Origin of the sequence: Rhodococcus sp. T9N, from assembly GCF_024436645.1 — a bacterium.
Classification (GTDB): Bacteria; Actinomycetota; Actinomycetes; order Mycobacteriales; family Mycobacteriaceae; genus Rhodococcus_F; species Rhodococcus_F qingshengii.
In genome coordinates this window covers 110,913-163,058 of the sequence record NZ_JAMSKS010000017.1, presented here as the reverse complement: position 1 = coordinate 163,058, position 52,146 = coordinate 110,913, and the positions used below count along the sequence as shown (strand labels likewise).

Genomic DNA, 52,146 nt, shown 5'->3' with positions numbered 1-52,146 from the left:
CCCGCACGTCCCCTCACCTCAGGGGCCCGACCTTTTAATCTGGGCAACCTTCTCCCGTGCCCTGGGGGCGATCGCGTTGGGCGGACGGGGCGGGCCAATATCCCCTTGGGTTTGGGGCCCCCGTCCCGATCAACGTTCGCTACGAGAGGCGTCTACTGGCGCTGGCCACCCTCGGGCGGCTGCCCCTGGTACGGGTACTTCTGCTGGAAATCTTCACGCTCGGGCGGCAGCGGCAACTGACCCGGCCAAGGATTTTCGCCCTGCTGTGGCAACGCGGGATCTACGAATCCAGGCTGCTCGGGCGCACTCTCACGGCGGTGCCTGACCGCAGCTGCCGGGTCTTCGACCGGTGTGCGTGCAGCAACTTCAGCAGCGCGCACTGCTTCCGCGATAGCCGGATCGGATTTGGTCTCGAACCACTCCGCCACCTCGGCTGAATCGTCCTCAGGATTGGGAAGATTCTCTTCGGCGGCCGGCGGCTCGTACCGGAAAACGCCATCCTGCCCTTGCGCGCCAAGCGTTTTGGCAAATCCCTTCAGCGCGTCACCGAAGTCGCTGGGTACGAGCCACACCTTGTTCGCATCGCCTTGCGCCATCTGCGGCAACGTCTGAAGATACTGGTATGCAAGCAATTCCGGAGTCGGCTTACCGGACTTGATTGCAGCGAAAACCTTCTCGATGGCCTTGGCCTCGCCTTGAGCCTGCAAGTACTTGGCCGCGCGGTCACCTTGAGCGCGAAGGATCTGGGACTGACGCTCACCCTCGGCGTTCAGGATCGAGGCCTGCTTGTTTCCCTCGGCAGAAAGAATCTGGCTCTGCTTGGCACCCTCGGCGGTCTTGATAGCGGATTCGCGGTGACCTTCAGCCGTCAGAATCATCGCGCGCTTCTCGCGGTCCGCCTTCATCTGCTTTTCCATCGACTCCTGGATCGAGGGCGGCGGATCGATGCTCTTGAGCTCGACGCGGGCCACTCGCAGGCCCCAGCGACCAGTCGCCTCGTCGAGGACACCACGAAGCTGACCGTTGATGGAATCACGCGAGGTAAGCGTCTCTTCGAGGGTCATTCCGCCGACGACGTTTCGCAGCGTGGTGGTTGCCAACTGCTCGACGGCAGCGATGTAGTTGCTGATCTCGTACACCGCAGCTTGCGGATTGGTGACCTGGAAGTACACCACCGTGTCGATGGACAGTGTCAGGTTGTCCTGGGTGATCACCGGCTGCGGTGGGAAGGAGACCACCCGCTCACGAAGATCCACCTTGGCGCGCACACGATCGGCGAACGGGATCAAGAACGTGAGCTGCCCGGACACCGTCTTCGAATACCTACCGAGCCGCTCGATCACCGCGGCTTCTGCCTGCGGTACCAGTGCTACCGACTTCGCGACCACCAAGATCACGAATAGCACCAACACACCGAGCACTATGAGTGCTGCCATTAAGGTCCCCTCCAGACGACTGCTGTTGCGCCGTTGATTTCCATCACCGTCACCTTGGTACCCGGCGGGTACACCTCGGTGGTGTCGTACGGCCTGGCAGTCCACACCTCGCCGTCCAACTTGACCTGCCCGGAATGCTCGCCCACTTCTTCCAGAACCAGAGCGTGCTTACCTTCGAGTGCCTGTATTCCGGTCGGGGTCGGCGGCGGACTACCGAAGCGACGCAACATGATCGGTCGCACGCCCAGGACGAGGGCGGCGGAGAACACTCCGAACATGACGGCGTCGACCCACACCGGGAAGTCGGTGACAGCACTGACACCGGCAGTAGCGAGCGCCCCACCGGCGAGCATCAGCAGGAAGAAATCCCCCACCAGCGCTTCGGCCCCGGCGAGCACCAGTGCTCCGATCAGCCAAATAAGTGCAGCCACAACACCATCTAACCAGAATGTGTGACCCAGGCCGCCGCTACGTCAGTTCGGCTCGGTAACGAAATCGACAAGTTGTTCGACTGCACCGATCAAAGGAGCTTCCAGATCACGGAAGCTCTCGACCGAGTTGTAGACCCGCCGCCAGCCCTCCTGAGGTGTCCCCCAGCCCAGTTCGCGGCAGATTCCCGTCTTCCAATCCTCGCCGCGTGGAATCTTCGGCCAGGAGGCGATTCCGACAGATTTGGGACGAACGGCCTCCCACACGTCGATGTACGGGTGCCCGGTCACCAACACGTCCGGGCCGAGGCCCTGAGTCAGTTGGGTTTCCTTGGAACCGGTGACCAGGTGGTCGACCAGGACCCCGACGCGGCGGCCGGGACCAGGCCCGAATTCGGCAAGCCGCTCCCCCAGATTGTCGAGTCCTTCGAGATGTTCGACGACAACACCTTCGACGCGAAGATCGTGACCCCACACCCGCTCGACGAGGGCAGCATCGTGTACTCCCTCCACCCAGATCCGGCTGGGCAGTGCCGTGCGGGCGCGTAAGCCTTCGACTCGCGTCGAACCCGAAGCCGACCGTGCGGGTCTGGTGGACACGGGCTTGGGGGCCGGGCGTACGAGGGTGACCGGTGAGCCGTCGATGAGGAAGGCCGCCTCGCGCATCGCGAACAACCGCGTCCGGGAACGACCGTCCTCGAGCCGCACGAAATCGCCGTCGTACGTGCGCTCGAAACCGACTACCGCACCGCAGAATCCCGTCGCCGCATCCTCGACGACAAGATCACGCTCGGCCGCCACTTCAGGCGTCACGCGCTTCTGTTTGCGGGTATGACCCGCAAAAATGTCACCGTATCCGTTGCCACCGCTCACGCCGGATCACGCTAGGTCACAACGCCGGGGCCGCGCATGTCGCCACGCCGAACTAAACTTCACGGTCATGAGTTCTCCCAGCGCAACCCTCACCGTGTGGGCAGCGTCATGGCTCGCCGGCGACGCTGCGCCGGACGACGTCATCGACGCCCTTGCCGCGTGGGCACCGATGCACCTGATCGGCGCCGCCGACGCGGAAACCGCGGTCCGCCACGATCTCGAATGGCCGGGAGTCACGGCTTCCGGTGTGCCCACCCTGCTCAGAATCGCACGCTCGGAGGCTGCCGAGGTCCGCCTGGTCCTTCCTACGGCCGGTGATGTACGTGGTCTGCCCACCGGGACCGAGTTCGCGCGCGCTGCGATCGCAACGGGTGAAGGGATACAGATCGGCGCCGTCGGCAAGCCGGGAGTCGGACTCGTGCCGTCGAAGGAAGGCCCGGACGTCTTGCGATGGACGGTCTTCTCCATTCCCACTGTGGCGGGCAGCGCCGAATCGATCGGACTCCGCGAAGCCGAATACGAACTGCGCCAAGCTGTTCGGGACGCAGCCGAGGTGCTCGGCGGGCTTCCGGCCGTAGCCACCGGAATACCTGGAAACGACGCTCGTACGCTGGTCGCCGAAGCCCTGCAGGCACAGGCCGGACACCGCTGGCCGTCGACACTGTCACCTCGCCATTTACAGGTGATCGACACCGCCGACAACGTGGCAGCCATTCTCACCGTGGCTGCGTCGGTATCGACCAATCAGGCCCCGAGCGTGTCCACTGCGCAGAGGCGTGACGACCTGCTGCGACGACTGTGGGACGTTGTTCGGACTGCCCGTGTCGCGTCGGCGAACAGCGTGTCGATCAGAGCTTGAGCACGAAGTTCCGGCGTTTCTCGGCAAACCCGTTGCGGTCACCGAACATGTCGATCTTCATCTCTTCGAGCTCACGCTCCTCGTAGGGCTCCACCGGATCACGTTCCAGTCGAAGACGTTTGCGCTCCAGCATCGATTCCAGCCGATCTCCTTCGAGCAAGTCGGTGGCGACCTCGCGCAACCACGCCTCGAACAGATCCGGCCGCCTGGGGCCGATCGCGTCGACAAGTCCGATCTCCAAGGCTCGACGGATGCCGATCGCACTGCACTCGGCCAGCAGACTGCGGGCCTGCTCCTCGCCGACCCGAGCCGGAAGTGTGTACGTGTGCAGTTCCGAGCCGAACAGGCCCATCGTGGCGTAATGAGGATTGAGAACCACACCGTCCCTGGCCACGACTACGTCGGCTCCAAGCGGGAGCATGACCCCGCCGGCACCGGCGTTGCCTGTGAATGCCGCCACCACAACCTGTTCCGTACAGGTGACGATCGCTTTCGCGATCTCGTTGATGGCCTTGATGTTGGCCCACGCTTCCCCGGCTTGATCCGACGCGGCCTCGATGACGTTGAGGTGGATACCGTTGCTGAATCTGTCGTAGTCACCCGTGAGGACAAGGATCTTGGTGTCCTGCGTGATCGCCCAGCGGAGCCTGGAGGCCAGTCGCGCGCATTGCTTCGTACTCATCGCACCGTTGTAGAAGCGGAACGAGAGATATCCGATTTCGCCGTCGCGGTGATAGTCGGTCTCGGGGTAACGACTCTCCCAGACCTGTGGAACGAACACGTCCGGACGTACGACCGCGGTCGACGGAAGTTTGACATTGCCGGCGCCGACGAGCCGCGCATGTCCGATCCATACGGAGCCCGCACCGGTGGCAACACGTATTGCCTGGTGGAAGTACTCGACGATGGTGCCGGGCGCTGCATCGACGTGGGTATCGAGGTGAGCGTCGTAGACGTAGACCCGGTCGAGCCCCAACTGAACGGCGACGCCGGGAAAGCCGTCGGCGGCGTTGACGGCGCGGACGATGCTCGACGCGTCTTGCTCCCAGCTGAAAACGCGATCGGCCTGTTTCATGCTGGGCCTCGATCGGGTCGAAGCCACGGGCCGCGCAACTCGGTCCGATGGGATCGCCTGGAAGTCAGGAGTACGGAAATGTTCGACGACCTCCGTAATGCACTCCATCGCCGCGTCGGTGACTTCCTCGTTGTATACCGAGGATTTGGTTGCCCCGTTCCGGAGTTCGAACGTCCGCCAGGCCCACACCGCTCCGGCATCCAGTTCCTCGGCGGCCTGCAAAGCGGTCACTCCCCAGATCGGTTCGCCATCCGTTATCGCCCAGTCCAGCGACGACGGCCCGCGATCTCCGGGCGGGCCGGGATGGATGATGATCGTTGTCCACCGCTGCCAAACAGATTCCGGGACATAGGCTTTCAGAAACGGGCAGATGACGAGGTCAAAATCTCCCGAAGAAGTCGCGGCCAGCACTGCGTCCGCGTCGGCGACGACGGCTGTACGGACTTGGTGTCCCGCCTCGCGAAGAACAAGACCGGCCCGCTGCGAGAGACCGTTGTCTGAGGTGACGAGAAGAAGCACGCTCAACGGTGGCGCGGAAGTCGTACGTGGGCGTGAGCGCCGGAACAGCGCCGCCGTCGCCGCTCGCAGACGGCCCCTGCCCGATACACCTTCACGTAGCTTCGCCGTTGCTACATCGCTGGAAATAGCCACAGAAGTCGTGAGCGCGGCCGATTTGGGCATCGGTCGTACTTCGGGGGTCGAAACCATGAATTCCTGCTCGCATGCTCGGGTATCTGCAGCGCAGACCAGACTCCCCCCAGGGCAGGACCGACGCACCGATAGATTGATTGAGGTATTTAGGGACTTTATACCTACCGTCGGTTTGTTTCAATAGCTATTTTCAAGCAAACCGTTTGATCGATCAACCCACAGACTTGTGATTGATCGCGATATGGCGGTCGATGCGAATATGTTCATCCAGCGTCGGGTAGCGCAAACCGGTGTCCTGGCTGTACCCCTGACGGCGCAACCAATCCAGGACGTCGCCCCAGAACCAGATCCCCCCGGCAACCGAGTTGTACGGAATCGGGAAAGGCGTAGCCGCCTGCCGGACCCCTCGCACCCACTGCCCGACAGCTTGCCGCGTCACCCCCGCACGGTCGGCAATGTCCTGACGTGACACCAGATCGGGATGTGTCCGCTGGGGACGCACGCCTGCAGCCACCAACTGGTCCACCACGGTGATAGCCGTTGTCGCCGCTCGCATACCTTCCGAGGTGAGCGTCAGCAGCTGCAGCCCGCGTCGGTCCTCGACCCTTCCGCCCAAGCTCTCTTCGATCGCCTGCTCTTGCGAGACTGTCAGCATCTGAACGATGAATGTGAATTCGTAACGGTGATAGAGGTCTTCGGCCACGCAATGAACATAGCCGTAAGCTGCACTGTTTCCACATGGACACACCCGGATCCCGCCCCCGCACGCACAATGGGCAGATGATCGACGTGGACGACAGCCAGTTCGAGGACATGGTCAAGCGGGCGCTCGACAGCCTGCCACCGAAATTGGGTGCGGAGATGGCCAATGTCGCAGTGACCGTTCAACTCGAAGGTGGACGACCGGGGCTACTCGGGCTGTATCAGGGCATCCCACTGACCAAGAGAACCACCACGTACGCCGGCGTCCTTCCCGACCGCATCACGATCTACCGCAGGGCCATCTGTGCGATCTGCAGCACCGAAGACGAGGTGATCGAGCAAGTTCGCCGAACCGTGATCCACGAAATCGGCCACCACTTCGGGATCGGAGATCCCCGGTTGCGTGAACTCGGATGGTGACAACCGACTCATCTACAAGTCGGAAATCAGCTAGAGGTTGATAATCGGCGAATTGTCATGTCAGCTGTACCAAGCCCGCAACAATTGAACACTTACAGGAGTTCGCATGGTCAATTTGATCCAGATCGCCCCGAAGAATGCCCCGACGTTCGCGATGAGCCGACAGAAGGCCGCAGAACTGCTGGGCATCTCGGTCGACAGCGTCGCGTTTCTCCTCAAGTCTCGCTATCTCCCGGATCTGGACGCCGGTCGGTTGATCAAGATGGCCAACCAGCCTTGGTTGTACTCGGACGGCGACTTTCCCGTCCTTCAGCAGGGCGCATCCGAACTTGCCCCCAAGAAGATGCTGCCCGCACGTAAGTACATCGGCGAGAGCGCAATTCACTCCGACGCCGAATGCGTGGAGGCCAACCAGGGGCAGTGGGCGGGATTCAACGTCGACCACGTTCTCGGCGCCCGCTTCCTGCCTGTGACGCTGCGCAAGTTTCCGGTGTCGGTGCTGCAGATCCACGACGTCAACGACGACGACGAAGAACGCGTCTCGTTTGTCGCTACCCTCGCCGGGCGAGTCCGCGAACTGGGCGCGCCCGAACTCAACTACATCGACCCGTCACTGAGCCCCGAGGATCGACAGATCGTCGAGACGCTCCTCACCTCGCGCAGCACGTCCACCGTTCCCGGGCCCTGCGGAAAGCTCAAGCATCCGAACACCTGAGCGCCGGACCGTCAGCGGGGACGCTGAACGGCCGCGCAGCAATTGACTGCACACGAGAGACCGTTGGTGGTCGAGCCGAGCAGCGGCTCGACCCCCAGTCGCAGTGGCTGCTCGGCCTCGGCCAGTTCCCGAACGAGCGTGGGCACCAGCTGCGCGAAACGCTGATCGCGGCCGGGCGTTGCTGCCCGAACGAAATCCATCCCGAGTTCGGCTGCCTTGTCCTTGGCCTCGGTGTCCAGGTCCCACACCACTTCGAGGTGATCGGAGACGAAACCGACGGGGCACACGATCACGGCGCGAACATCCTTGGCGGACAACGTATCCAGGTGATCACAGATGTCGGGGTCCAGCCACGGAACCTGCGGCGGGCCTGATCGCGACTGCCACACCAGATCGAAATCCTCGACGCCGACGGCCTCGGCAACCAACTTCGCGGCCTCGGCGACCTGTCGACTGTAGAGGTTTCCGCCCTCTGCCGGAGGCCCTGCATTGCGGTCTGCGGCACTCGGTACCGAATGCGCGGTGAACACCAGGCGCGCAGTATCGCGAGTCGCTTCGGGCAACTCTGCGCGGGCCGCGCGCACACCGTCGGCGAACGCGCCGACGACCAGCGGATGGTCGTAGTACTGGCGAAGTTTTGTCAGCGTCGGTGCGCCGTCACCGACCGCCTCACGGGCACGGGCGATGTCCTCGTGGTACTGCCGACATCCGGAGTAACCACCCCACGCCGACGTGGCGAACACGGCGGCGTTGCGGACACCGTCCTCGCGCATCTTGGCAACGGTGTCTTCGACCATCGGGTGCCAGTTGCGGTTGCCGAAGTACACGGGCAAATCCACGCCGGCTGCTGCCAGCTCACCTTCGACCCGTTCGATCAGGTCTCGGTTGAGCGCGTTGATGGGCGAAACTCCACCGAAATGCATGTAGTGCTCGACGACAGCGTCGAGCCGCTCCGGTGGCACTCCCCTACCGCGCGTGACGTTTTCGAGGAACGGCCGTACGTCTTCAGGTTTTTCGGGACCGCCGAACGACAAAACGAGAAGAGCATCGAACTGCACGTCCATACTTACGGTCATGAGTTCAATCTTGCGCGATGCCGTTCGGCGGGAGTCACCCGGGTACTCACCTGCGTAGTAGAAGGGGTGCTACTAGCCGACCATCGCGTGGAAGCCGCCGTCGACGTAGATGATCGACGCGGTCGTGCCGGGCAACCAATCCGAGAGAACGGTGCAGACCGTTTTGGCGACCGGCTCGCGATCGTCGACGTCCCAGCCGATGGGCGCAGCACCGTCCCATGCGGTGTTCAGCTTGTCCAACTCCGCGCCCGGACCGGTGCTGTCACCGGCAATGGCCTTGGCGGCCAAGGTCTTGATCGGGCCGGAGGACACCAGGTTCGAGCGGATGCCGCGGACGCCGACCTCTTTGGCCACGTACCGATTGACGGCCTCGAGGGTCGCCTTGGAGACACCCATCCAGTTGTAGAACGGCATCGCGCGCGCCGGATCGAAGTCCATACCGACGATGGACGCGTTGTCGTTGAGCACCGGCAGCAAGGCCTTGGCCAGTGCGCTGTACGAGTAGGCGGACACCTCGAGTGCGACCGCCACGTCTTCCCACGGCGCGTCCATGAACGGGCTTCCCAGGCAGGAGCGGGGAGCGAAGCCGATCGAGTGGACGACGCCGTCGATACCCTCGGGAGCCAGCTCGCGCACACGCTCGGCGAGAGATGCGAGATCCTCCGAGCTCTGGACGTTGAGCGAGATTGCCGGCGGCACGGGCTGCGGCAGTCGCTGGGCGATGCGATCGATGAGGCGCAGACGGTCGAATCCGGTGATCAGTACCTTCGCGCCCTGCTCCTGCGCGACCTTGGCCACGTGGAACGCGATCGACGAATCGGTGATGATGCCGGTGACAAGAATGGTCTTACCCTCGAGCAAGCCGCCCATGAGATGTCCTCCTGATTTCAGACGTACGAGAAAGGTGTGTGTGCGAAAAGCGGGTCAGTGCCCCATGCCGAGTCCACCGTCGACGGGGATGACCGCACCCGAGACGTAGGCCGAATCGTCGGAGGCGAGGAAACTGACAACTGCTGCAACATCTTCCGGCTTTCCGGTCCGCTGCAACGGGATGAACTCGGTGGCCTTGTCCTTGACGTCGTCGCCCAGTGCTGCCGTCATGTCGGTCTCGATGAACCCGGGAGCGACGACGTTGGCGGTGATCGAACGTGAGCCGAGTTCCCTTGTCAGGGAACGAGCGATACCGACGATGCCTGCTTTGGACGCGGCGTAGTTGACCTGGCCGGCTTGACCTGCCAGACCCACCACAGAGCCGAGGAAGATGAACCGTCCGAAACGCGCGCGCAGCATCGACCGGGTCGCACGCTTCGAGAGGCGGAACGTACCGGTGAGGTTCGCGTCGACGACGCTCGTGAACTGCTCTTCGCTCATTCGCATGATCAGTGTGTCGTCGGTGACGCCGGCATTGGCGACGATGACCTCGACCGGCCCCTGGTGCGCTTCGACCTCTTTGAATGCACGGTCGATCGACTCGGTGTCGGTGACGTCGCACACGACGCCGAACAACCCTTCGGGGACACCGGAACCGCGGTGCGTGACGGCTACCTTGTGGCCGTCTGCGGCGAGCCGCTGAGCGACGGCCAAGCCGATTCCGCGGTTACCGCCGGTGACGAGCACCGAGCGCGGTGTGGTGACGGTCCGTTCGGAAACCACTGTCGTGGGAGGGGTAGACATGGCGATCAACCTATCAATTCTCTGCGGGCCGCGTACCAGCGGTATTTGGACAATTCGGAACTGCTCTCGATCAGGGCAGACGCTGCCTGCGTACCAGGGCAATCGTCAGACCAGCGGTCGCGAACACGACGCCGAGAACCAACCACGGTCGACTCGCATCGCCTCGTGTCGTCTCGAAACCGATCTGCTCTTCGAGCGTGTCGTACACCTGGCGCAGTTCTTCGAGGCTCGATGCCGTGAAGAAACTTCCGCCGGAAAGGTTGGCGATCTCCTTCAATGACGCGTCGTCGACCGGGACGGGGATTCGGTCTCCTTCGATCTCGACTCGCCCGTATGTCGTTCCGAAGGAAATGGTCGAGATCGGAACGCCCTTGTCCTTGGCCTGACGGGCAGCGGTGAATCCGCCCCGCGGATCGTCCGAGTTTTCGGGAACGGTCTGCTTACCGTCGGACAGCAACACGATGCGCGCCGGTGGCGCCTGATCGCTGCCGCCGAGAACAGCCGACAGCGTGTCGATCGACTGCAACGAGGTGAAGATCGCTTCGCCCGTCGCCGTTCGCTCACTGAGCTTGAGGTTGTCGATGGCGACCTTCGTCGCGTCACGATTCGTGGTGGGCGACACCAGAACCGAAGCCGTTCCGGCAAATGCGACCAACCCGAGGTTGATGCCGGGAGTCAGACCGTCGGCGAACGACTTCGCAGCTTCCTGCGCTGCTGCCAATCGCGTCGGCTCGACGTCGGTGGCCTGCATCGACAGCGACACGTCGATCACGAGGATCACCGTGGCGCGGTTTCGCGGGACCTTCTTGTCTGCCGTCGGACCGGCAAGGGCGACGGTGAAGAACACCAACGCGACGACCATCAGAATCGCTGGAATATGACGCCACCGCCCGGGCCGCGAAGGCGCGACCTTCTCCAGTAGCGCGAAGTTCGTGAACCGAAGTGTGTGCTTGGCCCGCTGCTTCTGCACGAGTACGTAACCGACCACCAACGCGGCGATGACAGCGAGGAACAGCAGCCACCACGGTGCGGTGAATTGAGAAAGACTCACGAACGAACGCCCCCAGTTCCGGCGCCGGCACCATAACTGTGTCGGCGTGCCGAGATGAATCTCACGACGTCGGCAATCCAGTCCCGATCGGTGTGCAGGGACATGAGCGGTGCGCCGCAACGACGTAGAGCTTGCCTGACCTCGACGCGGTGCTCGGCGGCGACTCTGGCGAAGTCGGCGCGCAGTTGCGGCGTCGTGGTGAATTCTCTGGTCCGGCCGGACTCGGGATCGTGGAGCACCACGTCGCCCACGTCGGGCAGTTCGAGGTCTCGCGGATCGACCACTTCCACACCGAGCACGTCGTGCCGTCCTGAAATGGCGCGCAGCGAGCGTTCCCAGTCGATCGGTCCGAGGAAGTCGCTGATGACGACCGCGAGTCCGCGCCGACGCTGTGGGCGTCTGAGCGCTTCGATCGCGCCGACCAGATCACCGCGTACCCCGTCCGGCGCGTGCGGAGTCGTCGCGATCTTGCGGAGCATCGCCTGTGCGTGAATTCGCCCACCGCGGGCCGGAATTCGAGTTGTCTGTGCGCCGGTCGAGATGATGGCGCCGACGCGGTTACCGCCCGAACTGGTCAGGTGAGTGATCGCCGCGGCTGCGGCGACGACCAGGTCGCGCTTCTCGCATCCGGCGGTCCCGAAGTCGAGACTTGCGGACAAGTCGATGACGAGCCACGTCTCGAGCTCACGATCTGCGACCGACTGACGCACGTGTGGGTGCGTCGTCCGTGCTGTGACGGACCAGTCCATCTGCCGCACGTCGTCGCCCGGCTGATACTCGCGGGCATCTCCCGGCTCCGAACCCGGACCGGGAATCAGGCCGAGATGATCGCCGTGCAGCACACCGTCGAGGCGGCGGCGAACCGTCAGTTCGAGGGTGCGCAGCGCAGCGGTGAGTTTGGGGTCGCTGAGCTCGCCGGATCGGAACGACGGCGGAGAACCGGTGGATCCGGCGGGTGTCGCCTGGCCACCGTCGCGGCCTTCGGTCACTGCGGGCGACTCATCGTCTCAGCGGTCGCAATCGGCGCGCCGTTGCCCTGCGGATTAGCTGTGCCCTGCGGATTAGCTGTGCCCGGTGCGTTGAACTGCGGTGCTTGCGGTGCGCCCTGCTGGGGCGGTCCGGGAACGGTAGGAACCGGCCGCGCGGCGATCTGCGGCAGTCCGACGGTCTGCAGCACCCGGGCGATGACGGCGTCGGGAGTCACCTCGTCGGCCATGGCGTCGTAGGAAAGAACGAGGCGGTGACGCAACACGTCCGGGATCACCTCGATGACGTCCTGCGGCACTACGTAGTCGCGCCCGCGGACGAGAGCGAGAGCTCGCGACGCGGCGATGATGCCGAGCGTCGCGCGGGGTGAGGCGCCGTACGCGATCCAGCCGGCGACGTCCTCGAGTCCGACCTCACGCGGCGTACGCGTGGCGGCGATGACCCGGACAACGTAATCGACGAGCGCGTGGTGAACGAAGACGTTGCTGGCGACGCGTTGGAGCCTGACCAACTCCTCCGGACCGAGGATCTGGTGCGGCTCCGGCGCTGCCACGCCCATCCGGTAGACGATTTCGCGTTCTTCCTCCACTGTCGGGTAATCGACGAGGATCTTGAACAGGAAGCGGTCGCGCTGCGCTTCGGGGAGCGGATAGACGCCCTCGTTCTCGATGGGGTTCTGCGTCGCCATCACCAGGAACGGATCGGGCATGTGGTACCGCTTGCCACCGATCGAGACGTGGCGTTCTGCCATCACCTCGAGGAGCGCGGACTGCACCTTGGCCGGGGCACGGTTGATCTCGTCGGCCAACACGAAGTTGGCGACGACGGGTCCGAGTTCGGTGTCGAACTCCTCGCGGCCCTGACGGTAGATGCGCGTGCCGATCAGGTCGGTGGGCACCAGGTCCGGGGTGAACTGGACGCGGGAGAACGAACCGCCGACGACCTTCGCGAAAGTCTCGACGGCCAGCGTCTTGGCGACACCGGGGACGCCTTCGAGGAGGACGTGCCCCTTGGCGAGAAGTCCGACGAGAATGCGCTCGACAAGCCGGTCCTGCCCGACGATGACTCGCTTGACCTCGTAAATCGCTCGCTCCAAGGTCTGAACGTCGGCTGCCAGGGAAGGTGCTGCTCCGTCCGCACTTCCACTCGCCTTGCTTACGTCGACCGTTCCGACCGAATCTTCACGTGAGGTCACCAAGAATCCATCGCTTTCACCTAGAAAAGTACCGACAGTAACGTGTTCCCCGTCAACTATTCCAGGTAGTTGCGCTCGATGCCGTAACACCACGTCGGGAACTTGATACTTCCCTGAAAATGCGGGTGTCAGTGGCATTTCCTCTGACGGTCAGGACACCAGTCGGACGGCGTACGGCGTCATTCCACCCCACCGAACCGGTGAGACCATGACACTCGAACCGGATTGTGGTGCCTCGAGCATCTGACCGTTACCGAGGTAGAGCGCCACGTGTTGGCTGGCGTTGGGGCCGTAGAAGATCATGTCGCCGCGCTTCATCTCCGAAGACGGAACCTGAGTGCCTGCGGTGTACTGATAGCCGGTGTAGTGCGGCAGCGAGATCCCGATGCCGGCAAAGGCATAGATCATCAAGCCGGAGCAGTCGAACCCGACCTTGTTGAAGTCGCCGTAACTGTCAGCGACGCCGCCGTCACGGATGCCTCGCGTCGGTCCGTTCTCGTCGCCGCCGCCCCAGGCATACTGCACGCCTAGCTGAGACATTCCGCGGTCGATGACGGATTCGATTGCAGCGCTTCCGGTAACGGAAGGCTTCGGAGTGGTGGGTTTCGGCGTCGTCGGCTTCGGGGTGGTGGGCTTGGGCGTCGTGACCGTTTCCTCGTCGGTGCCGGTCTCTTCGTCCGTGCCTGTTTCCTCGTCGGTCCCTGTTTCTTCGTCAGTCCAGGTGTCGTCGTCGTCCGGGATGACGGTCGGAGTCGGGTCTTCGACCGCGGTGTGCGGACGCTGGGCCGCTGCCAGTGCGGCAGCTCGATCCTTGGCTGCCTGGTCGGCTGCGGCACGGGCGGCGGCCTGAGCGGCCGCTTCCTTGGCAGCGGCTTCGAGAGCCTTCTGATGAGCTTCCTCGGCACGGCGCTGTTCGTCCCAGGTCGCGTATGCCTGGCGTTGACCCTGCAAGCCGGCGACGGCGTTGCGGGCGGCGTCGAGCTGAGCCTGGGCAGAGTTGCGCTCGGCTTCGATCGCGGCCTTCTTGGCTACCTGCTGATCGAGAGCGTTGCGCGCGATCTGAATCGCTTGCTCCGCCAGATCCTTCAGCTGCGCGGCGACCTCGGCGGCGGCATCGGCCTGCTGCTTGGCCTGGCGGGTCGCGGAATCCTTGTTCGCCTGCTCGGTACGTGCTCGCTGGAGACCGTCGAGCACTGCACTCTGCGTATTGGCGAGAAGCTTGAGGACCTGCGCGCGGTCGAGAACGTCGCCAGGACCCTTGGCGTCGAGGAACGACGAGATCGACGCAGTATTGGTGCCCTTGACGTAGCTCGAGCGTGCGTACTTGTCGAAGTCCGTCTGAGCGACCTCGATCTGCGCCGACGCGTCCTTCAGAGCTTGTTTCGTGACTCCGACGGCCTGCGCTGCGGAGTCTGCGGCGCCGCGAGCGTTCTGCAGATCCACGAGAGTCTTGTTGACGTCTTCACGCTTGATCGCAACTTCGTTGTCGAGTGCCGACAACTGTTCGTTTGCCGATGCGACTTGATTGATGAGCGCGCTGACGGTGCCGACGCTCGACGAGACCTGCGAATCTGCCGCGGCGATATCCGAGTCACTCGGATTCGGCGGCGGTGGCGGTACGGCCGAGGACATGGCCGGCGTCCCGACGATCAGGGATCCGACGACGCCGAATCCGATGACCAGTTGCGCCAGGCGCATCGATTTACGGGAAGGACCACGACGGGACTCGCCGCCACGTGTTACTTGCCTCACAAATAACTCTCCCTCGCGTGTAACGCCACGGCCCGCTGGGTCGCCGATCCGTGCGGGGAGGGAATGCGCAGACCAAGCACCGGTCGCCCACAGCCCGAGAGCTGCTCGTCGACCTGGACGTGCCGTACGAACGCCGCCGTCGACACCTCGAGAACGAGGCAACCGACAAGTACGCGTCGAACAACATCAGCCTGTCTGCGACACTTCTTCCCCAAAAAGTGCCAGTTGTACCGTACGACACTCAAGCGTTCTTTGGAAACTTTAGCCACAAATAACACAAACGGTATTTGAGCTGGTCGAATGGCATGCAGGCACCAAAAAGGGCAGGTACTCACCGCAAACAGCGGTGAGTACCTGTTTTCGACGAGTTACTGAAAATCTCGCAAGAGGACCAAGGTCAGACGGAATCGGCCCGGTGGTCGGATGGTGCTGGTGTTTCCGAAGTCGAGGCGATATGTCTGGTTTGCGCGTTTTCTGGCTCTCGCCGCCACTTGACGGCAAAGGTAATTCCGGCAATAACCGCCACCACTGCGATGACAAGGACCGTGTAAAGCGTCCACGGCGGACCTGGCGCCACGATCTCGTGCGAGAAGCGGTCCGCGGTCACGCTTGCGCTTTCGCCGAAAGATCGGTCCTGTGCAGTTTCGAGCTGCACTCGACTGATCGAATCGCTGTAGCTACCCATCCAGTCAGGGCTCAGAACGAGAACCGTTCCGCCTTCTGTTTTGCCGACCGTCGTGGCCAGGTCTCTAAGATCGGACGGCCGGCCCGGATTTGCGTCGACTACTACGACGCTCAAGTCGACACCACGTTCACGAGCGTCGGTCACCACCGCGGTCAGCCCCGCAACATCATCCGCGGGGGCGGAGACGCCGTCCGTCGAAATGTCCGCGAGCACGTCGTCGAGATCGACGTCCGACGGAACAGCGACGTGCAACGGGGACTTCACGTGCACAGGCGCAAAAGCGTGATTTGTAGGAGCAGACATCTCTCATCCGGGTGCTGTTCGGATTCCGTCCACCGCTGAGATGCGGGGAGTTCTTCCGAGGTCGTTTTTCGGCGGCCGACCCGCGACGGGCCTGCATGCACCCTACTTCAGGTCGACTGCCACCAGGCGTCACACACAACCGCCGCGCGTGCCGCCCGAGCGGTAGCTGTGGGTGCGGTCACCCAGCCAAGCCTGCGTTGCGCAGGCCCGCAGTCTGCATGAAGATTGTTTCGGTCAACTTGCCCTGAATTCTCACAGGACAAGCGTACTGTTAGACTTGGACCAAGAGGTACCACCGGTCAGGACAGGTTCTACTGCAGCTCCGATGTTCGGACAGTTCTCACGCGAACTGTGCGATTGGCGTGAGCTACGGAGGATCTTCCCGGCCGAAGTACCTCGCTTCAGCTGCCGACACAGCCCCGTCGGTAGCGACCCTCATAGACGAGTGGAGCAGACGTGAGCACCAGTATCGATTCATTCGGAGCCAAGGGAACCCTCGAGGTCGGTGAGAACTCTTACGAGATCTTCCGCCTCTCGGCCGTCCCCGGCACCGAGAAATTGCCCTATTCCTTGAAGGTTCTCGCCGAGAACCTTCTCCGCACCGAAGACGGCGCCAACATCACCGCGGATCACATCCGCGCAATCGCAAGCTGGGATCCCTCAGCCGAGCCGAGCATCGAAATCCAGTTCACGCCTGCCCGCGTGATCATGCAGGACTTCACCGGCGTTCCTTGCATCGTCGACCTCGCCACCATGCGTGAGGCCGTCACCACCCTCGGCGGCGACCCGAACAAGGTCAACCCGCTCTCCCCCGCCGACATGGTCATCGACCACTCGGTCATCCTCGACGTCTTCGGCCAGGCCGACGCACTCGAGCGCAACGTCGACCTCGAATACGAGCGCAACGGCGAGCGTTACCAGTTCCTCCGTTGGGGCCAGGGCGCATTCGACGACTTCAAGGTCGTCCCCCCGGGAATGGGCATCGTTCACCAGGTCAACATCGAGTACCTGGCACCCACCGTCATGTCGCGTAACGGACAGGCATACCCCGACACCTGTGTCGGCACCGACTCGCACACCACGATGGTCAACGGCCTCGGCGTGCTCGGCTGGGGCGTCGGCGGCATCGAGGCCGAGGCAGCAATGCTCGGCCAGCCCGTCTCCATGCTGATCCCCCGCGTCGTCGGATTCAAGCTCTCCGGTGAGATCAAGCCCGGCGTCACCGCAACCGACGTCGTGCTCACCGCCACCGAGATGCTCCGTAAGCACGGCGTCGTCGGCAAGTTCGTCGAGTTCTACGGCAACGGTGTTGCCGAGGTTCCGCTCGCGAACCGCGCGACGCTGGGCAACATGAGCCCCGAATTCGGTTCCACCGCAGCGATCTTCCCGATCGATGCCGAGACCATCGAATACCTGCGCCTCACCGGCCGCAGCGACGAGCAGCTCGCTCTCGTCGAGGCGTACGCCAAGGAACAGGGCCTGTGGCACAACCCCGACAAGGAACCCGTCTTCTCGGAGTACATCGAGCTGGATCTGGGAACCGTTGTTCCCTCGATCGCCGGCCCGAAGCGCCCGCAGGACCGAATCCTGTTGTCGGAGTCCAAGACTGCGTTCCGCAAGGACATCCACAACTACGTGGAAGAGAACCACCCGACCGAGCACACCCAGCTCGACGAGGCCGTCGAAGAGTCCTTCCCGGCTTCCGATCCCGCGGTTCTGTCGTTTGCCGACGACGGAGCGGTCGACGTTCTCTCTGCTGCCAACGGTGCAGAAGGCCGTCCGAGCAAGCCGGTCGTCGTCAAGTCCGACGCCGGTGAGTTCGTTCTCGACCACGGCGCCGTCGTCGTTGCAGGTATCACCTCCTGCACCAACACGTCCAACCCGTCGGTCATGCTCGGTGCTGCACTGCTCGCACGCAACGCCGTCGAGAAGGGCCTCGCCACCAAGCCGTGGGTCAAGACCAACATGGCTCCCGGTTCGCAGGTCGTCACCGATTACTACGAGAAGGCCGGCCTGTGGCCGTACCTCGAGAAGCTCGGTTACTACCTCGGCGGTTACGGCTGCACCACGTGCATCGGTAACACCGGACCGCTGCCCGAGGCAGTCTCGAAGGCCATCAACGACAACGACCTCTCGGTCACCGCGGTGCTCTCGGGTAACCGTAACTTCGAGGGACGTATCTCCCCCGACGTCAAGATGAACTACCTGGCTTCCCCGCCGCTCGTGATTGCCTACGGCCTCGCCGGAACCATGGACTTCGACTTCGAGACCGATTCGCTCGGTAACGACACCGACGGAAACCCCGTCTACCTCAAGGACATCTGGCCGTCCACGCAGGAAATCGAAGAGACCATCAAGTCCTCGATCGACCAGGACATGTTCCGCAAGTCGTACGCAACCATCTTTGCGGGCGACAGCCGCTGGCAGAACCTCGAAACCCCGAAGGGTGACACCTTCGAGTGGGACGAGAACTCCACCTACGTGCGGAAGCCACCTTACTTCGACGGCATGACGATGGATCCGGCTCCGGTCAAGGACATCAAGGGCGCTCGCGTCCTCGCACTGCTCGGCGACTCGGTCACCACCGACCACATCAGCCCGGCAGGTCCGATCAAGGTCGGCACCCCCGCTGCGCAGTACCTCGACTCCCATGGCGTCGAGCGTGCGGATTACAACTCGCTCGGCTCGCGTCGCGGTAACCACGAGGTCATGATTCGCGGAACGTTCGCGAACATCCGTCTGCGCAACCAGCTCCTCGACGACGTCTCGGGTGGTTACACCCGCGACTTCACGCAGGAAGGCGCACCGCAGGCATTCATCTACGACGCGTCGCAGAACTACCAGGCAGCCGGCATCCCGCTGGTCGTCCTGGGCGGCAAGGAGTACGGCTCCGGATCCTCGCGTGACTGGGCAGCCAAGGGCACGAGCCTGCTCGGCGTCAAGGCCGTCATCACCGAGTCGTTCGAGCGCATCCACCGCTCCAACCTGATCGGCATGGGCGTTGTCCCGCTGCAGTTCCCGGTCGGCGAGTCCGCAGGTTCGCTCAAGCTCGACGGCACCGAGACCTTCGACATCGAAGGTGTCGAGAAGCTCAACGAGGGCGTCACCCCGAAGACCATGAAGGTCACGGCGACGCGCGAGAACGGCGAGAAGGTCGTGTTCGACGCAGTCGTACGCATCGATACCCCCGGCGAAGCGGATTACTACCGCAACGGTGGCATCCTGCAGTACGTGCTTCGCAACATGATCCGCGGCTAGTAGGCACTACGTGCCTGTGAGCACTTTCGGCCCCTGACGGGTCACAAAGCGCTCACGACCACTTTCGCCGGAAGGCGAACCAGGTTTCATCGGTGGTCGTGAGCGCTTTGTGCACTGAGTCGACATTCAGCGCCTACGGCCGAAAGTGCTCACAGGCAACCCGACAAAGGAGGGATGCCCGTGCCCAAGGTCAGTGAAGACCATCTCGCGGCACGGCGCAGTCAGATCCTTGACGGCGCCCGCCGCTGCTTTGCGGAATACGGCTACGACGGCGCCACAGTTCGCCGTCTCGAAGAAGTCACCGGTTTGTCCCGCGGAGCGATCTTCCATCACTTCAAGGACAAGGACGGCCTGTTCCTCGCTCTCGCAAGCGAGGATGCGAGCCGGATGGCAGATGTCGTCGCCGAAGAGGGCCTCGTCCAGGTCATGCGGGACATGCTCGCGCAGCCCGACCAATTCGATTGGCTGGGAACGCGACTGGAGATAGCGCGTCGACTGCGCAACGACGCCGATTTCCGCGAGAAGTGGTCACAGCGCTCCGTAGAACTGACGGAAGCGACCAGTGCGCGCCTCGCCAGACAGAAATCGGCAGGCAGACTCCGTGACGACGTCCCCACCGAAATTCTGATCGGGTATCTGGATCTGGTGATGGACGGCCTGGTCGCGAGAATCGCCTCCGGCCACGGCGTCGACAACCTGTCAGCGGTTCTCGATCTGGTCGAGGAATCGGTGCGGCGGAGAGACTGAGGGGCTTCGCCCCTGTGCGCCTTTTTGGTAGTTCCCACTACCAAAAAGGCGCACAGGGGTTTAGGCGAGCTGGATCAGCTCGAGGTACTCCTGCGACCAGTGGTCCTCGTTGCCGTCGGGCAGGAGGATGACTCGCTCGGGGTTGAGGGCCTCGGCAGCGCCCGGATCGTGGGTGACCAGGACGACGGCACCGGTGTAGCTGCGGAGCGCGTCGAGCACCTGCTCGCGTGAGATCGGGTCCAGGTTGTTGGTGGGCTCGTCGAGAAGCAGAACGTTGGCAGCGGACGACACCAGTCCGGCCAGAGCCAGACGCGTCTTTTCACCACCCGAGAGCGTTCCGGCCGGCTGTTCGAGCTGTGGGCCGGTGAACATGAAGGCACCGAGCAGAGAACGCAGTTCCTGCTCCCCTGTGTCCGGCGCGGCGTGGCGGATGTTCTCCCACACGGACGCGTCGTCGTCGAGGGTGTCGTGCTCCTGAGCGAAGTAGCCGACCTTGAGTCCGTGACCGGCGATCAGCTCACCAGCGTCCGCTTTCTCCGCGCCCGCGAGGATGCGGAGCAGTGTGGTCTTACCTGCACCGTTGAGTCCGAGGATAACCACACGAGACCCACGATCGATCGCGAGATCGACACCGGTGAAGATCTCGAGCGAGCCGTACACCTTGGTGAGGTTCTTGCCCATCAGCGGAGTCTTGCCACAAGCGGCGGGTTCGGGGAAACGAATCCGCGCAACCTTGTCCGAGACACGTTCGGCATCGAGGTTCGCCATCAATTTGTCGGCTCGCTTGGCCATGTTCTGAGCCGCGACGGCCTTGGTTGCCTTTGCGCCCATCTTGGCGGCCTGAATCCGCAGCGCACCGGCCTTCTTCTCGGCGTTGGCGCGCTCACGGCGACGACGCTGCTCGTCCGTGGCACGAGCGTCGAGGTACTTCTTCCAGTTCATGTTGTAGACGTCGGCCTCACCGCGGACGGCATCGAGGAACCACACGCGGTTGACGACGTCGTTGAGCAGGTCGACGTCGTGGCTGATGACCACCAGTCCACCCTCGTGGTTCTGGAGGAAGCCACGCAGCCAGGTGATGGAGTCGGCGTCGAGGTGGTTGGTGGGCTCGTCGAGCAGCAGAGTCGTGTCCGAGCGGGCACCGCTGCCGTCGGAGGCGGCGAAGAGGATGCGCGCCAATTCGACGCGACGACGCTGACCGCCGGACAGCGTGCTGAGCGGCTGCCCGAGAATGCGGTCTTCGAGACCGAGGCTGCTGGTGATGCGTGCAGCTTCACTCTCGGCTTCGTATCCGCCGAGGGCCGAGAACCGATCCTCGAGCTGACCGTACTTCTTGACCGCGCGGTCCTGCGATTCCTGATCGAGCACCTCGCCCATCAGAATCTGCTGCTTCTCCATCTCGCGGAGCATCGTGTCGAGGCCACGTGCGGAGAGAACCCGGTCCTTGGCGAGGACGCTCAGGTCGCCCTCTTTGGGGTCCTGCGGGAGGTATCCGAGTTCACCGGTACGTACGACGCTTCCCGCATATGCCTCACCTTCGCCGGCGAGGATGCGCAGTGTGGTCGTCTTTCCGGCTCCGTTACGTCCGACGAGTCCGATCCGGTCGCCCGGCTGGATGCGCAACGAAGGCCCGGGAGCCGTGAGAAGGGTGCGGACACCGGCACGAACTTCGAGGTCAGTGGCGGTAATCAAGCAAACTCCTCAGGAAAAACGACGAATACGGGTAAACAATGCCTGACTACAGACACAAGAACTATCGATTTTACCGTGACCTGACGGTCGTTCCGACCAGCAGCGTGTGAGTCCGCTAACGTTCGGGACATGACTAGCGAAAACAGCACTCGTCCTCGCGACCTCGAAGGCCGTGCCGCCATCGTCACCGGCGCAAGTCGCGGAATCGGCAAAGCTGTCGCCGCCGAACTCCTCGCTCGCGGTGCCGACGTCTTGATCACAGCCCGCAAGCCGGAGCCCCTCGAGGCCGCCGCATCCGAGCTGTCCGCTCTGGGGCACGGCGGAAAGGTCGTCGCATTCGCGGGCAACGCAGCCGATGCCGAAGCCCGCTCCTGTGCCGTCGACCGCGCCGTGTCCGAATTCGGTTCACTCGACATTCTGGTCAACAACACCGGAATCAACCCCGTCCTCAGTTCGCTCATGGAAGCGGACCTCGACGCCGTGCGCAAGATCTTCGACGTGAATGTGGTTGCCGCCCTCGGTTACGTCCAGCAAGCACATCGGGCATGGATGGGCGAACACGGTGGAGCCGTCGTGAACCTGGCAAGTGTGGCCGGGATCCGGTCGACGGGCGTCATCGCGGCGTACGGCGCGTCGAAGGCTGCGCTCATCCGCCTGACGGAAGAACTGGCCTGGCAACTGGGACCGAAGATTCGTGTCAACGCCGTAGCTCCCGGGATCGTCAAGACGCAGTTCGCGGCAGCCCTGGTCGCTGCCGGCGAGGACAAGGCGTCGGCGGGCTACCCGATGAAGCGGCTCGGCACCCCCGAGGACGTTGCCGGCTTGGTCGGCTTCCTCGTCTCCGACGCGGCGGCGTGGATCACGGGCGAAACGGTCCGGGTCGACGGCGGTCTGCTCGCAACGGGATCGATGTAGTGCGCCGGTCGTGAGCACAGACAACTCCTCCGCCGACGTGGTGATCGTCGGTGGCGGCCCGGCCGGGCGGGCACTCGCCACCCGCTGTATCGCCCGGCAACTCACCGTCGTCGTTGTCGATCCGCATCCCCATCGGGTGTGGACGCCGACCTATTCGGCGTGGGCTGACGAGCTGCCGTCGTGGCTGCCGGTCGATGTGATCGCAAGCCGGATCGAACGCCCGAGCGTGTGGACCCGCAGACAGAAAACGCTTGATCGCACATATTGCGTATTGAATACATCTTTACTGCAATCATTTCTCTCGGGCACATCCGTACAGTTCAGAGCCTTGCGTGCTCAAACACTGTCACCTACCGCCGTCCTGTGCGTGGACGGATCGCAGCTGACAGGTTCCGTCGTCATCGACGCCCGGGGTACCGAACTGACGGTGACAACCGCCCAGCAGACCGCCTTCGGAGTGATCGTCGACCGCGCTCTGGCCGATCCGATTCTGGGTGGAGGCGAAGCCTGGTTCATGGACTGGCGAACAGACAACGGCGCCTCCGACGCCGACGCCCCGTCGTTCCTCTATGCGGTCCCACTCGATGACGAGCGAGTCCTCCTCGAGGAGACCTGCCTCGTCGGCCGGCCGGCGTTGGGGCTCCGCGAACTCGAAGCGCGTCTGCGCACCCGGCTTCGCAATCGGGGCTGCGAAGTCCCCGACGACGCACCGGTCGAGCGAGTCCGTTTTGCAGTCGAAGGCCCGAAGGAGTCGTTCCCCGACGGTGTCCTCCGGTTCGGCGGGCGAGGCGGTCTGATGCATCCGGGAACCGGATACAGCGTTGCCTCGTCACTCGCCGAGGCAGACGCTGTCGCCAAAGCAATCGCCGACGGTGGAGATCCCAACGCGGCGCTCTGGCCGCGGTCGGCCAAGGCGGTGTCTGCCCTTCGCCGCGTTGGCCTGAACGCACTTCTCACCCTCGGCTCGGGAGAGGTCGCGACATTCTTCGACACGTTCTTCGATCTACCGGTCGAGGCTCAGCGGTCCTACCTGTCCGATCGGCGGGACGCGTCCGCGACGGCGAAGGTGATGGCAACCCTGTTCCGATCGTCACCGTGGCACGTCCGAAAGACGTTGATGCGCGCGCCGTTTCTGAGGTGAGCACTCCGGACCGACTACTGCGCTCCCATCGAGCCGGCGATCATCGGCCAGGAATTGTGTAGGTCGTCCTGCCAGTAGCCCCACGAGTGGGTTCCGGTCGGCTTGAAGTCGAAGGTCGCGGGGATGCCCAGTGCGTTCAGTCGGTCCGCCAAGCCGTGCGTGCACCCGTTGACCGCGGATTCGATGATGCCGCCGACGACGATCTGATTAAGGAGGGCTCCGGGATTTCCGTTCACATCGGGTGCCTGAAGGTTGTCGTGCGGACCTGGCAGCCCGGATCCGGTGGAAACGTACAGTGCGGTCCCCCGCAACTTCTCCGCGTTCACGACCGGATCGTTCTCGCGCCACCCCGGACCGTCGAACGGTCCCCACATGTTTGTCGGATCAGCGCCACCCCGCGCGCCGACCACCAACCGCACATAGTCCTGACCCGGCTGGGTGGAAGTCTCCGCGCACCCGCTGTAGGCCCCGACACTCCGATAAAGCCCTGGTGCCGAGATCGCGAGATTGAGTACCGACGTCGCCGTCATCGAAATCGCCGCGATGGAGTTGACCCCGTTGGTACCGAACTGCGCATCGATGACGGGCGGCAGTTCGCGAGTGAGGAACGTCTGCCACTTGTTGCGCCCGAGTACGGGATCGTCTTTCTGCCAGTCGGTGTAGTAGCTGAACGCTCCTTCCAGCGGCGTCACGACGTTGACATTCTTGTCGGCGAAGAAATCCAGGACATCGGTCCGTCCTTCCCACGTTGCACTGTCCTCGCCACCACCGGCGCCGTTGAGCAGATACAACGTGGGCCGTGGGGCGCTCGTGTCGGCGGGGAGGATCACCTCGAGTGGAATGTCGCGGCCCATCGCATCGGAGTGGACGCTGATGGTTACGGTGCGTGCCGGATCTGCGTTCGCGGGCAAAGGCGCAAACAGCAGTGGAACCAGTGAAATCGCCAGCGCCGCGGTGACGCGTCGACGGTAGGTTCGGATTCTCATCGGAGCGTCCCCCCAGGTGTGCGAGTCGGGTTCTCGAAGCGGATACCCGCTCGATACGCCCCGAACCGACCCATCCACACGCAACGGTTCGGGATCAACCGTGATCGTTTGCCTCGCGCAAACGGCCGGCGGCGACCATCATGGGAGGCATGCGCTCGATTTGGAAAGGCTCGATAGCCTTCGGTCTGGTCAACGTCCCGGTCAAGGTGTACTCGGCGACCGAGGACCACGACATCCGATTTCACCAGGTCCATGCAAAAGACGGTGGCCGCATCAAGTACAACCGTGTGTGTTCCGAGTGCGGAAACACGGTTCAGTTCGCGGACATCGACAAGGCGTACGACTCGGAAGACGGATCGCGCGTCATCTTGAGCGACGAGGACTTCAACAAACTCCCGGCCGCGGAGAAGCACGAGATTCCGGTGCTGGAATTCGTGCCGAACGATCAGATCGATCCGATCTTGTTCGAGAAGAGTTACTTCCTCGAACCCGATTCGGCGTCGCCGAAGGCGTACGTCCTGCTTTCGACTGTGCTCACCGAGAGTGATCGAACGGCACTGGTGCATTTCACTCTGCGACAGAAGACGCGCCTGGCCGCGATGCGCGCTCGCGACGGCGTCCTGGTGATCCAGACGTTGCTGTGGCCCGACGAAGTTCGCGCAGCAGAGTTCCCTTCGCTCGACGACGTGGAGAAGCCGAAGGCCAAGGAACTGAAGATGGCGCAGACGCTCGTCGAGAGCATGGCGGGCGATTTCGATCCGACCGAGTTCACCGACGACTACCAGCTCCAACTGCGGCAGTTGCTCGACGAGATGATCGAGAACGGCGGCAAGAAGGTCATCCCCGCCGCCGAGGTCGACCAAGAGGGCACCGATGCGGAGGTGGTCGACCTGGTTGCCGCACTGCAGCGCAGTGTGGACGAAGCGAAGTCGAACGCCTCCAAGGCCGGCTCGTCGAAGTCGACCACACCGAGGAAGAAACGAGCCTGAGTCAGCCGCGCACGTCTTGGACCTCGATCAGAGCGTCCAACTCTGCGTCGACGTCCGGGGCCGCGTGACGACCCGTTCCGACCGCAAGGTTGATCACGGGTCCGATCGCCTCCAGACCTGCCTCGGTGAACATTTCGGCGTGTGACGTGGGCACCGGACGGTCGATGATCACCCCGGAGACGAACGGTCGCCACGCCGACGCGGTTCGCAGCGGGTCGAAGGTGTCGGCGTGTGCCGAGAAGAACAGCAGATCGCCCACGAACTTGCCCGGGCGGTATCGGTGAGCCAGTTCGGCGCCTGCGGAGTATTCCTCGAACAGTCGCTCGATCCGATCGCTCGAGACCAAGGGGTGATCGCCGATGGCTTCGCGCAAGAGTGCTTCGGCGTCCTCGGGTGTCAGATCACGCTCGCCGGTGTCCGGGACCGAGATCCCCAACCCGCCGATCAGTTCGGCGAGAGAAGGCTGCGCGCCCGTCATCGTCGGGTCTTCGAGAACGAAGCTGTCGAGCAGAATCAGGTCGGCGACGCTCTCACCCGCGGCTTGCAACTGCACCGCCGCCGCGTGAGCGATCAATCCGCCGATCGACCACCCCAGCAGGTGATACGGACCGTGCGGCTGAACTCCGCGAATTTCCTCGACGTACCGCGCCGCGAAGTCCTCGATCAGCTCCGCCCGAAATTCGGAGTCCGTCAGGACCGGCGACTGCAGGCCGTAGAGCGGCCGGCTGGAGTCGACGTAGCGATCGAGCGCTCCGTAGCACCAGGCCAATCCGATGGCCGGATGGATGCAGAACAGTGGCTCGGCGCGGCCTTCCGGACGTAGTGGCAGGACTACCGCAAGTGCGGAGGTATCCGCGTCACTTGTCACAACTGTTGCCTCGAGTTCGAAGAGTCTGCGCGCCAATGCCTCCGGAGTCGGGTCGGAGAATATCCACGCGACGGGGACGGTCATGCTGGTGCGTTCTTTGATGGCAGCGACCAAACGCGTTGCCATGAGTGAGTTGCCGCCGAGTTCGAAGAAACTCGAATCGGCGTACGTGTCTACGTCGGCCAGATCGAGTACCTCTGCGAAAGCAGCGCAGATCGCGATCTCGTCGCTGCCTTCCGGACTGCGTCCACTCGGCGACTCCCAGTTGGGAGCAGGCAGAGCGCTGCGATCGAGCTTGCCCGCCGGTGTGGTCGGGACTGCGCCGATCACGACAACAGCGGACGGGATCATGTGCGCAGGCAGCGATATACCTGCGTGACGGCGTAGCGCGGCGGCGTCGAAGTCCGCATGTGCCGGGACGACGTACGCGACGATCCGAGCGTCGACGCCCTCCCCGACGACGACGCTGACAGCCGAATGCACGGACGCTTCCGCTGCCAGCACCGCGTCGATTTCTCCGAGTTCGATTCGGAACCCTCGGATCTTGACCTGGTGGTCTGCGCGTCCGAGGTAGATCAGTGCCCCTGAGCGATCTTCGCGCACAAGATCCCCGGTGCGGTACATCCGAGCGCCTTCGGGTCCATGCGGGTCGGCGACGAAGCGCGCGGCTGTGAGTGCGGGGTTGCCGAGGTACCCGCGGGCGAGACCGTCGCCGCTGACGTAGAGCTCACCGACGACCTGGCCGGGAACCGAGTGCAGTCGGGAATCGAGAATCATCGCGTCCACGCCGCGGATCGGGCCGCCGATCGTCACGGGCTCCCCCGCGACCAGCGAATCACTGATGGTGACTGCGACGGTGGCCTCGGTCGGGCCGTACGCGTTGAACATTCGGCGCCCCGGTGCCCACCGAGATACGAGGTCGGCGGAACAGGCGTCGCCGCCGACGACGACGGCTTCGAGATGGTCGAGCCCGGCGGGATCGACAGTCGCCAAGGCGGCTGGAGTCACGAAAGCATGGGTGATCGTCTGCTCGTCGAGCAGTTCGTGCAATTCGACACCGCCGAGAACTGTCGGCGGCGCTATCACCATCGTTGCGCCGGCGCCGAAAGCCAGAAGGAGCTCGAGAACCGACGCGTCGAAGCTCGTCGAGGCGAAGCTCAGAGCGCGAGAGTGCGCGGTGACGCCGAAACGCTCCCGCTGTTCGTCGGCAAACGCTGCCAGTCCCGCGTGAGTGACCAACACGCCCTTGGGTTTTCCTGTCGAGCCCGAGGTGTAGATCAAGTAGGCCGGGTTGTCGAACTCGAGTGGCGCGTCCGGCAGTGTCTCGGAATGGACTGCCTCGATTTCGGTGGTGAATTCGATCGCATCCAACTCGATCCACGATGTGACGCCCGGAAGGTCGGCCGCATACTCGCCCCTGGTGATACCGAGTACCGCTCCACTGTCGGTGAGCATGTGCTCGATCCGCTCGGCGGGGTACGCCGGATCCACGGGAAGAAACACTCCGCCGGCTTTCGCTACGGCCCAGAGCGCGATCACATAGTCGGCCGACCTCGGAAGCGCCAGTGCCACCATCATTTCCGGCGCTATTCCGCGAGCGATCAACGCAAACGCCATAGCGTCGGAGCGTCGGTCGAGTTCGCCGTACGTGAGCGTGACGGATGTGGCGACGTCGACGATTGCCGGAGCGTGCGGATCGGCAGCGCCGCGAAGCAGCAACTCCGGCAAGGTCAAAGCATCGCCGGCCGGACGTCCGGGCAACGCACGCAGGCGACGTCCCGCAAGATCCACGTCACCGACGACGGCGGAGGGCTGGGCAGTCAGTGTCTCGACGATCGTTTCCAGCATCACTGCAAACGACTCCGCCGTATCGGTGTCGAAGAGATCCTTCGCGTAGGTGAGGGAGGCCTCGTAGCCGCCGCCTTCCTCCGCGGTCTGTTCGACAACGGTGAACTGCAGGTCGTACTTGGCGATGTCCGGTGTGATCTCGTGGGCACGAACGGCAAGTCCAGGCAGGTCCCACGTCGTCGGGTGGGCGCCGTGGAACGAGATCATCGTCTGGAACACCGGATGACGGTCGGTGCTCCGGGTCGGCGCCACCACGTCCACGACCTGCTCGAACGGAATGTCCGCGTGGGCGAAGGCGTCGAGATCGACGGAGCGGACAGTACGCAGAACGTCGACGAACGTCGACCCGGGATCGACCGTCGTGCGCAGTCCGACCGTGCCCACGAACATTCCCACGAGGTCGTCGAGAACTCGGTGTCCTCGCCCGGCGACCGGAGATCCGATCACGATGTCGGTGCTTCGACTCAGCCTGGACAGCAGGACGGCATAGGCAGCGTGCAGCACCATGAACGGCGTCGCCGCATTGGCTCCGGCAACCGCCTCGACCGCGATCCGGGTGTGCGCCGGAAGCGAGACCGCGGTGTGGGCACCGCTCAACGACTGGGTGAGCGGACGCGCTCGATCGCTCGGAAGGTCGATCAATTCAGGTGCGCCCCGCAACGTCTCCCGCCAATACGACGCCTGTGCCCCGAGCACGCTCGCGGATTCGTTCACCGCGCCCAGCGCTTCCCGCTGCCAGATCGCGAAGTCCGCGTAATGCACCTCGAGCGCGGTGAACTCGGGAGCGTGTCCCGAACTTCTCGCGACGTAGGCGGTGAGCACGTCCTTCATCAACGGCGCGATCGACCATCCGTCCGCCGCGATGTGGTGGATCACGATGACAAGTGTGTGGTGCTGCGGCGTCGATTCGAGCAGGAGCGCGCGAACGGGAGCTTGGGTCGTGATGTCGAATCCGCGCGACGCGAATTCTCTGGCTAGCTCTGCCGGTTCACGGGTGTCCGCAGTTCCGTATTCCAACGAGGTAAATGCATCCTGGATCACCTGGTGCGGGCCGGAGTCGGAGTCGGGGAACACTGTGCGCAGGATTTCGTGTCTTTCGATCACGTCGAGGACAGCAGCTTCGAGGGCCGGCACGTCGAGTGCACCGTCGAGGGAGATCGCAGCAGGGACGTTGTACGCGGGTGAGCCGGGATCCATCTGGTTGAGGAACCAGATGCGTGCTTGCGCGTAGGACAGCGGAATTCGCTCGGGGCGGTCTACGGCGGTGATCGGTGGAAGCGCCTTCGCCCCGGCGGATGTGTCGAGTATGGTGGCAAGTTCCCGAATTTCGGGGTGCTCGAACAGCATTCGGACAGGTACTTGCCTGCCCAACGACTCGCCGAGTCGCTGGGCCAGTCTGGTGGCGAGCAGTGAGTTGCCACCGAGTTCGAAGAAACTGTCCGACGCACTGATCTGTTCGATACCCAGCAGTTCCGCCACGACGCCGGCAACCTGGAGTTCGGTCGCGGTCGTCAGCGGCTCGACACTTCGCTCGGACGAACGCAGTGTCGGCGCCGGCAGCGCCGATCGGTCGAGCTTCCCGACGGGGGTCAGCGGTACGTGATCGATCGGGGTGATCGCCGACGGCACCATGAAGGCGGGCAGTGAGCGGCGCGCATGGCTCAGCAACTCGTCCATCTCGACCGCATCGGCACCGAGCACTACGTACGACGCCAACATCGTCTCACCGGAAGCTGCGTCGACGCCCACGGTGACCGCGAACTCGACGCCGGGGTAAGTGCTGAGGACGGAGTCGATCTCGCCCAGTTCGATGCGGAATCCGCGCACTTTCACCTGGTGATCGGAGCGTCCAACGTATTCGATCGTCCCGAGCGGCGTCCACCGAACCAAGTCACCGGTCCGGTACATGCGGGTGCCGGCCGGGCCGAACGGCGCTGCCACGAATCGCGTCGCCGTCAAGGCGGGTTGGTCGAGGTAGCCGCGGGCAAGTCCCAGGCCGGCGATGTAGAGCTCACCGGTGACCCCGACGGGTACCGGCTGAGCCGAGCCGTCGAGAATTACCGCGGACACGCCGCGGACGGGCCCGCCGATGGTCACGGTCTCCCCCACGCTCAAGGCATCACTGATGCAGACCATGACGGTGGTTTCCGTCGGCCCGTAGCCGTTGAACAATCGGCGACCCGGTGCCCACTTACGGACCAGTTCGGGTGGGCATGCCTCGCCACCGACAACGATCGACTGCAAGACGTCCAGCCCGGTGGGATCGACCGAGGTCAGCGCTGCCGGTGTGATGAACGCGTGGGTCACCTGGTGATCGGTGACCAATTCGGCGAGGTCCTGGCCGCCGTAGACGTCGGGAGAGGCGATCACCATCGTCGCGCCTTCACCGACTGCGAGCAGCAGTTCGAGGATGGATGCGTCGAAGCTCGGTGAGGAGAAGTGCAGCGTCCGCGACTGCGCCGAGATGCCGTAACGCGCCGTCTGCTCGGCCGCCAACGCGCTCAGGCCACGATGAGTGATGCTGACGCCCTTGGGCTTTCCCGTCGATCCGGAGGTGTAGATGATGTAGGCGAGGTTGTCGATTCGGATCGGCGCGGCCGGAACCGGCTGCCCGACACCGTCGCCGTGGATGTCGTCCATTGTCATCCACGGAACCGGGCGGGGCAGTGATTCGATCACCGCTTCCGTCGTCACTCCGCGAGTGGCTCCGGAGTCGGTGAGCATGTGCAGAATGCGATCGGCGGGGTATCGCGGATCGACCGGAACAAACGCGGCGCCGGTCAAGGAAACGCCCCACAAGGCGACGATCGAGTCGATCGAGCGCGGAATCGCGATCGCCACAATGTCTTCGGCACCGATCCCTTCCGTGGTCAGACGGCGGGCAAGCGCCGATGCACGGGCGAAGAGATCTCGGTAGAGCACGGTGGTGTCACCGGATCGAAGGGCCACCGAATCGCCTGAACGGGTGGCGGTCCGCGTCAATATTTCGGCCAAGGTGCGCGAACTGGTCCACGCCGGACCTCGTACCGGCATCAGCGACGCCCGCTCGAGGGTGCTGAGGAAATCTAGGTCGTCGATCGCGGCGTCCGGATCTGCGGCGACGGCGCGGGCCACCGACTGCACACGCGCGGCGATCGTTTCCGCGGTGGCAATGTCGAAGAGCGCCTCGGCGAACCTGAGCGACCCGGTGATCTCGGTCTTCTCGGAATCGCCTGCCAGCAGGGTGAACTCGAGGTCGAACTTCGCGACGGACGGTTCGAGTGCTTGCGCTTCGAGATGCGCGTCGTGGACCGTGACCTGCGGCGAGACCACATTCTGGTGGTACGACAGCATGACCTGGAACAGGGGGTGTCGCGTAGTGGACCGGTCGAGATCGAGGGCGTCGACCAGCACCTCGAAGGGCAGCTCGGGGTGCGCGAAGGCGGCAAGGTCGCGTTCACGGACGACCTCGAGCAGGGAGGTGAACGACGCTCGGTGATCGACCGGCGTCCGAAGCGGTACCGAATTGACGAACATCCCGATCAGGGAATCCAGCTCGGGTCGCCCGCGGCCTGCCACCGGGGTGCCGACCACCACGTCGTCGGTTGCACCGAGACGCGCGAGAACAACCGCCAGGATCGCGTGTACGACCATGAACTGCGTCGAGCCACTGCGCCTCGCCAAGGCGGCGAGACGCTCCCCGGTCGCCGCGTCGATGACGATCGGCACCGATCCGACGGCGGTCGTGGAGACAGATCCGCGTGGGCGATCGACCGGTAGCAGTACCTCGTCCGGGGCACCAGCCATGGCAGTGGTCCAGAAGGTCAGTTCGCGGGCAGCCAGAGACTCCTGGTCGCCGACCTGTCCGAGCGAGTCTTGCTGCCACACCGCGTAGTCGGCGTACTGCACGTCGAGCGGTGTGAAAACCGGGGCGTCTCCGACGACGCGTGCGGAGTACGCCGCGACGAAATCTGCCGCAAAGGGAGTCAGGGACCAGCCGTCGAAGGCGATGTGATGGATGACGACGACCAGTACGTGAGCGCCGGCGTCCTCGCGCACCAGCATGGCCCGAATCGGCAGATCCGAACCGAGATCGAACCCACGCGCCGCGAACTCCGTCGTCGCCACGTCGACACCTTCGGATCCGCAGTAGCGCTCGACGGAGAACTGCACGTCGGAGAGCGCTCGGATGACCTGGCTCGGGCCGTCGGCGCTGTCGACGTAGATCGTTCGAAGCACCTCATGGCGTGCAATGACGTCCGTAAGCGCCTCCTCGAGTGCATCGCCGTGGATGTCTCCGGTGATGCGGATCGCGAACGGAATGTTGTAGACCGCGGACTGGGGGTCGAAGCGATTGACGAACCACAGGCGCTGTTGCGCGGCGGAGAGCGGTAGGCGGTCCGGCCGAGCACCGGCGCTCAGGGCAGGTCGATCGTCTGATGCTTCGGCGCTCGCCGCCAGACGTGCAGCGAGCGCTTCGACGGTCGGTGCTTCGAAGATCGAGCGCACGTCCACGGTGAGTCCCGTCGCTGCGCTCAACCGCGCGGACACCTGCGTCGCGACGAGCGAGTTGCCCCCGAGATCGAAGAAGCTGTCTCCAGCTCGGACCTCGGGTACGTCGAGCAGTGAAGCAAAAACGTCGGCAACGGTTCGTTCGAGTCCGGCCTCGGGTTCACGGCCCGTTCCGAGGATTTCGCGCGGTATCGGCGTCGGCAACGCTCTGCGATCGAGTTTGCCGACCGGAGTCAACGGAATGGCGTCGATCGGGGTGATCGACGACGGAATCATGTAGCGCGGCAGCGTGTCGGCGAGTCCCACGAACAGCGACTCGATATCAGCGTCGCCGCTCAGCAACACGTACGACGCCAGAGTGGTACCCGCGGCGGATTCGACGGGAATCGTCGTGGCGAACTGGACGAGGGGGGAATCCATCAGAGCAGCGTCGATCTCGCCGAGTTCGATGCGGAACCCGCGGATCTTGAGCTGATGATCGCTGCGGCCCACGTAGCGAAGGGTCAGGTCCTTGGTCCAGCGGACCAGGTCACCGGTTCTGTACATCCGGGCACCGGGCGTCGAGTACGGATGCGCGACAAACCGATCCGACGTCAGCGCGGGACGAAGGTGGTAACCACGTGCAAGGCCCGGCCCACCGATGTACAGCTCGCCGACGCCGCCGATCGGGACCGGTTGCAGCCGAGAGTCGAGCACCACGGCGTCGATTCCGCGGATGGGACCGCCGATGGTGATCGGCTCCCCCGGTGGGAGTGGGTCACTGATGGCAACCATGACAGTGGTTTCGGTCGGACCGTATCCGTTGTGCAGTCTGCGCCCGTTGCCCCAGCTCGAGACCAATTCCGGCGTGCACACGTCGCCGCCGACGACTACGCATTCCAGTGCCGTCACGCCCGCCGGATCGACGGTCGCCAGCGCAGCCGGAGTGATGAAGGCATGAGTGACCTCGTGGCTTCGGAGGAACTCGCTCAACGCCTCCCCTCCGTAGATGTCGGGAGGGGCGATCACCATCGTCGCGCCGGTCGAACCGGCGAGCAGTAGCTCGAGTACGGCGCCGTCGAAGCTCGGTGACGCAAAATGCAGAGTTCGCGACCCGGCGGTGATCCGGTACCGATCCTGTTGTTCGCGAGCAAGATTGGCCAAACCCGCGTGAGTGACGACGGTGCCCTTCGGCACTCCGGTCGAGCCGGAGGTGTAGATGACGTACGCAGCCGACGCCGCAGTGATCGACGCTGTTCTGTCAGCGTCGTCGATGGCAGCGTCGGAGTAGGCGGCACATTCTGCAACCGTGTCCGCGTCGCCGAGGTCGATCCAGACTGCGACGTTCCCACCGGCTGCCGGACCGGCCGCAACCTCGGCGGACCGAATTCCGATCCGCACACCTGAATCCGCGAGCATGTGCGCAACTCGATCTGCGGGATAACGGGGATCGACCGGGACGAAAACGCCACCGGCTTTGGTGACCGACCAGACTGCGAGCACGGAGTCGACCGATCGGGCAACTGCCAGTGCGACCGGTGTCTCGGGGCCGACGCCCAGGTCCATGAGGTATCGAGCGATCCGATTCGATCGACGCTCCAGCTCCCCGTACGAGAGTGAGCGCTCGGAGTCTTCGAGGGCGATCGCGTCGGGATACTTCCTCGCGGTGTCTCCGAGGATCTGCGCCAGCGTCAATTCGCCCACCGAAGCCACGCCGCGCCGCGGCAATATCGCGGCACTCTCCCGGGATCCGAGTACACGAAGATCACCAACCGGTGCAGTCGGTTCCGACACTGCCGATTCCACGAGGGTCACGAAGTTTCGCGCCAACGCTTCGACGGTCGCGCTGTCGAACAGGTCGGTGGAATAGGTGAACGTGGCATCGATCCCAGCTGCGGCCCCGGACTCGTGACGTTCGGTGACGGTGAGCTCGAGGTCGAACTTGGTCAGCCCCGTCTCGACTGCCCGCGCCGTCATCGACACCCCTGCCAGTTCGGCTGTGTGGGTGGTGGCTATCCGCGAGGTGATGGCCGCTTGAAAGACCGGGTGGTGTGCGGGCGAGCGGTCCAGTTCGAGCGCGTCCACGACGACGTCGAAAGGCACGTCCGCATTGTCGAAGGCATCCACGTCGACGGCCCTGACCTGCGACAGGTGTGCGGCAAACGTTACGTCCCGATCGACGACGGTCCGCAGGGCAAGAGTGTTGACGAACATGCCGACGAGCAGATCGAGAGATCTGTCCCCTCGCCCGGCCACCGGTGTTCCGATGACGATGTCGTCCGTGCCGCTGTACCTGGCCAGAAGCAGGGCGAAGCACGCGTGCAGGGCGATGAACGGCGTGGCGTCGTGATCGGCGGCAAGTACAACGAGCTTCTGATGCGTGGAAGCGCCGATTCTGATGTCGACTCCGGCTCCGCGCATGGTCGGGTCGAGTGCGCGCGGACGGTCCGTCGGCAGGTGGAGCTGCTCGGGTGCTCCTGCCAGCTGCCGCTTCCAGAACGTGATCTGTGAGTGGGCAAGCGATTCGGTGGATGCCTTGTCCCCGAGGTGTTCTCGGTGCCAGAGCGTGTAGTCGGCGTACTGCACTGGAAGCGGTGCCCACTGCGGGCTGTTGCCGCCGACGCGAGCGGCGTAAGCGCCGGTGAGATCAGCAGCCAACGGGGCGAGTGACCAACCGTCGGCCACCATGTGATGCAGAACCACTACGAGGACAGCTTCCTCCTCATCGCCTTCCTTCTCGGCGGCGACATTGATCAGCAGGTAGCGCACCGGACGTTCGCGGACCAGATCGAAACCGGCCGAAGAGAATTCGAAGATCACTCTCTCGAGGCTTCCGCGTTCCACGTCGATCGACTCGAGCCCTGCGATCCCCTCGCCCAGGCCCAGAACCTTCTGCGTCGCGTTGTCCCCGACCTGAGGAAACACGGTGCGTAGTGACTCGTGACGTGTCACGACGTCCACGATCGCGGCACTGAGTGCGTCGGGATCGACGGCGCCGCGCAACGACACCGCCAGTGGAATGTTGTACGCACCTGATTCCGGTGCCACGCGGTTCAGGAACCACAGTCGCTGCTGCGCGGGAGCGAGAGGCAGTACAGCCGGCCGGGCCACGACCTGAATACCGTCGGCGTCCGGGGTCTGTGCCGCACGCTCGATCGTCGCCGCGATCCCAGACACCGTGGGATGGTCGAAGAGTGCACGCAGCGGCATTTTAACCCCGGTGGCTTCGGTCAAGCGCGCTACCGCCGTCGTCGCTACCAGCGAGTTTCCGCCCAGATGGAAGAAATTATCGTCGAGTCCGAGCGGTCCACTACTCAGGATGTCAGCCAGAACCGCCGCAACCTTGCCCTCGGTCGGGGTCGTCGGGGGTCGGAAGACCTTGGTGGAGGCCAGGATAGGCGAAGGCAGCGCACGCCGGTCCAGTTTTCCGTTGGTGGTCAACGGAATCGAATCGAGGACCATGAAGGCATCGGGAACCATGTAGGTCGGGAGGGCTTCGGCGGCGTGAGCTCGGAGGGCGTCGGCGTCCACGACGTCGGAAGCGGTCACATAGGTCACGAGAGCGCCGCCCGCCGGCGTCGGAGCCACGACGGTCACGGCATCGTCGATTCCCGGCGCGCTGAGGATGACGGAGTCGATTTCGCCGAGTTCGATCCGGAATCCGCGGATCTTGACCTGCGCGTCGCCGCGTCCGAGGTACTCGAGTTGTCCGGGCGCAATCCATCGTGCGCGGTCGCCGGACCGGTACAACCGTCGTCCGCCGGCATTGAAAGGATCGGCAACGAACCGGCCCGCGGTGAGGTCTGGACGGCCTAGATAGCCACGGGCGAGTTGACCGCCCGCGACATAGATCTCCCCCGCGATCCCCACCGGGACCGGGGAGAGATGCTCGTCGAGCAGGTACACACGAAGTCCGTCGATCGCGTCACCGATCCGGCTGCCGGTCAGCGCACTCGCGCTCGCCCGGTCGAGTTCGAGATGGGTGACGTGCACCGTCGTCTCGGTGATGCCGTACATGTTGACGAGTGCAGGCGCGGATTCCGTGTGACTTTCGTACCCCGGGTGATTGTCGTACCAGCGCCCGAGTCGACGCAGGTCCAAGGCTTCGCCACCGAAGATCACGTACCGGAGCCGGGTCTCCGAATCGGCCCGAAGGTCGGCTTCGATGTACTGGTAGAAGGCCGAGGGCGTCTGATTGAGCACGGTGACGCCTTCTGCGGCGACCAGCGCCCGGAAGGCGTCAGGGTCGCGTGATACCTCGTGATCGACCAGGACCAGCGTTCCGCCGTGGAGCAGCGCGCCCCACAGTTCCCAGACCGAGAAGTCGAAGGCGAACGAGTGGAACATCGTCCACACGTCGTTGCCGTCGAATCCGAATTCGACGTGCGTGTTCTCGAACAATCGCACCACAGCGGCGTGGGTGACGGAGACACCTTTGGGTCGGCCCGTCGACCCCGAGGTGTAGATCACGTACGCCAGATTGTCGGCTCCGTGTCCGCGCGGGCGCTCATCGGTTTCCAGACTCTCACCGGAGTATTCGTCGGATTCGACGCCGACGACCACCACGTCAGAGTTCGGGAAGGCGGAGTTCGGGAAAGTGGAATCGGAGATGACGCACACCGGTTGCGCATCCTCGACCACGTATGCCAAACGCTCGGCGGGGTGTGCACGATCGAGTGGGAGGTATCCGCCGCCGGCCTTCACTACCGCGACAGCGGCAACGATCATGTCCACGGATTTCGGCAGCATGATTCCGACCAACGACTCGGATTGCACGCCATGATCGACGAGCTTGCGCGCCAACTGATTCGATCGTCGATCGAGTTCGCGGTACGACACGCGCTCGCTACCTGCGACAACGGCGATCGCTTCCGGGGTCGCCCGAATGCGGTCGGAAAGGATCTCGGAGAGCGTTCGGACCGGGGTAATCGGCAGAACGGGCGGCACCAGCGCCTGGCGCGCGTCCGGGCGCAGTAGATCCACTGAGCCGAGCGCCGAGTGCGGAGCACCGACCATCGCGGTCAAGATTCGTAGATAACGGTCGGCGAGGTCCTCGGCTTGCTCCTTCGTGCCGAGCCAATCCAGAACACCGGAGATCGGCTGATCGAAATCGGCATGCTCACCAGTCGGAATCGCCAGGGAGACAAACAGTTCCGGCACGGTGGCCAGATCCGATCCGATAGGCGCACCGACCATGAGCCCCGGAAATCTCGGGTGAGCATCCAGCGGCTCCTCGAAGCAGACCATCGCCCGGAACAACGGGCCCGTCTCGACCCAGCGGCCGTCACCGAGTGCGGCGGTCACCGAAGACAGAAGAATGTCTGCGTGTTCGAGAGCTTCGATTGCGACGGTGTCCACCGCACCGACCAGGTCGGTGAGCGTCATGGTGTTCGACACCGTCGAGCGAAGCACCAACTGGTTGGCGAACATCGAGACGAAATCGTCCGGATTGGAGGCGCCGTATCCTCGGACCGAGACGCCGATCGACACCTCGTCAGCCGAACCGACGCGGCGCAGCAGTCCGGCCATCGCAGACTGGAACAGCACGAACAGACTCGTGTTCATCGTCGTCGCCATCGTCTCGAGGCTCCGGCAGAGGCCTGCCTCGATCTCGAGGGGCGTGGACGTTCGACCGGTTCCGGCGACGACCGGCAAACCCAGTTCCTCGGCGGGGTTCGACAAGGTCGCAGACCAGTACTCGACGTTGCGGGCGTGTTGAACTTCGGCGATCCATTTACCCGCGGCGTCGGGGTCGATATCCATCAATCGAGTTCCCGATTCCGCAGCGCAGAACAAGTCGAGGAACTCGAGGAAACGCCGGTGGTGACGCGAGATGTCCTCGTTGGTGTACAGGTCTGGATTCGCGGCGAAGTCGATCTGGATCTCTTCGGCTGCGGAAGTCTGATAGACGTTGACGGAGAGGTCTTCGATCGGCCCGGTCGAGATCACGTTCAGTTCGCCGTGCGCGTCCCCGAGAGTGATTCCGGAATGGAACAGCATGAGGTTGATCAACGGCCCGTGGAAGCCTCGTCCGTCGGCGATGCTGTGATCACCGGCGTTGAGGTCGCGTCGTAGGTCCTCGTGGCGGTATTTCTGATGACGCAGTGCGCCGGTGAGTTCGATCTTCACCTCGTGCAGCAAGTCCCCGACCGCGAAATGCGGATCGACGCTCGCACGTATCGGAACGACGTTCGACATCATTCCGCCGGACCGGCGAGCAGCTTTTGTCGTCCGCCCCGAGACCGGCAGGCTGAGGACCACGTCGCGGGTCCCGGTGGCCCGGGCGAGGTAAGCCGCCAGTGCACCGATCACCACTGACGACGTCGTCACATCGTGGGCGGCGGCCAGCCGTTCGAGGGAGCTCCGCATTTCCGTAGGTACCGTCGCCGACCGTAGGCGAGACCATGCCTGCGACGGAGCAGTCGAGGACGCGAGCGAGGTTCCGCCCGGTTTGTCGGCCATCTTGGTGTTCCAGTAGTCGCGATCGCGTTCCCACCGGGTTGAGCCCAGATAGTCGGCCTCTGCCTTCACCAACGATTGGAGGGGGGCAGTTACCGCTGGGGGAACTGGCAGATCGCGCACCACAGCGGTGTAGATCTCGGCTGTGCGGTTCATCATCGACATCGCGCCGAAACCGTCGAGCGCTACGTGATGAATACGGCTGTACCAGTAGTAATGGTCGTCGCGAAGCACCAGGACTGCCAGCCTGACCAGGCGATCGGTGAACGGATCGATGGCAGCAGTGTGCTCTCTGCGCATCCATTCCTGCGCTGCAGATTCCGGATCCGATTCGGCGCGAAGATCGACCACGTCGAGGGAGTCGTCCATGTCGAGATCGAGCCACTGACGCGCAACCCCGTCCACCTCGACCAGGCGCAGATATCCGGAGCCGATCTCACGGCCGGTCTGTTTGCTGGCAGCGGTCAGCAGCTCGATGTCGAGTGGGCCGTCCACGTCCACGTACTGAGCGATGCTGACGGGAATCTCGGGTCGAAGCTGTTGTGCGACAAGCAGGGAAAGTTGCGCGGCAGAAAGAGGGAAGGTGAGTTCGTCGTCCGGACGAGCTGCGGAAACGATTCCTCGGTCGGGACTGCCATCCACACGAATCTCCCTCTTACAACTTGATCATGATGCAAACAGGTTTATGCGTCCGCTGGACGCTTCGAACTGATCGGGGCACTTCGAAAATGAGACGAATACTTTGGAAAGCTCGGGTGGAAACTGGCAAATCGCCCGCCGGAGATCACATCGTGACAATCAGCTGCGATGTTACCGATCAGTCAGCTTCCAGCAAATATTCATCAAACAACCATTTGGGACTATTGTCCTGAATATCATGGCTAAAACGGCCCTATATAACAAACCGAAGCGCCGGTACCCGACGAACGGGCACCGACGCTCCGGTGAAATGTATTCAGTTGATCGTGCCGAGGTTGCTTGTCAGACCGTGAAGCCGAGTGCGCGCAGTTGCTCGCGTCCGTCTTCGGTGATCTTGTCCGGTCCCCACGGCGGCAACCACACCCAGTTGATCTTCATGTCGGTACACAGATCGCTACGCACAAGTGCGCCGCGCGCCTGGTCCTCGATCACGTCGGTCAACGGGCACGCCGCCGACGTCAAAGTCATGTCGATCGTGACGACACCGTCGTCTTCGAAGAGTCCGTAGACCAAGCCGAGATCGACGACGTTGATTCCCAGTTCGGGATCGACGACGTCGCGCATCGCTTCTTCGAGTTCGTCGAGTCGCTCAGGCGACGGGACAGTGCCACTGCCCTGTGCGCCACCGAATTCCGCAGTGGAATCGGGATTCGGATTCACCGGAGCGCCGACCTCGGCGTCCTGCACTGGTTGTGTCTCGGTCATGATCCCTGTCCTTCAGTCGTGTCGACCAATTCACTGCTGCTGTCCGCCGTCGTCACAGCACTGCCGTCGACAATCTGGACTACAGCATCCTTGAATGCCATCCATCCGAGCAAGGCGCACTTCACGCGTGCCGGATACTTCGAGACTCCGACGAACGCGATACCGTCGCCGAGAACGTCCTCGTCCCCCTCGACGGTGCCCCGACTGCTCACCATCTCGTTGAACGCCGTCACCGTCTTCAGTGCGTCGGTGACCTGCATCCCGATGACGAGGTCGTTGAGCACCGACGTCGACGCCTGGCTGATCGAACAACCCTGACCGTCGTACGAGACGTCGGAGACCGTTCCGTCCTCGGAGATCTGGACGCGCAACGTCACCTCGTCGCCACACGTCGGGTTGACGTGGTGCACCTCGGCGCCGAACGGCTCACGGAGTCCGCGGCCGTGCGGATGTTTGTAGTGATCGAGGATCACTTCCTGATACATCTGCTCCATGCGCATGATTCAGTTCAACTCCCCTGCGACACCGAAAAATTCCTGCGCACGCTTGATCGCGGCAACGAGAACATCGATTTCCGCGGTGGTGTTGTAGAGCGCAAACGACGCACGGGCCGTCGCAGCGACACCGAACTTACGATGCAGCGGCCACGCACAATGGTGTCCGACGCGAATCGCGACGCCCTCGTCGTCGAGGATCTGTCCTAGGTCGTGGGCGTGAATACCGTCCACGACAAAGGAAATCGCTCCGCCGCGGTTCTCGGACGTCTGCGGTCCGATGATGCGCAGACCTTCGATCGCCGACAACTTTTCGAGAGCAGCCTCCACCAACACGTGCTCGTGCGCGGCGACTGCGTCCATCCCGAAGGTGTTCAGGTAATCCACGGCAGCGCCCAACCCGACCACCTGTGAGGTCATCGGTACGCCGGCTTCGAAACGCTGAGGCGGTGGCGCGTAAGTGCTGACCTCCATGGTGACCGTCTCGATCATCGAGCCACCGGTGATGAACGGAGGCATCGCTGCCAGCAGTTCACGACGGCCGTAGAGAACTCCGACCCCCGAAGGGCCGAGCATCTTGTGACCGGAGAACGCCGCGTAGTCCACTCCCAGTTCGTGGAAGTCGACCGCCATGTGAGGCACCGACTGGCACGCGTCGAGCACGACGAGTGCACCGACGGCGCGTGCTCGTCGCACCAATTCCTCGACGGGCGCGATCGCGCCGGTCACGTTGGACTGGTGGGTGAACGAAACGACCTTCACCGCGTCCGTCAGCTCCAGCGAATCAAGATCGATCCGGCCGTCGTCGGTGACGCCGTACCACTTGAGCGTCGCACCGGTTCGGCGCGCAAGTTCCTGCCAGGGAACGAGGTTGGCGTGGTGTTCGAGTTCGGTGATGACGATTTCGTCGCCAGGACCGACATGGCGGTCGAAGCGATCGTCACCGAGAACGTAGGTCACCAGATTGAGAGCCTCGGTGGCGTTCTTGGTGAACACCAACTCGTCCGAATCCGCACCCACGAAGGAAGCGATGGTGGCGCGAGCATTCTCGTACGCGTCAGTCGCCTCTTCTGCGAGCTGATGAGCACCCCGGTGTACTGCCGCGTTACACGTGGTCAGGAAGTCCCGTTCGGCATCGAGAACCTGGACCGGACGCTGTGAGGTAGCGCCGGAATCCAAGTACACCAAAGGTTTTCCGTCGCGCACGGTTCGCGCCAGGATCGGGAAGTCGGCCCGAACCGCTGTGACGTCGAGCTCGCGCACCGAGGTGGTCATCGTGATTACGCTCCCTGGGTAGCTGCGGTGTCCGCGGTGAAACGAACGTAGCCGTTGGTCTCGAGCTCGTCGGCCAGCTCCGGTCCACCGGACTCGACGATGCGGCCACCGACGAACACGTGAACGAAGTCGGGGTTGATGTAGCGCAGAATGCGCGTGTAGTGCGTGATCAGCAGAACGCCGCCGTTCTCGCGCTCCTTGTAGCGGTTGACGCCTTCGGAGACGGTGCGCAGAGCGTCGACGTCGAGGCCGGAGTCGGTCTCGTCGAGGATCGCGATCTTCGGCTTGAGCATGCCCAACTGCAGGATCTCGTGGCGCTTCTTCTCGCCACCGGAGAAGCCTTCGTTGACCGAGCGCTCGATGAACGAGGGATCGATCTCGAGCTCGCTGAGGGCTTCCTTGACTTCCTTGACCCAGTGGCGCAGCTTGGGAGCCTCGCCTCGCACGGCCGTAGCGGCGGTGCGCAGGAAGTTGGACATGGAAACGCCGGGAACCTCGACGGGGTACTGCATGGCCAGGAAGAGCCCGGCACGTGCACGCTCGTCGACGCTCATTGCGAGGACGTCTTCACCGTTGAGGGTGATGGAGCCGGACGTGACCTGGTACTTGGGGTGACCGGCGATGGCGTACGACAGAGTCGACTTGCCGGAGCCGTTGGGGCCCATGATCGCGTGGGTCTCCCCCGAGCGGACCGTCAGGTCGACGCCCTTGAGGATCTGGATGGGCTCGGCGTTGGCATCGGAGTTGGCGACCTCGACGTGCAGGTCACGAACCTCGAGGACCGAGGTGGTGGTGTTGTCACTGGTAGACATGAAATTCCTTCAAGATGAGGCGGGCGAGCGTAGCGACGGGGTGGTGTCGCCGGCGGGGCGGTCAGGAGCCGACGGCTGCGAGTTCGGCTTCGACTGCGGCTTCGAGGCGATCGCGCACCTCGGGAACAGCGATCTTGTTGATGATTTCGTGGAAGAACCCACGTACGACCAGACGACGAGCCTGATCCTCCGGGATACCACGAGCACGCAGGTAGAACAGCTGCTCGTCGTCGAAACGTCCCGTTGCACTTGCGTGGCCGGCCCCGACGATCTCACCGGTTTCGATTTCGAGGTTCGGAACCGAGTCGGCGCGGGCGCCGTCGGTCAGCACCAGGTTGCGGTTGAGCTCGAACGTGTCGGTGCCCTCCGCTGCGGCGCGGATGAGAACGTCGCCGATCCACACGGTGTGCGCGTCGGGCTTGCCGGATCCGGGATCTCCCTGAAGCGCACCCTTGTACACCACGTTGGACTTGCAGTTGGGCTGCGAATGGTCCACCAGCAGACGCTGTTCCAGATGCTGGCCGGCGTCGGCGAAGTACAGGCCGAGCAGTTCGGCGTCGCCGCCCGGTCCGTCGTACTTGACGGTGGCGGACAGGCGAACCAGGTCGCCGCCCAGGCTGATCGAGGTGTATCGAAGCACTGCGTCGCGGTTCAGGCGAGCGTGGTGTGACGCCACGTGAACTGCGTCGTCCGCCCAGTCCTGGATGGCCACCACGGTCAGCTGCGAACTGTCACCGAGAACGAATTCGATGTTCTCCGCGAAGGTTCCGCTGCCGCGCTGGTCGATCACGAACGTCGCCTTGGCGAACTGCGCCAGACGAATCTGGGTGTGTCCGTAGGCGACGTTGTCGACTCCGGGGCCGGTCATGGTGACCACGACGGGCTTCTCGACCTCGACCTCGGCACCAACCGAGATGACCGTTGCCGTCTCGAAGCTCGAATACGCCTGCGCTGCAATGCGATCAGCGGGAACGCCGGCTTTGCCCAAACGTGCGTCGTCACGGCCGACGGTCTCGACGGTGATGTCGCTTCCGCCGTCGACCTCGACGGTGACCTGTCCGTTGGCGACGGCGCTGCCGTCGTGCAATCCCCGGAGGCGACGCAGCGGGGTGAACCGCCAGATCTCGTCACGTCCGCCGGGAACCTCGAAAGCATTGACGTCGAACGAGGAGAACTGCTCACCCTTGTTCGTGATGGGTGAGCCTGTGGCTGCACCCTTTACAGGAGCGGTCGGGTTCTCCCCGGCAACAGCTCCGATGACTCCGGTCTCTGGCGTGGTCACTAACCCACAGCCCCTTCCATCTGAAGTTCGATAAGGCGGTTGAGCTCGAGCGCGTACTCCATCGGGAGTTCCTTCGCGATGGGCTCGACGAATCCACGCACGATGGTGGCCATCGCCTCGTCCTCGGTCAGTCCGCGGCTCATCAGGTAGAAGAGCTGATCGTCACTGACCTTGGAGACGGTGGCCTCGTGACCCATGGTGACATCGTCCTCGCGGATGTCGACGTACGGGTAGGTGTCGCTGCGGCTGATCTGGTCGACGAGCAGAGCGTCACACTTGACGGTCGACTTGGAGCCGTGGGCACCCTTGTTGACCTGCACCAGACCGCGGTACGACGCACGTCCACCGCCGCGGGCGACAGACTTGCTGATGATGGTCGAGGACGTGTGCGGCGCGAGGTGGAGCATCTTGGCGCCGGTGTCCTGGTGCTGGCCCTCGCCGGAGAACGCAACGGAGAGAACCTCACCGCGGGCGTACTCGCCCATCAGCCACACGGCCGGGTACTTCATGGTGACCTTGGAGCCGATGTTGCCGTCGACCCACTCCATGGATCCGCCTGCCTCGACCTTGGTGCGCTTGGTCACCAGGTTGTAGACGTTGTTGGACCAGTTCTGGATGGTCGTGTAGCGGCAGTGGCCGCCCTTCTTCACGATGATCTCGACGACGGCCGAGTGCAGTGAATCGGACTTGTAGATCGGCGCGGTGCAACCCTCGACGTAGTGCACGGAGGCATCTTCGTCGACGATGATCAGGGTGCGCTCGAACTGACCCATGTTCTCGGTGTTGATGCGGAAGTACGCCTGCAGCGGGATGTCCACGTGGACTCCCGGCGGAACGTAGATGAACGAGCCGCCCGACCACACGGCGGTGTTCAGCGCGGAGAACTTGTTGTCGCCGGCCGGGATGACCGATCCGAAGTACTCCTTGAACAGCTCCGGATGCTGCTTGAGACCGGTGTCCGTGTCGAGGAAGATGACGCCCTGCTCCTCGAGGTCCTCACGGATCGAGTGGTAGACGACCTCGGACTCGTACTGAGCTGCGACGCCGGCAACGAGGCGCTGCTTCTCCGCCTCGGGGATGCCGAGCTTGTCGTACGTGTTCTTGATGTCCTCGGGCAGGTCTTCCCACGACTCGGCCTGCTTCTCGCTGGACCGGACGAAGTACTTGATGTTGTCGAAGTGAATACCTTCGAGGTCGCTGCCCCAGTTCGGCATCGGCTTCTTGTCGAAGGTGCGCAGCGCCTTGAGGCGGATGTCGAGCATCCACTCGGGCTCGCTCTTCTTGGCGGAGATGTCCCGCACGACAGCCTCGGACAACCCGCGCTGCGCGCTGGCTCCGGCTTCGTCGGAATCGGACCAGCCGTAGCCGTAATGACCGAGGGACGCGATGGTCTCTTCCTGCGTGAGCGGCTCGGTGCCTGCTGCCGCAGTGGTAGTCGCCTGGTCTGATGTGACGGTCATGCGAGCTCCTTCCGGAGTCTTGTTTCTTGACGGCTGCTCGGGCTCAGCGAGGGCTGGTCGCTGTGGTCGAGCAGTTCTGACTTTGAAGAACTAGCTGAAAAATCTTTATTCGAACGCTGCACGGTGGCAACGCTCTGTAGAACACTCTGGTCCGGTCATCTACTCCCGGTGGACACGAGGGGCACGTGCGTCGTGCAGGCGCAGTCACCGTTGGCGATGGTCGCCAGACGCTGAACATGAGTCCCGAGCAATTGCCGGAATGCTTGCTGCTCTGCCTCGCACAGTTCCGGAAACTCTTCTGCCACATGGGAAACCGGGCAATGGTGTTGGCAGATCTGCACGCCGTTGCCGACCGGCCGGGTCGACGCCGCGAACCCCACCGCGTTGAAGGCTTCGGCGATTGCGTCCGCTGTCGCCTCGACGTTGTCGACATCTGTCGGATCAGCCGGTTCGACGTCTCCGACGATCGCCTGAACCCGACGCTTGGCGAACTCCTCGATTGCCGCGTCTCCGCCGATTTCACGGAGTTGCCGCATCGCGGCTCCCGCCAGATCGTCGTAGGTGTGGCCGAGGCGGCCGCGACCGGTCGCGGTGATCTGGAACTGCTTGGCGGGACGACCTCGTCCACGCTGACGCAGCGACGACGCCGAAGCAGTTCGGGCTTCGCCGGACTCGATCAACGCATCCAAGTGACGTCGGACACCTGCGGCACTCAAACCGAGGCGCGTGCCGATTTCGGAGGCGGTAATGGGGCCTTCTTCGAGTAGCAGCTTGACCACTGCCGCCCGCGTCTGACCTTCGACGCTCACTGTCACCGGATTTGCGGCAGCACTCGGCGAGGCCGCTACAGTGGGCTGACCTGCAACTTCCTTGCTTCGTGGGTCTGACGCATTTCTTTTCACAACACAAGTGTGACGGAATTCTTTTCGCAGGTCTACTAAGGGCAACCTGCATTACATTCGGGAATATCCGGACAACGTACGTTGTTTGTGCTTGTCTGTCCGGCTGGATGGAGCCGCTACGCTGCCTGGTGTGCCGCAGACCCCCGAGAAGACGACGACCGCCCGATCGGCGCGCGCGATCCTGCTGGAAAAACCCAAGGCACTCGCGCTTTCCACAATCGGCGTTCGACCTTTCGGATCCGCTCCCCGGCAGAGTATGGCCGCGGTGCTGCACGGCGACGAGGACGAGCGCCCGGGCCTGAACGCGAAGGAAACCGCACAACTGCGAGGGATTCGCCGATTCGGCGCAACCGGCGCGGTCTTGATGGCAGTCGGAGCGCTCGGCGCCGGCGCACAACCCGTCCTGCAGAATCCGACCGCAGGACTTCGAGTCCTCAGCCTTCCCGGACGTATGCCGACGGTCTCACTCACCATGACGATGACCGGAACCGTGCTCGTCGTTCTGGCCTGGCTGATGATGGGCCGATTTGCAGTCGGGGACATACGCAGCCGTTCCGGCGCACCGCGGCGCATGACCCGTTCCCAGTTGGACCGCACACTCCTGCTGTGGATCCTGCCGCTCTCGGTCGCACCGCCGATGTTCAGCCGCGACGTCTACTCGTATCTGGCTCAAAGCGAAATCGCGGCCCGTGGACTCGATCCGTACGCCATCGGCCCCAAGGCGGCACTGGGCGTCGACCACGTTCTCACCCGCACGGTTCCGACGATCTGGCGCGACACCCCGGCTCCGTACGGTCCGTTCTTCCTGTGGCTGGGACGCGGGATCAGCTCACTGACCGGCGACAACATCGTGGCCGGAATCTTCTTGCACCGCTTGCTCGCATTGGCCGGCGTCGCGCTCATCGTGTGGGCGATACCGCGACTGGCCAAGCGATGCGGTGTCTCTGCCGTCAGTTCGCTCTGGCTCGGTGCCGCGAACCCGCTGTTGCTCTTCCACTTGGTGGCCGGCATCCACAACGAAGCACTCATGCTCGGGTTGATGCTCGCCGGAATCGAGATCGCTCTTCGCGCAGTCGAAGGGTCCGGGCCCATCCGTGGGCGAGCGCTGTTCTATCTCGTTGCGGGATCAGGTTTGATCGCCTTGTCGTCGACCGTCAAAATTCCGTCCTTGCTTGCACTGGGATTTGTCGGCATGGCTTTGGCCCGGCGTTGGGGCGGAACCTGGAAAGCCTTGGCGGGAGCCGCGATTCTCCTGGGCATCATTGCCGCTGTCGTCACGTTTGTCATCAGCGTGGCCAGTGGGCTCGGTATGGGTTGGATCAACACCCTCGACACCGCCACCGCAGTCCGGAGTTGGATGTCCATCCCGACGCTCCTGGGTGTCGGCACGGGATTGGCCGGTGTACTACTCGGACTCGGCGATCACACGACGGCGATCCTCACTATCACGCGGCCCATCGCAACTCTCGTCGCCATGCTCGTCACCGCACGGATGATGATCTCGGTGTACATGGGCCGCATACACCCGGTCGGTGGACTCGGCATCGCACTCGGAGCGATCGTTCTCCTGTTCCCCGTCGTTCAGCCGTGGTACCTGCTGTGGGCGATCCTTCCGTTGGCGGCGTGGGCCACCGCGCCGATTTTCCGCATCCCTGCCGTCGTCTTCACCTCGATCGTCAGCGTCATGTTGATGTCCAACGGCGCCGAATACCTTCCGTTCATGATCGTGCAGGCCGTCATCGCGACCATCCTCACCGCCGGAACGCTCATCGTCTTCACCCGCAATTCACTCCCCTGGCGTAGCGACAAGCCAGTAGCGGAGATCACGAAAGGCGGACCGGTAGACGAAGACAACTCGGCGGGGGCTTACGCTGATTCCCCGTGACCTCGAGAGCCTCCAGATCGTCGACGCCGGCGGTACAGATCCAGGGTGTCGTCAAGTCCTTCGACGGTGTTCGAGCCGTCGACGGTATCGATCTCACTGTCGAGACGGCCCAGGTCGTTGCCCTGCTCGGCCCCAACGGAGCCGGTAAGACGACCACCGTCGAAATGTGCGAAGGTTTTGTCACCCCCGATGCCGGCACGGTTCGAGTGCTCGGTCTCGACCCCATCGCCGACTCCGGTGAAGTCCGCTCGCGAATCGGCGTCATGCTGCAGGGCGGCGGCGCGTACCCCGGGTCCAAGGCCGGGGAAATGCTCGACCTCGTGGCCGCATACTCGGCCGACCCGCTCGATCCCGCCTGGCTCCTTTCCAAACTCGGCCTCACCGATGCGCGCAAGACCCCGTACCGCCGCCTCTCCGGAGGCCAGCAGCAACGACTGTCCCTGGCGTGCGCGCTGGTCGGCCGTCCCGAATTGGTATTTCTGGACGAACCCACCGCCGGCCTCGACGCTCAGGCACGTCTACTCGTGTGGGAACTCATCGACGCTCTGCGACGCGACGGCGTGAGCGTCCTGCTCACCACACACCTCATGGACGAGGCCGAAGCGCTCGCCGACGAACTGGTCATCATCGACCACGGCAAGATCGTCGCGTCGGGAACGCCGGCCGAGGTCACCAGCAAGGGCGCCGAAGGACAACTCCGTCTGACGACGATTCCCGGTTTGAGCCTAGATTCGCTGGCCGGTTCACTCGCCGGGTTCCGCATCGAGGAATCCAACCCCGGCACCTATGTCGTCGAAGGTGCAATCGATCCTGCAACCGTGGCGACTGTCGCAACGTGGTGTGCCGATCAGGACGTGCTGATCAACGACATTCGCGTCGATCAACGGAGTCTGGAAGACGTCTTCCTCGAATTGACGGGCCGGGAACTGAGGGGATGACGGAGATCAAGGTCATGAACGAAACAGCGTCGAACGGCCAGAGCAGTCCCATCAGCGTTGCCAGAGACCGACGGCTCGCCGAGAACCGCTTCGAGCCAGGCACCTTCTCGCCGGATCCCCGCCCCAATTCGGCGGCCAAGATGCTGGCGGCGCAGACCAAACTGGAGCTGACTCTTCTGCTCCGCAACGGTGAGCAATTGCTGCTCACCATGTTCATCCCGATCACCCTGCTCATCGGACTGTGTCTACTTCCGATCGGCGATTTGGGCGATTCTCGGGTCGATACCGTGCTCCCTGGTGTCATGATGGTTGCCGTGATGTCGACGGCGTTCACCGGACAGGCCATCGCCGTCGGATTCGACCGCCGATACGGCGCGCTCAAGCGACTCGGTGCAACGCCGCTACCGCGGTGGGGAATCATCGCAGGCAAGAGCGCTGCCGTCATCATCGTCGTGGCGCTGCAGTCACTCTTGCTCGGCGCTATCGGTTTGGCATTGGGATGGCGTCCGTCATTCGTCGAACTTGTACTCGGCGCAGTGGTCATTGCCATCGGTACTGTCACATTTGCAGCGCTTGGCCTACTGCTCGGCGGTACTTTGCGAGCAGAGATCGTTCTCGCGCTCGCCAACATCCTGTGGTTCATCATGGTGGGCATCGGAAGTGTGGTCTTCGCCAGTGGTGAACTCCCGACCGCCGTTCACACGCTGGTCCGCATTGTTCCGTCCGGCGCTCTCGCACACGCACTCGAAGCGGCCCTCGACACCTCGATGGACTGGTTCTCGATTCTCGTACTTCTCATCTGGGCCGCAGTGGCCGGAGTCTGCGCAGCAAGGTGGTTCAAGTTCACGTGAGTACACGACGGACAGCTCAGATCGTCGGCTGTGTGGCCGCAACAGTCATGTTGTGTGCCGGACCCGCAACGGCGACCCCTTCGGTGTCCGGTCCACTCGCACCTGCAAATCCGCACCTCGGTCCCGTCGGTACTTCCACCATGCACGGTGACGCGGGCTCGTCCGACGTCACGCCGCTGCCCGGTCCAGGAACCGGCCCACACGAGGTGACAGCTTTCCCGATGATGGCCGCCTGCCCGACGGTCCTCCAGGGTTCCGACGGCATGATCGTCTCGCTCTGCACGACGATGATCGGCCAGATCCCGACCATCCATTTGATCGATCCGAAGGCCGACGCCACGCCGTTAGGTAGATCCGTAGCACAACTGCCGCTCGCGAAGGGCAGTCTGCTCGGCGGCGTCTACGCCTACCTCGACAACGAGAACCGTCTCGTCGCCGTCGACGGAAACCGTCAACTGGTCCGCATTTCCCATGCGCAGAATCCGGACGGCAGTTGGCGGCTGGAACTCGCGGATGTCATCGATCTCAGTGGTGCGGTTGCCGCCGACGACAACGTCACCGGCCTCGCTCCGGACTGGGAAGGCAATGTCTGGTTCGCCACCGGGCACGGCACCGTCGGGCACGTCGGCGCGGATCGAATCGCGCACAGCATTGCGCTCCCCGAAGGTGAACAGGTGCAGAACAGCATCTCCACCTCCCCGACGGGCACTGCCGTCGCAACGACCCACGCGCTCTACCAACTGAAGCGAAATGGCGACGAGGTCGTCATCGACTGGCGTCAGCCGTACGACCGCGGGCCGGCCCGTAATCCGGGTCAGCTCAGCTGGGGAACCGGATCGACGCCGACATACTTCGGCCCGTCGACGGGCAGCGATTTCTTGACCATCGTCGACAACGCCCACCCGACAGTGAGCTTGCATGTCTATCGCGCTGACACGGGCGCCGAGGTGTGCACGCAGCCGGTGTTGTCCGCTGCCAGCCAGGACGGCTCACCGAGCGGCAGCGAGAACTCCCCCGTCGGCATCGGTCATTCCGTCTACGTCGCCGGCACTTACGGATACCCGTACCCCACGACTCCTGAAGGTGCCGGTCCAGCGGTCCCCGCCACGGCACCCTTCAACGGCGGAATGACCCGCGTCGACATCGATCCGGTCGGTTGCCATGTCGTGTGGGACAACACGATTCGTAGCTCCGCGGTACCCCACCTCTCGACGGCTGACGGCTCGATTTACACGGTGACACGGGACGGTGCTCCGAACACCTCTCCGCTGGACGGTTACTCCTTCGCGGTGATCGACTCGAAGGACGGGGCGCAGATAGGTTCGACTCCCCTGCCGTCGACCATCCTCAACGACACCCTTCAGATGTCTGCACTCATCACCGAGTCGGGCGAGTACTTCCAGGGAACGATCTCGGGAATCGTGCGAGTTCGCGCGAACTGACGCGAGCTGGCCCCACGGCTGCGCAGTTCTGGTCTCGACGAGTCGGGGCAGGCGCGGAGCGAGGGGGCCCAACGACGCGGGGCAGGCGCGGAGCGAGCTGGCCCCAACGACGCGGGGCAGGCGCGGAGCGAGCTGGCCCCAACGAC

At 63.7% G+C, this 52,146-nt stretch carries 35 protein-coding genes; 12 read left to right on the top strand and 23 right to left on the bottom strand.

Going from position 1 to position 52,146, the window contains the following annotated elements:
- Positions 1-152: 152 nt before the first annotated feature.
- The 3 genes from M1L53_RS24700 to M1L53_RS24690 are packed head-to-tail and all read right to left on the bottom strand — an operon-like array spanning position 153 to position 2,737.
- Positions 153-1,436 carry an SPFH domain-containing protein gene (locus M1L53_RS24700; protein ID WP_030536387.1) on the bottom strand — a complete coding sequence of 428 codons (1,284 nt, stop codon included), beginning with the start codon at positions 1,434-1,436 and terminating at the stop codon, positions 153-155.
- Positions 1,436-1,867 (bottom strand): NfeD family protein, encoded by a 432-nt coding sequence (locus tag M1L53_RS24695; protein WP_003944877.1) that lies wholly within the window; start codon positions 1,865-1,867, stop codon positions 1,436-1,438. Before M1L53_RS24695 ends, M1L53_RS24700 begins: the two co-directional genes overlap by 1 nt.
- Before the next feature lie 42 nt (positions 1,868-1,909).
- Complete coding sequence (locus M1L53_RS24690; RefSeq protein ID WP_042449128.1) at positions 1,910-2,737, bottom strand: DUF3097 domain-containing protein; 828 nt, start codon at positions 2,735-2,737, stop codon at positions 1,910-1,912.
- A 67-nt stretch (positions 2,738-2,804) separates the two neighbouring features.
- Between M1L53_RS24690 and M1L53_RS24685 the strand changes: the two genes are divergently transcribed.
- A complete protein-coding gene (locus M1L53_RS24685) occupies positions 2,805-3,596 on the top strand; it encodes a hypothetical protein (protein ID WP_042449131.1) in 792 nt (263 codons plus the stop codon).
- Here the strand turns inward: M1L53_RS24685 and M1L53_RS24680 are convergent.
- Positions 3,586-5,379 (bottom strand): enoyl-CoA hydratase-related protein, encoded by a 1,794-nt coding sequence (locus M1L53_RS24680; protein ID WP_083471223.1) that lies wholly within the window; start codon positions 5,377-5,379, stop codon positions 3,586-3,588. The two genes, M1L53_RS24685 and M1L53_RS24680, sit on opposite strands and share 11 nt — an antisense overlap.
- Positions 5,380-5,533: 154 nt before the next feature.
- A complete protein-coding gene (locus M1L53_RS24675; protein ID WP_030536391.1) occupies positions 5,534-6,025 on the bottom strand; it encodes a hypothetical protein in 492 nt (163 codons plus the stop codon).
- Positions 6,026-6,102: 77 nt separating this feature from the next.
- On the opposite strand from M1L53_RS24675, the gene M1L53_RS24670 reads away from it, so the two are divergent.
- The gene (locus tag M1L53_RS24670; protein ID WP_003944783.1) at positions 6,103-6,444 is read left to right on the top strand and encodes a metallopeptidase family protein; all 342 of its coding nucleotides are present in this window, start codon (positions 6,103-6,105) and stop codon (positions 6,442-6,444) included.
- 106 nt (positions 6,445-6,550) lie between these two features.
- A complete protein-coding gene (locus tag M1L53_RS24665) occupies positions 6,551-7,159 on the top strand; it encodes a transcriptional regulator (protein ID WP_007727873.1) in 609 nt (202 codons plus the stop codon).
- A gap of 11 nt (positions 7,160-7,170) precedes the next feature.
- On the opposite strand, the gene M1L53_RS24660 is transcribed toward M1L53_RS24665, so the two are convergent.
- The 8 genes from M1L53_RS24660 to M1L53_RS24625 form a co-directional block, all read right to left on the bottom strand.
- A complete protein-coding gene (locus M1L53_RS24660; RefSeq protein ID WP_054188227.1) occupies positions 7,171-8,223 on the bottom strand; it encodes a ferrochelatase in 1,053 nt (350 codons plus the stop codon).
- Between the two features lie 84 nt (positions 8,224-8,307).
- Complete coding sequence (gene inhA / locus M1L53_RS24655) at positions 8,308-9,105, bottom strand: NADH-dependent enoyl-ACP reductase InhA (protein ID WP_003944803.1); 798 nt, start codon at positions 9,103-9,105, stop codon at positions 8,308-8,310.
- A gap of 54 nt (positions 9,106-9,159) precedes the next feature.
- A complete protein-coding gene (gene fabG1, locus M1L53_RS24650; protein ID WP_007727875.1) occupies positions 9,160-9,909 on the bottom strand; it encodes a 3-oxoacyl-ACP reductase FabG1 in 750 nt (249 codons plus the stop codon).
- Positions 9,910-9,979: 70 nt separating this feature from the next.
- The gene (locus M1L53_RS24645) at positions 9,980-10,960 is read right to left on the bottom strand and encodes a VWA domain-containing protein (protein ID WP_019748426.1); all 981 of its coding nucleotides are present in this window, start codon (positions 10,958-10,960) and stop codon (positions 9,980-9,982) included.
- Complete coding sequence (locus M1L53_RS24640; RefSeq protein WP_003944991.1) at positions 10,957-11,949, bottom strand: DUF58 domain-containing protein; 993 nt, start codon at positions 11,947-11,949, stop codon at positions 10,957-10,959. The genes M1L53_RS24645 and M1L53_RS24640 overlap by 4 nt, the downstream gene beginning before the upstream one ends.
- Complete coding sequence (locus tag M1L53_RS24635; RefSeq protein ID WP_003944917.1) at positions 11,946-13,142, bottom strand: MoxR family ATPase; 1,197 nt, start codon at positions 13,140-13,142, stop codon at positions 11,946-11,948. The genes M1L53_RS24640 and M1L53_RS24635 overlap by 4 nt, the downstream gene beginning before the upstream one ends.
- Positions 13,143-13,292: 150 nt before the next feature.
- Complete coding sequence (locus tag M1L53_RS24630) at positions 13,293-14,840, bottom strand: NlpC/P60 family protein (protein WP_003944866.1); 1,548 nt, start codon at positions 14,838-14,840, stop codon at positions 13,293-13,295.
- Positions 14,841-15,291: 451 nt separating this feature from the next.
- On the bottom strand, positions 15,292-15,882 hold the full coding sequence (locus tag M1L53_RS24625) for a DUF6676 family protein (RefSeq protein ID WP_021332993.1): 591 nt from the start codon (positions 15,880-15,882) through the stop codon (positions 15,292-15,294).
- A gap of 456 nt (positions 15,883-16,338) precedes the next feature.
- On the opposite strand from M1L53_RS24625, the gene acnA reads away from it, so the two are divergent.
- The gene (gene acnA / locus M1L53_RS24620) at positions 16,339-19,140 is read left to right on the top strand and encodes an aconitate hydratase AcnA (RefSeq protein ID WP_007727883.1); all 2,802 of its coding nucleotides are present in this window, start codon (positions 16,339-16,341) and stop codon (positions 19,138-19,140) included.
- A gap of 180 nt (positions 19,141-19,320) precedes the next feature.
- A complete protein-coding gene (locus M1L53_RS24615; protein WP_003944970.1) occupies positions 19,321-19,887 on the top strand; it encodes a TetR/AcrR family transcriptional regulator in 567 nt (188 codons plus the stop codon).
- A 60-nt stretch (positions 19,888-19,947) separates the two neighbouring features.
- On the opposite strand, the gene M1L53_RS24610 is transcribed toward M1L53_RS24615, so the two are convergent.
- Positions 19,948-21,579, bottom strand: a complete 1,632-nt coding sequence (locus M1L53_RS24610; protein WP_003944932.1) for an ABC-F family ATP-binding cassette domain-containing protein — start codon at positions 21,577-21,579, stop codon at positions 19,948-19,950.
- Positions 21,580-21,708: 129 nt separating this feature from the next.
- Between M1L53_RS24610 and M1L53_RS24605 the strand changes: the two genes are divergently transcribed.
- Positions 21,709-22,494 carry an SDR family oxidoreductase gene (locus M1L53_RS24605; RefSeq protein ID WP_261949275.1) on the top strand — a complete coding sequence of 262 codons (786 nt, stop codon included), beginning with the start codon at positions 21,709-21,711 and terminating at the stop codon, positions 22,492-22,494.
- Positions 22,495-22,504: 10 nt separating this feature from the next.
- Positions 22,505-23,635 carry a lycopene cyclase family protein gene (locus tag M1L53_RS24600; RefSeq protein ID WP_042445625.1) on the top strand — a complete coding sequence of 377 codons (1,131 nt, stop codon included), beginning with the start codon at positions 22,505-22,507 and terminating at the stop codon, positions 23,633-23,635.
- Between the two features lie 14 nt (positions 23,636-23,649).
- On the opposite strand, the gene M1L53_RS24595 is transcribed toward M1L53_RS24600, so the two are convergent.
- On the bottom strand, positions 23,650-24,621 hold the full coding sequence (locus M1L53_RS24595; RefSeq protein ID WP_042445627.1) for an alpha/beta hydrolase family protein: 972 nt from the start codon (positions 24,619-24,621) through the stop codon (positions 23,650-23,652).
- A 140-nt stretch (positions 24,622-24,761) separates the two neighbouring features.
- Between M1L53_RS24595 and M1L53_RS24590 the strand changes: the two genes are divergently transcribed.
- Entirely contained in the window at positions 24,762-25,610 is an 849-nt protein-coding gene (locus M1L53_RS24590) for a Ku protein (RefSeq protein ID WP_020907736.1), read from the top strand.
- Between the two features lies 1 nt (position 25,611).
- Here M1L53_RS24590 and M1L53_RS24585 read toward each other — a convergent pair whose 3' ends face one another.
- The 8 genes from M1L53_RS24585 to M1L53_RS24550 all read right to left on the bottom strand — a co-directional run bounded on the left by M1L53_RS24585 (position 25,612) and on the right by M1L53_RS24550 (position 46,884).
- Positions 25,612-39,897: a non-ribosomal peptide synthetase gene (locus M1L53_RS24585; protein WP_054188225.1), complete on the bottom strand. Its 14,286-nt coding sequence runs from the start codon at positions 39,895-39,897 to the stop codon at positions 25,612-25,614.
- A gap of 339 nt (positions 39,898-40,236) precedes the next feature.
- A complete protein-coding gene (locus M1L53_RS24580; protein ID WP_003944963.1) occupies positions 40,237-40,659 on the bottom strand; it encodes a metal-sulfur cluster assembly factor in 423 nt (140 codons plus the stop codon).
- The gene (sufU, locus tag M1L53_RS24575) at positions 40,656-41,159 is read right to left on the bottom strand and encodes a Fe-S cluster assembly sulfur transfer protein SufU (protein WP_003944894.1); all 504 of its coding nucleotides are present in this window, start codon (positions 41,157-41,159) and stop codon (positions 40,656-40,658) included. Before sufU ends, M1L53_RS24580 begins: the two co-directional genes overlap by 4 nt.
- 3 nt (positions 41,160-41,162) lie before the next feature.
- Complete coding sequence (locus M1L53_RS24570) at positions 41,163-42,428, bottom strand: cysteine desulfurase (protein WP_003944865.1); 1,266 nt, start codon at positions 42,426-42,428, stop codon at positions 41,163-41,165.
- Between the two features lie 5 nt (positions 42,429-42,433).
- Positions 42,434-43,240 carry a Fe-S cluster assembly ATPase SufC gene (sufC, locus tag M1L53_RS24565; RefSeq protein ID WP_003944795.1) on the bottom strand — a complete coding sequence of 269 codons (807 nt, stop codon included), beginning with the start codon at positions 43,238-43,240 and terminating at the stop codon, positions 42,434-42,436.
- 61 nt (positions 43,241-43,301) lie between these two features.
- Entirely contained in the window at positions 43,302-44,522 is a 1,221-nt protein-coding gene (sufD, locus tag M1L53_RS24560) for a Fe-S cluster assembly protein SufD (RefSeq protein WP_054188224.1), read from the bottom strand.
- Positions 44,522-45,982 carry a Fe-S cluster assembly protein SufB gene (sufB, locus tag M1L53_RS24555; protein WP_003944799.1) on the bottom strand — a complete coding sequence of 487 codons (1,461 nt, stop codon included), beginning with the start codon at positions 45,980-45,982 and terminating at the stop codon, positions 44,522-44,524. Before sufB ends, sufD begins: the two co-directional genes overlap by 1 nt.
- Before the next feature lie 155 nt (positions 45,983-46,137).
- Complete coding sequence (locus tag M1L53_RS24550) at positions 46,138-46,884, bottom strand: metalloregulator ArsR/SmtB family transcription factor (protein WP_269455348.1); 747 nt, start codon at positions 46,882-46,884, stop codon at positions 46,138-46,140.
- A gap of 130 nt (positions 46,885-47,014) precedes the next feature.
- Between M1L53_RS24550 and mptB the strand changes: the two genes are divergently transcribed.
- The 4 genes from mptB to M1L53_RS24530 are packed head-to-tail and all read left to right on the top strand — an operon-like array spanning position 47,015 to position 52,000.
- The gene (gene mptB, locus M1L53_RS24545; protein WP_081377495.1) at positions 47,015-48,769 is read left to right on the top strand and encodes a polyprenol phosphomannose-dependent alpha 1,6 mannosyltransferase MptB; all 1,755 of its coding nucleotides are present in this window, start codon (positions 47,015-47,017) and stop codon (positions 48,767-48,769) included.
- Entirely contained in the window at positions 48,766-49,707 is a 942-nt protein-coding gene (locus tag M1L53_RS24540; RefSeq protein ID WP_054188223.1) for an ABC transporter ATP-binding protein, read from the top strand. The genes mptB and M1L53_RS24540 overlap by 4 nt, the downstream gene beginning before the upstream one ends.
- A gap of 14 nt (positions 49,708-49,721) precedes the next feature.
- Positions 49,722-50,558, top strand: a complete 837-nt coding sequence (locus tag M1L53_RS24535) for an ABC transporter permease (RefSeq protein WP_371684328.1) — start codon at positions 49,722-49,724, stop codon at positions 50,556-50,558.
- A 47-nt stretch (positions 50,559-50,605) separates the two neighbouring features.
- A complete protein-coding gene (locus M1L53_RS24530; protein ID WP_232319077.1) occupies positions 50,606-52,000 on the top strand; it encodes a hypothetical protein in 1,395 nt (464 codons plus the stop codon).
- Positions 52,001-52,146: the final 146 nt, after the last annotated feature.

Bases quoted from the DNA above. Each gene is read 5' to 3' on its own strand.
- M1L53_RS24700 (WP_030536387.1), bottom strand. From the start codon at position 1,436: ATGGCAGCACTCATAGTGCTCGGTGTGTTGGTGCTATTCGTGATCTTG.
- M1L53_RS24685 (WP_042449131.1), top strand. From the start codon at position 2,805: ATGAGTTCTCCCAGCGCAACCCTCACCGTGTGGGCAGCGTCATGGCTC.
- M1L53_RS24680 (WP_083471223.1), bottom strand. From the start codon at position 5,379: ATGGTTTCGACCCCCGAAGTACGACCGATGCCCAAATCGGCCGCGCTC.
- M1L53_RS24670 (WP_003944783.1), top strand. From the start codon at position 6,103: ATGATCGACGTGGACGACAGCCAGTTCGAGGACATGGTCAAGCGGGCG.
- M1L53_RS24665 (WP_007727873.1), top strand. From the start codon at position 6,551: ATGGTCAATTTGATCCAGATCGCCCCGAAGAATGCCCCGACGTTCGCG.
- M1L53_RS24660 (WP_054188227.1), bottom strand. From the start codon at position 8,223: ATGGACGTGCAGTTCGATGCTCTTCTCGTTTTGTCGTTCGGCGGTCCC.
- inhA (WP_003944803.1), bottom strand. From the start codon at position 9,105: ATGGGCGGCTTGCTCGAGGGTAAGACCATTCTTGTCACCGGCATCATC.
- fabG1 (WP_007727875.1), bottom strand. From the start codon at position 9,909: ATGTCTACCCCTCCCACGACAGTGGTTTCCGAACGGACCGTCACCACA.
- M1L53_RS24630 (WP_003944866.1), bottom strand. From the start codon at position 14,840: ATGCGCCTGGCGCAACTGGTCATCGGATTCGGCGTCGTCGGATCCCTG.
- M1L53_RS24625 (WP_021332993.1), bottom strand. From the start codon at position 15,882: ATGTCTGCTCCTACAAATCACGCTTTTGCGCCTGTGCACGTGAAGTCC.
- M1L53_RS24605 (WP_261949275.1), top strand. From the start codon at position 21,709: ATGACTAGCGAAAACAGCACTCGTCCTCGCGACCTCGAAGGCCGTGCC.
- M1L53_RS24595 (WP_042445627.1), bottom strand. From the start codon at position 24,621: ATGAGAATCCGAACCTACCGTCGACGCGTCACCGCGGCGCTGGCGATT.
- M1L53_RS24590 (WP_020907736.1), top strand. From the start codon at position 24,762: ATGGGAGGCATGCGCTCGATTTGGAAAGGCTCGATAGCCTTCGGTCTG.
- M1L53_RS24580 (WP_003944963.1), bottom strand. From the start codon at position 40,659: ATGACCGAGACACAACCAGTGCAGGACGCCGAGGTCGGCGCTCCGGTG.
- sufU (WP_003944894.1), bottom strand. From the start codon at position 41,159: ATGCGCATGGAGCAGATGTATCAGGAAGTGATCCTCGATCACTACAAA.
- M1L53_RS24570 (WP_003944865.1), bottom strand. From the start codon at position 42,428: ATGACCACCTCGGTGCGCGAGCTCGACGTCACAGCGGTTCGGGCCGAC.
- sufC (WP_003944795.1), bottom strand. From the start codon at position 43,240: ATGTCTACCAGTGACAACACCACCACCTCGGTCCTCGAGGTTCGTGAC.
- sufB (WP_003944799.1), bottom strand. From the start codon at position 45,982: ATGACCGTCACATCAGACCAGGCGACTACCACTGCGGCAGCAGGCACC.
- M1L53_RS24535 (WP_371684328.1), top strand. From the start codon at position 49,722: ATGAACGAAACAGCGTCGAACGGCCAGAGCAGTCCCATCAGCGTTGCC.
- M1L53_RS24530 (WP_232319077.1), top strand. From the start codon at position 50,606: ATGTTGTGTGCCGGACCCGCAACGGCGACCCCTTCGGTGTCCGGTCCA.